This window comes from Seinonella peptonophila (assembly GCF_900129355.1).
GTDB lineage: Bacteria > Bacillota > Bacilli > Thermoactinomycetales > Thermoactinomycetaceae > Seinonella > Seinonella peptonophila.
Genome location: NZ_FQVL01000013.1, coordinates 1 through 57671 on the forward strand (window position 1 = coordinate 1; position 57671 = coordinate 57671).

Genomic DNA, 57671 nt, shown 5'->3' on the forward strand with positions numbered 1-57671 from the left:
GGTTCTAAGCATCCCCGCAAAAGGGATACCGAACCACGTCCCATTCACCTCACCGCTTGTAGAAGCGGGAGTACTCTTGGACGAATTTGGATAGAATTAAGAAACTTGCTTGGCTCGACAAGCCAAAGAACTGAGTGGAGAAGTATGCCTCCTCACTGTCAAGCTGACAACTATAAGCTAGGCATTGTATGCAGGATATCACAAATAATGCAAGAGCCCACCCCCAGTTAGGCAGACTCATTCGCATCAACGGTGGTTGCAATTATCACCGTCCTGACGGCAGCACTGTGCACAGCACTGCTTCGTGAAGCACCAGTAGCGCTTCATTTTTCCACATCGAATGCATCGGGTCATGGTGTAGAAGACGATCACATAGATCACTACACTCTCCTTTGGAGTTGAATCCGGTAACATGGATTGCCATCCATTGTTGGATGATATATTGCTTTTTCGATAAAACTTTATATTAAATTACCCGAATTATCAACAGTATTTAGAATATCCATTTTTATAATCCAGGAACAGTGTCTGAGCATGGAAAGTGCAGGGGTTTAGCTCCTTTTCGATATGAAAAGACTAAACTAGTCTGCATTACAAACAGAAATTATAAAAAGAGGTGAGGAATTTTAGGGTAAAGAAACACCTACTGGCTTCTAATTTATCAAGCTTAAACTGCCATCACAGCGGCAATGAGTCTATACCTTCTTGTAAGATGTTATGGAGCAGCATTCATGTCTCTATCACGTTCAGTACCACAGTCAGGGCATGCCACTGTCTATGGTTCAAGTTTTTCACTTCTTTTTTTCTGTATCACAGCAAGAACACAACTGCTATATGAGAAGGTTTTTCCTACTCTCACAATGGTTCTTTCAAACCATTCCGCCTTGTATTCCAACCTAGTTACAAATTCTGACCAAGAAGCATCTGTAATGGATTTAGGTAGGTTATGATTTTTAGCCATATTCGCAACTTGCAAGTTCTCTTAATTCATCGTTGGTTTTCACATATGAGCTTAGTAGACAACTTATGTAAGATGTTTTGGTTGTATGATGAATCAGCGATGTGCAGAGTATGGAATTCCTAGTCATGAATTGAATATCATTACTTAGATCTGCTATATTAATAATGAAACCGTTATATCGTCGTTCCCTAACCTCACAGTGGAGGTATACTGGTTAGGGTTCCCTACAAGGGAAGCATGCATCATTCGACTGTTTGAGGAGGCTACGGTGGCAGTTCCCTCTTCCCATCCCGAAGAGAGAAAGACGTACGAGGAAGCCCAGCAGGCCCTCAATGACTTGCTCAAAGAGCTCGGCAACAAGGGCAAGGTCGAAGAGGCCGCCGGCAAGGACGCGTAGCTGTCACAGCTACGTGAACGGCTACTGAAAATCAAGAGACCGGAAGTGTTTTGTGATCCATCCGGTCTCTTGCGGTTTTTATGTTATGAAAATTATGATGATTAGGTAAATAATTTTCGCATCTAACATAATACACATAAAAGCAAATATACATTATCCCTTCGGAGCGGAGAGATACCTTAGAAGAGAAATGAATCGATTAATCAAATGGAGTTTACATCTGATTGATTGCTTCAATATAATCAAATAGCGCTCAATTCTGATTTCCATGGAAGAATACAATTAAACTTCCGTATTGTGCTAGAGTCACCTCAAAGGTGGCATGGAAGATGACTATGTTCATTTTTATTACAAAAATATTGATGGATACTTTTAAATAGAATGGGTCAGTTTATTTATTGATAGGCTACCTAGCCTCAAAAATGCTTCAACAATTGAAAAGTAAACCCATTGTTAAGAGGATTCACTGAAATCGGGGGAGATAATATTTTAGGAAGATGATATATTCCTAGGAGGGTGAAAATTGACCATAACCATACATAAACTTGATCATATCGCAATCATTGTAGAAAATCTAGAAAAAGCACTGCTTCCTTACACAGAAGCACTTGGATTGATACACACACCTATCGAATATATTGAGTCGCACCAAGTTCGTGTTACATTTATCCCTCTAGGACAGACTCAAATCGAATTGATCGAACCCTTGAATTCTCATGGCAAATTGGCTCGATTTCTTCAGAAAACAGGCGGTGGGTTGCACCATGTAGCCATAGAGGTAGCCAATATTGAGGATTCCATTCGGGATCTGCAAACGCATGGAATTGAAATGAACAATTCTCATCCTCAACCTGGTGCGCAAGGCTCTCTGGTTGCCTTTACCAAACGGAGGAGTTTTGATGGAGTGATCATAGAATTGATTCAAAAACATTCGTAAACAGGCATGTTAACAATAGTTTTATGGGATACCATCTACCACAAGACAAGATGAAATCAAAACTTTGTGTTAACATTACTTTAGTTAAGAAATACCCAGAATTTAATTTATCCACGACTAAACCACAGATTCCGGTGGTTTTTTTTGTTTTGAAGGTAGGTGAATTGTATGAAAAGAACATCAAAAAACATGCTGATACTTAGGCTCTCCACTATGTTTCCTTATAATCCTTTACCACCAATAGTTGATAACTCAATAGATTCCACACTTATGATTAAATTTTTCGCTCGTTCGATAGCAGCTTTTGATTCTTCAAGTAAGAGAGAGGCTTTATGAGCTTCTGGACTCTCCCAAACCTCTGTTACCCAGACAGTATTTTCGTCAGAAGATGAGGAATTAATGATATATAATAAACATCCTTCGATGCTTTGCAAGTTTTTTGCTGCGGTCAGCAGTTCTTTTACTAATAGGTCTCTCTTACCTTTGTGAGATGTAAATTTAACATACATGCCAAAATGAGTATTCATTTGTATTCCTCCGATGTTTATCTTTTGTTTACTTATATAATCTCATCCTTTTATTAATTAAGTATACGTTTTACTAGTACACTAGTTTAGGCTCCTTCCGTCAATCTTATGGTTTTACCAATCGGGAAAGATTGGTTTGCCGATTGAACCTCATACCATAACGTACACAGGAATCAAACTTGCTACAAGCAGGGGATGAGCATCGCTCTAAAAAGAAGAATAAGCGGTTATCGGTGCGTGTTTTTAATTGCTCAACGTAGTTCTGAGTTTATTCATGAAGTCGACTAAATAGAAACGTTTGTTTGCATCATAGGATTATTTATAGTAGATTAAAGAGAAGATGAATCAAAAAGTTATAGTGAAAGTAGGGGATTCCACATGGGTAGAATCAATTTAACTATGCAAATGTCATTAGATGGTATTGTTTCAAATGAGGACCAATGGATGATGTTGAGTGAAGAAATTTTAGAGGATTATTTCGAGTATTATAAAAGAGTCGATACAATTGTGGTTGGAGGAAATACTTATTTCTCAATGGCTGAGCATTGGCAACATGCTGAAGAATTTTCATCTAACTCGCTTGAACGATCATTAGCGCAATATATAAACCGTATTCCTAAAATTGTGATTTCCCATTCAGAATTAGATCTAGTATGGAGAAATTCACAACAGATTATCGCCAAGGATAGTCAATTTGTGATTAGTGAAGTCGAAAAACTTAAAAACGATGCGGAATTTATTTCCGTTGAGAGTGGAGTAAAGACATGGCAATTATTTATCCGGGATAATCTTTTTGATGATCTTTGGATATTGGTACATCCAATTGTCGTTTCACAAGGAGAGAGACTATTTTCTTTAGCTGAAAAACAATCCGCTTTGAATCTAATGAAAACCAAAACATATAAAAACGGTGTATTAGGATTGTATTACAAAAAATAACAAAACCCCTTATATGGATTTCTAAAACAAAAGTAAAAGAAATAGTGTCTGATGATCAAAAGTTATCTAAAAAAAGACTAATCGATAATCCAAAATTGAAACTTAGTCAACCCGTTCTTCTTGTTTTAAATCGATAATAGGGCATTAACCTTTATAGTCAGTTGAGCATATACTAACTAAAATCATGACTGGAGAAGGGTGGGAGACTATTGACTGGCTATCTTGACCCGTTTATTCGGGGTGTAGATCATCACTTGTTAGCAGATATTAAGAAAGCAATTCAGGGAGAGTATAATGCAATTCATTGTTATCAACTTTTAGCAGAGCAAGCGCCTTCCTCTAAGGAAAGAAAACAAATTCTTGAAATACGTGAGGATGAGATCAAACATTATAATCAATTCATTAACTTATATTATCGTCTAACAGGTAAACGTTTGAAGCCCCAAGTTACTGAAAGTTGTCCAAGTAACTATCTGGAAGGGTTAAAATTTTCTATTGAAGATGAGCAAGAAACAGTTGATTTTTATTTAGAGATATCAGATAAGGCCAAAGAATCATATATAAGGAAATTATTTAAAAGAGCTGCGAAGGACGAGCAAAATCATGCAGTGTGGTTTTTGTATTTTTATACAAAATATTGTTGTAAGAAAGCGAAATGAGTGTATTTCACGATGAAAGGTTAAAGAAGGATAGTTCAACACAAATAAAGATTTTCTTTCTTTCATCGTGAGCTACCGCTCACGTTTTTGTTTTATTTAAATGAGGAAGAGAAAATATAAATCCTGTAAAATGTGCGTTTGTAAATGAGAATAAGGTTTTAGTTTTAAAAGAGATCAAGGAAGCATTAAGACGTGAATTTGGGAAAGAAACGAGTATTTTATGTGAGGTATTTGAATGAAAGACTACTTTTGAACTACTACCACCTACAGAGGTGGTAGATTCCTGCGAACACCAGACCAACGTCCAGTTATCTTAGCAGTCTACCCGCCGTCCCAGCGGTGAAAACAAAGTATGCTCTGCTATGCTCCCTACTTTCGCTTGGTTTTCGCAACTTCGGTGAGCTGGGTGGTTGAAGATTTTACGTTACTGACCCTTTCCAGCAAAACCCCATATCTTCAGTTTTCAAAGAGCTACAACTATTCTAACAAAAAAGTGGTTCTAAGCATCCCCGCAAAAAGGATACCGAACCACGTCCCATTCACCTCACCGCTTATAGAAGCGGGAGTACTCTTGGGCAATTTAGATAGATCAAATAGCCAAGTGAGGATATATATATCCTCACTTGGCTTCCACATTAGAACATTGGGAAGAATCCGCTATACTATCAGTTTAACTGAGTCTGACAGATTTCGTGGCACATGTTGCAGATGTTTGCGTGGGGGTCGTTCGAGAGCGTGTTTTCTTTGGGAAATGAGGATATGGGCTTTTCCTCATTCCCGCACACCCTTCCGCCACAATAGCAATTGCACCATCGTGTTTCTTCCATGATTCACCTCCTTCAGAGGTTCCGGCACTAAGTGCAAGTTGCATCTAACGATCCCTGACTACTCATTATTCTCTTATCTAATATATAGTCAGAAGATTGCATTGATATATTTATTATACGCAAATCGTAATAGTCAAACCATATTTCCGATTAGATCTAGTTTAATTTTTACTAAAAAACCCCTCTTATAAAGAGATTTCTTCTTATTATACAATAGGGAGGAAAGGTACATATGAATCAATTAATAGAGAATATAAAGATTCTCTTGGGAAAATTCGATCTCTATTTTATATAAAATATATTTTTGAAATTTTAATGCATATATTTTTATAACATGTTACATTCGGAACGAGTCAAATATTAACCTAGAAAGGAAAACATGATGAATATTATTGTGGAAACTCTTCCAAAATATCGCATTGCATTTGTGAGACAATGGGGTCCATATGGCTCAGCTAACAAGAAGGCAATGGAGAAGTTAAAGAAATGGGCTAAAGAAGAAGATCTTTTAGAATCATCAACAATAATATTTGGTATTCCGCAAGATAATCCTGAAATAACATTACCAGAAAACTGTAGATACGATGCTTGTATTGTGATTGCCAAGGATTATCACTTAGATGGATCAGTTTTAGAAGGTGAACTTGCTGGTGGTGAATATTTAATTTATAAAGTTAAGCATACAGGAGAAGATATCCAAAATGCATGGGCAAATATTTTTTCATTTATACACAACAAAGGATTTGAAATTGAGCATAAACCAATTTTAGAAAGGTACACAGGTGACATGGTTAGCAAAGGTTACTGTGAATTATGTATACCTGTAAGACCTTTATGATTTTCTTATTCCTAAAGTTAAAAAAGTAAGACAAGAGGTTATCGATATCGATAGCCTCTTATTTTAAGTTAACTAGTGATTAGCAGATTCCTTACACATGGTTGAATGTTACCGTCTTCCAATATGGCTTTTCTTATAGACATGCGGGATATGAAGGCAATGAGAGTGATAGGTCAATAGTAATCTCACATTTAACGGCTAGTTATCACTGCTGCTTTTTGTTCGTTAAAAATAGTGATGATTTCTATTCGCAAAATACAAAAAATTAAATTTATTATCTGTAAATAATGCAATTATTTTTGTGAAGTGTGGCTTTCATATTCGCATTCTGTGATGTGAAGAAGGCTAGGGCTAGCTCAAGAAGGATCTAGGAGTTGTATAATTTTTTTAAAAGAATCATTTGACTAGAATCAAAACATTTACAAAGGACATACAATATTTAAATATAATATATAAAGAAAGGAATAGATGAATAGGTGGAAACAATAATTTTCTTAGAAACGTATAAATCGGGATCATCTCGGGAGGCAGTTCGTGCAGCGGAAAGATTGGGATATTATACCGTTGTTTTTACACGGAAACAGAAACGAATGGATCAAAGAGCTGAATATTCAGATGTTCATGAAATGTACCTGGTTGATTTAGATAATTATGAAGAGATGAAAAAAAAAATTAGGTGTTTACAAGAACAAGGAAAAATCATACTTTCTATAGTTAGCTTTATTGATTCATATGTTCATACCGCAGCTGTATTAACCAAATATTTCTGTAATAATCGAATTATGATAGATCCTATCTTGAAAATGGAAAATAAGATTTTAACTCGAACCACTTTACAAGACACTTCTTTTAACACAAATTATGCCTCATATAAAGAAAATGATTTAGTGGATTTTATGAAAAAAATACATTTGAATTTCCCTATTATTATGAAGTTACCTGATTCGACTGGATCGAAGGATGTTTTATTGGCAAGTAATTTGGAAAAAATCGAGAAAAATGTTCGCAAGTTAAAGGTGAGATCCTTATCTTCTCCCATCCTTTTTGAAGAATATGTTGATGGACCTCAATATCTGGTAGAAACATTAATCAGTAATGGGAAAGTGAACATCATAGCAGTCATTCAACAAGAGATTTCAAAACAAGAACGATTTATTATTACAGGTTATTTATTATTGTTGGATAGATCGTCACGTTTATATAATAGTTTAACAGATGCCGTTTGTTCAATCATAAAGAAATTCGGAATGAAAGATGGCGCTTGTCATCTAGAACTAAGATATCACAGAGGGAATTGGAAACTAATTGAAATCAACCCTAGAATGTCTGGGGGAGCGATGAACAAAATGATTGAAGTGGGTTACGGAATTAATCTAGCAGAACAGATTATTCAAATTTCGCTAGGAAAAGAGCCTAACATTCAAAAGAAACATGAAAAATTTGTATTTACTCAATATCTCACGGTTCCTAATTCAGGGAAACTGAAACGAGTGACTGGGATAAAAAGAGCTTTACGACATGAAGGGGTTGATGAAGTATATCTAAAACCCAAAAAAGGAACTTATTTATATAAGCCACTTTCAATGGGGCATCGATATGCTTATGTTTTAGCATCATCACATCAGAAGGAGAAAGCGATACAGATTGCTAAAACAGCAGCCAAAGAGATTAAATTCCATATTGGATAGGAGAGGATGATTTCATGACGGTCATCGGTATGCTTCATTATCGAGCAGATCCTAGAAAAGTCTTTAAATCTTATGTTTTTGCTGCTACTGCAAAATCTGAAGGTGTAGGTTTTTTCTACTTTACACCTGGAAAAGTCAACATTCAAGAGAAGAGAATCAAAGGGAAAGTATTAAAAAATGGTGAATGGGTCGATATGGATATGCCTTTTCCCGATGTTATATATAATGCTGGAAGTCCAATGACAGAGAAAGCAGATGAGATTCATGACCACTTGTCAAAGCACATCCCATTCACTAGTCACTCCATTGGTGACAAGATCAGTGTATATCAACGGTTAAAAAAGGGTAAGAAATTTGCCCAATACCTGATCCCTACAAACGTGATAAATAATAATGCTGAATTTTTTGAATACACGAGTCGTTATTCCCGAGTCATTCTGAAGCCTACGTCTGGTCACAAAGGTATGGGTGTTTTATTTGTAGAGAAAATACGAAACCGTTATCTGTTAATAGATCAAGATCGTAATTTGGAGCTGGATAGAAAAGAAATAGACGTTTTCTTAAGTAGACAATTCTCAAATCAGGAATATTTAATTCAACCTTACATCGAATGTAAAACTAAGAAAGGAAATGCGTATGATTTTCGACTTCATGTTCAAAAAAATGGAAGAGGTGAATGGGTTAATTCGGCTGTTTATGTAAAGATAGCTGATTCTGGCAGTATGATAACCAATCTAAACAGTGGTGGGCATACGATGTATCTGGACCTTTTTTTAAAAAATCAATTTGGAGAATATTATTTTAATGTAAAAAGATACCTCCAACGTTTTTCGATCGCTTTAGCTAGACATATGGATCAACTCTATGATGAGTCATTAGATGAGTTAGGAATCGATGTAGGATTAGATTCTAATCAAAAAATATGGATTTATGAAGTGAATTGGCGTCCTGGTGTTGCTCCAGCATTTAATTTAGAGGTTGATATCCCACGAAATACGATCCAATATGCAATTTTTTTAGCGAAGAAGCAGAAATCAGATACCAAAATAAAGATTTAGTTCCTCTATTTGATTATGAAACTTCAGATATTTATTTGAAAGGAGTTAAGCAAGGAGATGACAATCATTGGGATGCTTCATCATCGAAAACATCCAAATACTCTAAAGCGAGCATATGCATTTGCAGCAGTAGCCAAAGCGGAAGGGGTTGATTTTTATTATTTTTCTCCAGGGAAAGTGATTTTTGATCACAAAATCATTCTTGGTTATGTGTACGAAAATGGAAAATGGATTGTGAAAAAGATGCCTTTCCCTGATGTAATTTATAACACTGGGAGATTTGAGAAATTCCCTAAAGGGAGAGTGATCGTCAATGAATTAAGAAAGATCATTCCTTTTACCACATACTCTATAGGAAATAAGATGGAGGTATATGAAAGATTAAAAAAGGCAGATATTCATGTTCAATATTTAATCCCAACAGAATATGTACTTAGAGACTATGATGTTATTGATTTCTTAGATAAATACGGCAAGGTTGTTATAAAACCAATATGGGGGAAAAAGGGTGAAGAAGTTTACTACATTGAGAAGTGCAAAGATGAAAAATTTATTATTATTGACCAAAATATTTCGCTTGAGTACAACAAAAAGGAATTAGAGAACTTTATAAAAGCTAAAATACAAGAAAAAACCTATATTGTACAGCAGTTTATTTGTTGTCAAACACAAACAGGTCAGATTTATGATTTTCGATTACATGTTCAGAAAGATGGAAATGGAAGATGGATTAATACAGCCATTTATCCACGTATTGGGCCAAAAGGAAGCATGGTTTCCAATATTAGTAAAGGAGGAAGTACTAACTATCTGAGACCATTTTTAAGACAAGAATTTGGAGAATATGCGTTCAATATAGAGCATTATCTTGAACATTTTTCCTTAGTCTTTGCTCGTAAAGTTGATCAAATTCAACAAAAACTATTTAATGAACCATTAGACGAATTAGGAATTGATGTAGGATTAGATCACAATCATAAATTGTGGGTATATGAGGTGAATTGGAGACCAGGATGTCCACCGATTTTTTATCTAGAATTAGATGTGGTAAAAAACACTATACTTTATGCGAAGTACTTAGATACCCAACGAAAAATGAGAACAAAATAAATGAGTAATGGATAAATATAATGAGTTGGGGAACTAGATGAAAACTCTATTCATTCGTAGTTTATTAAGATGTTGAAAGGAGGAATAAATATATGGGAACTGAAAATAATTCAAATAAGGTGAGATTGGGCGATTGGATGTTTAATTCCATTGACATTAGTGATAAAAAAATGTTCTATGAATATATCGAAAAATCCGACTATAATACAAACCTTTGGTCTTCAAATTTTGCCTATTTATGGGCTATTTCACAATCAAAGAGGAGAAATATCATTTGGAAGATGGTCAAGGGAATGCTGGTCACGTTTATATTAAGGAAGGACAATGGGTTAAATCTAGCTTGTTTACCATTTGGAAAGGGTAATGCAGAACAATTGCTCAGTACGATATACCGTTGTTTAAGATACTGTAATCGTTGGAATAAACATAACAAAATCAAATCCATCGCTACTGTGAGGACAATGAATGACTTGCAACTCACGTATCTAAAAGAATTTAATGAATTTGGTAGATATTTTACTATTAGAAGTCTAACTGGAATAGAAAGACATTTCGACGTGCAACAATTAGTGACATTAACCGGGAAGAAATTTAAGAATATAAGATATAAATTAAATTTATTCCGTAAACGTTACCCACAAGCTAAGGTCAGAGAATATCATCCAAACGATTATCAAGCATTAATCTTGTTGAGCGATCATTGGAAAAAAACAGCAAAAAATAGATATTCGAATATATTTGATGGAGTTTATTATCGGGAAATTATCAAGCACTACAGCGAATTGGATCATCTTATTTTAGTTGTCGAAATTGACGGACAAATTGTTGGAATGATTACAGGTGGGATTTTGCCAACGGGTCAATCATGGGGATGTCTGATTAAAAAAATGGAGCAATTCGATGGGTTAAACGAGATGATGACAATTGAATTTGCACGTACAATCAACAAGATCAATCCGAATGTAGAACTGATGAATGTTGGCAGTGATTTAGGAGCGCCAGGACTTCAAGCCTATAAAGATAAATATAGACCTGTACTCAATTTAAACAGATATAGAATGGCTCTTAAATGAAATGTGTAATGGATTTTCTCTGTTCAGAGGTCACACAAAAGTGGGATCAAATCAAGCTTCATAAGAGATTTAAATATCTAAGATAATTCTGATAATTAAATTGGCCGATTACAGAAATCTGCCAGCTGAAAGCCCACGGTTTGAATCGTGGGATGAAAGATGGCGTTGCTTGGTAATCCCTTTCAAGGGATTGCTAAGAGCTACCATTTTTTGTATAATCGAACGCATGAGCGGTGCTCATCCTGCTTGTAGCAGGCTTTGTTCCTGTGTACGTGATGGTATGAGGTTCAAGCGGCGAACCCATCTCTCCCGCTTGGTAAAACCATAAGAGTGAGTGATGGAACCGAAACTAGCGTACTGGTAACAGGTACGCCGCCCATGTAGATACATGCAACAGAAGTTGTAGAACTGCATGGGATGGGCTGATGGGACAGCCCTAGCTTGGGAGTTGCACGAAGCAGAAATGAATGGAGTGCGCGAACTACCCAAGAATCCCACGCTTTTATGCGTGAGGAGTCTCAAATGGCTTAAGTAATCTATTGCCCTTCACTCAGAAGTCACCTGTTAAATATGGGCGTGGGCTTCGACAGTTGATAAAACAAAATGCTCATCCCATTGGTCTTTATCTTGCATGGAATTTCATTATAAATGGAATTTTTTCGAAAAAGCCATTCGGAAATCAATTTTTCCTTCCTATCAAAAAAATAAGATATGTACCACAGAATCTCATCGGATACTAAAATTTATCCCTAAGTAGTTTTATCGCAATTTTAAGTTTTATTATGATTAGAATGAGTTATATCGTACTATTCAGAGAAATAAAGGATTGAATAAGAGTCAGCTATGTAACTAGATAGATTAATCAACTTTAGATTGATGTCAGCTAGATTCTTTCAAACGTTTGCAGAAACTTTTAGAAAATGCCTAGTCATTCGTCTATTGTCAATGGCTCCCATATTGTACTATAAACATCGTGTAATAGCGAGAAATGAGCAACATAATACATATTGTTTGCAACCCCTTTTGGAAAACAAGTAGGGGCACCAAAGAAATGTAAATGTATGATAACAATGTTTATTGATATATTATCAATATATAAAGGTGTTTTGGTTAATAATTTTAATTTACATATTGATAATATTAATATCATGCTATATAATGTGATTAAGAAAGGAGAGGCATATGTCATTTCCAATGATCACAACTTGTCCAGTTTGTAGTAAGCAGCTACAAATTACACGATTGCAATGTAAACACTGTCACACTATGATCGAAAATGAGTTTCAGCTTTCAAAATTATCCTCATTAGCAAAAGAACAGCTTCATTTTATTGAAACCTTTTTAACTTGCAGAGGCAATATTAAAGAAGTGGAAAAAGCATTAGGAATTTCTTATCCAACCGTACGGGGAAAATTAGATGAAATTATTGTTGCTTTAGGACATTCACCACAAAAAAAACAAAATGAAGTGAACAAAAAAGAGATCATTTCGCTACTTGAAAAAGGAGAAATCAGTCCAGAAGAAGCTGTGGAAATGCTAAAAAAAGAATAGGAGTGATTTAGTTGAAAGAAGAGATTGCAAAAATATTAACGATGGTACAAGAGGAAAAAATCACAGCAGAAAAAGGAGCAGAACTGATCGAATTGCTAAAAGAAGAAACACCTTCACACTCTTCATCTCAAACAAGTTACTTGAAGAAAATGCTGAGAATAAGAATCAATTCTGGTGAGGGAGACAAAGTAAACATCAACTTGCCGGTTAATCTTGTCAAAACCATTCTAACAGCAGGTCGTCATATTGCAGAACAATTCCCTGAATCCGAAAAATATGTAAAAGATATCGATATGGATTTATTATTAAATGCAATAGAAAGTGAAGCAGAAGGACAGATTGTAGATATTACCTCTGCCAATAATGATACTGTACTTATCGTAATCGAATGATGATAAAAGTGATCATTCTTGTGGAAAAAAAACGTTACATCATCCCCCTCCCCTTTTTCGTACTACACATAACAGGATCGATCATCTGTAGTAAATGGTTTTGGAGACAAGTGAATAAAAGGGTAGAAAAAAACATCACCTTTCCTACTCCATTATTGGACAAGCAGACTTTACAACCTGTCCTTTCGTCTCTAAAAGAATGTAAGGGTATAGCAATAGTTGATGTAAAAGACAAGGATGGGAATGGGGTAATGATTCGGTTTTGAACTCACCTCTTATATTAGAAAAATAACGTAAATTAAGACTATTCAGATGAATAGTCTTAGCTATTTGAAAACTGGAAATATGAAGTTGTGGCTGGAAATGGTCAGCAAAGTAAAATCTTCAACCACTTCCATCATATATCTTGTCTCTACATTTTTTCTCCTCTAGTTTTTTCTTTCATTTTCTTGATTATTTTCTAATCAGCAATATGAAGGACAATTCTTCCTCGTCCATGCCCAGTTTGACTAAGTTTATGAGCTTGTTGAACTTCATGTAAAAGGAATTTTTTATTTATAACGGATTTTATTTGCCCCTCCGCCATCATTTGAGCGATTTGCTGAGGAATTTCTTGTAGTTTTTCAGGTGAAGGCATAGAATGCAAACCTGGTTTTATTACATGGATCTTGTGTTTTTTTGCTTTTTCTTGGGATAGCTCCTCTACAATAGATAGAAGTGTTCCTCCCTGTTTTACTACAGACCATGACCGTTCTAATGTTTGCCCACCTACTGTATCAATTACAAGATCTACATCTGAAGCTTTTTGTTCAAACTTCTCAGAAGTATAATCGATCACAGTGTCTGCTCCCAAAGCGTACACAAAGTCAACATTATTTGTTGAACAAGTGCCGATCACATGGGCTCCCTTCCATTTCGCAAACTGAACTGCTAACATTCCAAATCCTCCAGCTGCTGCATGAATCAAAACTTTATGACCGGCCATCAATCCACCAGTATGAAATAGAGTTAACCAAGCGGGCAAGGCGCTTCCTGGTATCGTAACTGCCTCATCAAAAGTTAATTTTACTGGTTTTAGAGAAAGTCCTTTGACGGGAGCTGTTGTATATTCAGCATAAGTGCCTTTCTCGCTGCGTCCGAATACTGCTTGCCCATTACGAAACTCCGTTACATCTGAGCCAACCTCTTCTATCATTCCCGCAAAGGAAGAACCGGGAATATAGGGGAAATTTGCAGGTCGAAAATTTTTGAATTGTCCCTGGCGATATTTCCAATCATAGGGAAGAACACCTGCAGTATAAATGCGAACTAATACTTCTTCTGCTAATGGCTTTGGACGTGGAATTTGCACTAATTTTAGTTGTTCTGGCCCTCCATATTGTTGGACTTGCACAGCTTTCATCATAGGTATACTCATACTTTAAAATTCCTTTCTATTTTTAGTTTTGAATCAACTTCTTTTCAGCTTTGTACATAAACTTGTATATAAAAAGCAAATTCATTAGAGATAGTATGAATAACATGAAGTAAACATTGCTATAGACTCCAGATTCCCCTACTCTGGCTAAAGGATTAAGCGGTAAAACTTTAGTGTATTCTACTGCTTTTGTTATAATCGAACCTGCAATAGCGATGGTTAAAAAATTAGATAGACCATATACACCCATCCCGATGCCAGAATGTTCCTTGGGCAAATGAGAAGAGATCAACTTACTAATAGAAGGTTGCATAAAAATATAACCCACCTCAGTAAGTACTAGGAAAATAGAAATTGTCCAAGATGTATACTCGGCGAAAGTAGAGAGAAACAAAAAGCCTATGCTAAGGAGAATGACGGAAATCGTTAGAACATAGCGATTTCCTTTGCGATCTGTCAAAGATCCACCATATTTACCTAACAAAGCAGAAACTGCTGCTGATGGAGCCATTAAAAATCCAATCCAATACCCTTTTAAGCCATAAACCTCACTTAGAAATAATGGGGTGATAAGAAAAACACCAAAGTTACTAGCAGTGTTTAAGGCACCCATAAACATACCTTGTCGATAAGAAGCATGATGAAACAAGTGAAAAGGTATAAATGGATGAGAAGATTTGTGTTGTTGTAAGAGAAAGAGAACAAAGAATACGAAACAAACTAACAGTAACCATATATTTAATAGAGTGATAGATTCCATTAAACACACAATGAAGGCTACTAGCAATCCAGCACTAAAAATGTCGATTTTCTGTTTTTGTTTCGGAACTTCATTAGGTAACCATTTTCGAATAAAGGGAAGCGTCACAATAATAATGAGCGAGAAGAGAAATATATATCTCCAGTGAATTCCAGAAAGTATTCCTCCTAAAATGGGTCCAATGATGCCCGCGAATGCCATCACGGAGGCAACTACTCCTAAGGCTTTTCCACGTCTTTCTTGAGTGATATATCGGGCAGGAATGGTCATGGCTAACGATGGTATAGAAGAGACGCCTATTCCTTGAATGATTCGACCAATTAGGAGCAGCGGAAAACTGGATGAAAAGAAACATAACAGAGAGCCTAGAGAAAATAGTAGTACACCAAAAGTAGCCAAATTTCTAATACCATAATAGTCGGCTAACTTCCCGTAAATCAATGCTCCCAGCGCCGATAAGATACCAGATACTGTAATGACCCAACCTGTAGTAGAAGGGCTGATTGCAAATTCTTTCGCTATCTCAGGAAGTGAAACATTTAACATATAACTATTAATAATTGCAAAGGGAACAAGGAAACAAAGCAAGCGAATGATTTTTGTTTCTTCTGCAATAGATAGATTCATTTTTCTTATTCCTCCTTTGCTACGTTTGGCTTAATTCTATAGTAAGGTTGATTAATCATAATTAAAAATGTATATTTGTTTATATAATCATAACTAATAACTTATGATTGGAGTCGGTTGAAATGGATTTACTTCAATTAAAATACTTCCAGAAAATTGCGGAAATCAATCATTTAACACGAGCAGCTCAAGAATTACACATTACACAACCATCACTAAGTCAAACAATTGCAAAATTAGAAAGGGATTTAGGGGTTCCATTATTTGACCGCCAAGGTAGACAGATTCGGCTTAATAAATATGGTGAGTTTTTTTTGAAGAAAGTCGAACCAGCACTAAAACTACTTGAAGAAGGAAGACGAGAACTAATAGATATGGCAGGATTAGAACGTGGAACTATTTCAATCGATACCTCTTTTCTACCCCAATTTTCCGATGTGATAAATATGTTTCGTACCTCTTATCCAGATGTTCGTTTTCATATTTCACAAGTATCTACAAAGGAGCAGCAAGTTCAATTATTAGAAAGTGGAGAATTAGACCTTTGCATTACTTGTAGGCCGATTAAACGGACAGGAATCTGCAATTTACCTATTTTATCAGAAGACATTGTATTAGTTGTGCCTTTTGAACATTCGTTAGCAGATCGGCAAAGTGTTAAAATGAATGAAATTATGAATGAAACTTTCATTCATTTTAAAAAAGGGCATGCTTTCCGAGATGATACAGATGAATTATGTCAGAAGGCCGGATTTACCCCCAATATTGTATGTGAAACAGATGATTCTAAGACAATCATCGAATTGGTTAAGTCAAAAATGGGCGTTGCTTTTTGGTTAGAAACACTTTTGGAAAAAGATAATCCTTTTCATCATTTGCATATTACAGAGCCTAAATGTAAGCGAACCTATCAATTAGCATGGTCTGAAAAGCGTTATCTATCTTTAGCTGCACGTAGGTTTCGTGACTTGCTTATCAAGTCATTCGCTAGTTAATAGGAATAAGTAGAACAAGTAAGAGCAACATGTGTTTGTTTTTATGTATAATTAAACGTCTTTATCTGTCAGATGATTTATGGTCTGTATTTACAGGAATGTCCAAGTGCAAGGGGATTAAAGTGGTGATAACTGATCAATAGACAGTTTGGGGGTCACAACGTTGCGGAACGCGCAAGAAATGATGAATATGTTCATACATTTTGCGAAAGATGATGATCGGATTCGCTTAGTGACAGTTGAAGGATCGCGTACAAATCAAAACATTCCTCGTGATTCTTTTCAGGATTATGATATTTCCTATTTTGTAACTGATTTTGATTCTTTTAAACAAGATGATCGATGGTTGGATATTTTTGGGGAAAGAGTGATGATGCAAAAACCTGAGGACATGGAACTTTTTCCTCCTGAGTTAGGAGGATGGTTTTCATATATCATTTTATTTAAAGATGGTAACAAATTAGATTTAACATTGATTCCTCTTAATGAAGTAGATGATTACTTTGCAAAAAGTGATGGATTAGTAGAAGTGTTACTTGACAAGGATTCTCTAATAAAGGAAGAAGTATTGCCTAGTGATCAACAATATTGGATTCAAAAACCGACTGCAAGAGAATATGACGATTGTTGTAATGAATTTTGGTTAGTATCGACTTATGTAGTTAAGGGATTAGCGAGAAAGGAAATTCTTTTTGCTATTGATCATCTACATGAAATTGCTCGACCCAATTTACTAAGAATGATGTCTTGGAAAATTGGCTTAGAGAGAGGCTTTTCTTTTAGTGTCGGAAAAAACTATAAATTTATCTATCGCCATCTACCATTGGAAGATTGGCAAGGATTACTCTCAACATATACGCAGAATGACTATATCAACATGTGGAAATCATTATTTACTTGTTATCATTTATTTAGAAAATACTCAAAAGATGTGGCTGCTTGTTTAGCGTATGGGTATCCAGATTATGATCGTGAAGTCACTAAATACACAGATCATATCTATCAATCAATAAAAGACCAGTTGATTACTGAGAAGGAGGAATAAAATCTGTCGTTAGTTCGACAATTGCCATTTTCGAATCTGGTTTTAAAAATGGAGGAATCAATATGCTTACTTTTTCTACGATCATTGCTTTTATGGTAGTCGTATTGGGGCTATTTATAATACCAGGCCCAGCCGTTTTGCTTGTTGCTACTCGTACCATTAAAAGTGGTCGTAAGGAAGGGATCAAGGCAGGACTTGGGATTGCAACCGGTGATTTGATCCACACTCTATTCGCTGCTGTTGGTCTATCCGCTATCCTGATGACCTCTGCAATTGCCTTTAATCTTGTGAAATTTGCCGGGGCAGCGTATTTAATATACTTAGGAATTCGAGCGATTTTAGAAAAATCGACTGAGGGACAACTTAAAGAAACGAACCAATTATCAACTGGTTATACGTATAGTCAAGCGATTATTATTGAACTATTAAACCCAAAAACTGCGTTGTTTTTTTTATCATTTTTGCCTCAATTTGTCGAACCGGTGAATGGTACGGTTTTTGTCCAGTTTTTGGTTTTAGGATTGATCTTTTCAATATTAAGTATACTCTATACAACTTTCTTAGCGATGAGTGTACAGCTTTTTCTGAAGAATGCACACCAAGCAACTTGGATTAGTCGCTGGGGTGGCAAAATAATCGGTTCCATTTATATTGGATTGGGATTAAAAGTTGCTTTCCAAAAACAGTAATGAGATTTTGGTTTATTAATTTTAAAATAAGTAAATGGTTAATTAAAATTCCGTATAATATATATTTATTGTTTTCTAATTTTGATGTAATATATAAATATTATATAAAAAGGGGGGCTGTTATATTCACTTGCCAAAATGGGCTTTTAGTCTGATTTTAATATGTTTTCTACTGTTAGTTTCTTCACCTGTATCCGCGTCTATTGCAAGCTTTGGGCAAATATTTAAGTCTCAACCAATGATTATTTCACATCAAATGCAAGATTCAGGTACGAAATTGTTAGTAAATGAATGGGTTCCTCAAGGTTTAGTATACTATTCACAAAAGAATTGGCTGTTGGTTTCTGCATATCGAGGAATCACAGATAAAAATGGAACCAGAAATGAAACGATCATCACTATTACGTACCCTCACTCAAACCGAGTAATAAAATCTGTTAAATTATTAGATGATCAAGGAAAGCAGCATTTTGGTCATGCAGGCGGAATCACTGTGACAGATAAGGATTTATGGGTAGCTTCAACTGGTAAAAAAAATTATGTGTTACAGTATTCTCTAAAAGATCTTGAACAAAGTCAAAATGAAGGAACCATCAAGGCTAAGCGAGTATATTCATTTCAACATAAAACTTCTCATGTGAGCTGGAGTAAAGGTAGCTCGATAGGAGATCGATTATGTATAGGTGAATATCAGAAAAAAGAGAAAGGGGCTGTCTATTGTTACAGCCTAGATGCAAATGGGTACATGATCCGAGCAAATCCAATTATTCATACAATACCTGGTGATGTTCAAGGCATGAGCTTTTATCAAGATCCTCAAAATTTGCAGACATACATTATATATAGTCGCTCTTTTGGTCGAAAATTAAATAGTAAGCTTGAAATTCATGGTGACTTTGGTTTATCAGATCAGAATAAGAAGCAGCTTACGATTCCTACGATGTCACAAGGTGTAACAACAGTTGGTCCTGCTTTGTATGTCAATTTTGAATCAGGAGCAGAGATTTATAAGGATGCGAAACAGAATATATATTCACTCTACTATGCCAATCTACCATTTTTATTACAATTGAAATAACCGTAAATTAGAAAATCAGCTATTAACTAAACTAGCTGGTTTTCTAATTTAGACTTAAAACATTACATGAATTAACATTATTTCTTACCATTTCGAAAAATACTGCATCATATAAGAGAAAGAAAATCTCATGGTCTAAACGTGCATATATATATTAGTCAAATAAATAATTGAGTAACGAGATAAAAACAATAATAGAATATATATTACATTTAGTATGAATCGTGTATAATGTTAATATAAAATATTTTATCTTCTAAATATGTTCCATCTTCTCAACACATTTTGTTGCAATTTTCCCACTCAATGAAAATAGTTGAAAGGTGGTGGATTGATGTCTATAGCTAAAACTAAACTGATTCGCATTACATCTGCGACTGGAAAAAATGTGGATATGAATCCAAAATTGAAGGCGATCATTCAAACACTAGATGAAAAAAAGGTAGTAGAATACAAATTTAATTCGTCTGTTGATTAAGATCTACTTGTATCTTAAATGAATATGTAAAACTTAGCCAATTAGGCTAAGTTTTTTTAAAAGGGGTGGGAAAATAATGAAGTTATTTTCTACAAACTTTATTATTAAGATTGCAGGTGCGTGTAATTTAAATTGTAGTTACTGTTACATGTACAATATGGGAGATACTTCCTATTTGGCAAAATCAAAAGTAATGGATAGAAAAATTGCAATTACTACACTTGAAAAGATTTTTAGCTATACACAAAGACATTCTGTTAAACAGATTGCTTTGATATTACATGGTGGAGAACCTCTTTTAGTAGGAAGAAAATGGATGCGTTGGTTTATGGATCAAGCTCGCCAGTTAGCTCCTAAAAAGCTAAAAATTCGTTGGAGCATACAAACAAATGCGACTTTGCTCGATGAAGAATGGTTTGCATTATTTAAAGAATATAATATATCTTGCGGGATTAGCTTTGATGGTCCAGAGGAATGGCATGATCGATATCGAGTTGATCATGCTGGAAGAGGCAGTTATGCTAAAGTGCGTAAAGCAATTGAAAGGCTAGCTGAATTAGGAGATGATGCACCAAACTGGGGTGTCTTGGTTGTTGCCAACCCTAAGCATACTGGTGTAGTGGTGTTACAACATTTAATTGATCTCGGTGTGAAAAATATTGATTTTTTATGGCCAGATTATCATCATGATGTAATGCCACCTTGGGCAGAAGGATCGCTGGGGAAATATTTTAAAGATTTGTTTGATGCCTGGTATGATCAAGAAAATGAAGTTCAGATTCGATGGTTTAGTAATGCAATACGATTATTGTTGTCTGGAGAGACGGCATTAGATTCATTAGGTCCCCAGAAATTAACTGAATTGGTTATTGAAACAGATGGTAGTATTGAGCCGATCGATGCCCTTCGTACTTGTCAGGATCATATGACTCGATTAGGTCTCAATGTACTCACTCATGAAATCGACGATTTATATCAAACAGAACTTTTTCAAATGTGCCTTCACAATGAAAAATTATTATCCAAAACATGTTTGAATTGTGATTTATATGAAGCGTGCGGAGCCGGTTATATGCCCCATCGATGGAGTAAGGCAAATGGTTTTCGAAATCCAAGTGTTCACTGTACGGATCTATACGCCACTTTAAACCATATCCGAAAACGAATAATCAATGAACTCGATCAAGTTGGTGTTAAATATAGTTAATGGTTGGTTTCACAGCAGATAAAGAATGAATCCTCATTTCTAGAAAAATTGGTAAATCAAATCCGAACAAAGAAGTTGATTCAAAGAATATCTCTCTTTCTTTATCATATTATACTCAGAAATTAAGAGGATAACATGGGCTGAGTCATTAATGGATCAGTCCGTTAGTTGATAGTTAAATAAAATGATTCTTTTTGACAACTATGAGAAAGAGGATGGTGCATGAGAAAGACAGATTCATTACAATGGTTGCCTGCAACTGTTCTTCGTGGAATTTTAACAAATAGTTTTCTTGCATTTCTATTAACCAACCTATTAATAGGTGTGAATCTTTATATTAGGCATCGATATGGAATGAATTGGGTTTTTATTATCGCAATTATCTTTTGCGTATTTGGGTTATTTGGAAATTTATCAATCAATTGGTTATTGCGCAGAGGTGTATATATTGAAACGCTTGTTCGAATCTCTTTGATTATAATCATATTAATAATTTCTATAATTTGGACCTGCATTCGATTGGAAAGCGATGTCGTTCTTTATGCATTTGTCTGTTTTGCATTTTTTCATCAGATTTCAATGGTAACCATTCAGTCGAAGTGGCGCTCGGATCTAGCCCCTTCACATCAATCAGTCATTCATCGAAGAGCAGGTGCATTGGTCTCTACAGCAAATTATTTTGCAAGTGCAGTTGGAAGTCTTCTTGCGGGTTGGCTCGAGATAAAAGCTGTTTCTTGGTATCTTTTCATTCTTTGTCTGTTTGGTTTGATTATAGTTCTTTCAAGTAATCGGAGTAACTTAGATAGATTAAAGGTTGAAACACGAAAGCATCCAATGGAAGTTCGTGTTCTCATTGCGATTTGGCCCTATATTTTTGTAATTATAGGTTCTTCTATGATGTTTACATTACTTCCTATTCAATTTGGGTCTTCGAAGATCTTCGGTAGCAATGCTGGAGCGGTAATTATATTTATTAGTCAAAGTTTAACAGCATTATCCACTATAGTTGTAATCAAATGGGCGAAATGGATTGGAGATCGGGGTGATTTTATATTTTCACTCCTGTCTCTTTTTTTAGCTGGAGTTAGTTTTATGTTTTATACAAGAGGATACACCTTTCTTTGTGCGATTGGTGGTATTTTATTTGGTTTATCAACCACTGCTGGACAAGTAGGTTTTCAACAGCTCGCCTTAAAAACATCTAAGGATTGGGGTAGGGGGACTGCTGAGTATATGGGAATCATACAGTTGGGGCAACTACTTGGAAACCTATTAACAATATTGATTGCGATCCAACTCTTTCATGTCTTTAGCATTTGGATGATTCCTATGTTGGGATGTCTAATCGGATTTTGTTTTGGTGTGATACGAAGAGATTTAATTACCGAATATAAAAAACAAGGTTAAGATTGCAAGATATGATCATTTCACTCTAGTTCTGTTATGTTCAAGTTTCTCAAAAAGCTAGGGGATAACACTCTAATATTGGGATATTCATGGACAGAAGATATATATTATTTAATTGTCAAATAAGGTATATAATTATTTAATCACTATTCTTTTATATCGACATAAAAGGAGTAATATGAATGAACAATCTAATAGATAAAATATGTTTAATCACAGGAGCTAGTTCTGGGATCGGAAAAATTACTGCTCATCAATTAGCCCAGCAAGGCGCTACAATCATTATGGTTTCTTCTAATCTAGATCGTGGAAAACAGGTATTGAATGAGATTCAAAAAAGTACAGGTAATCAAAATTTGGCATTTTTCCAGTGTGATCTAACCTCACAAATATCTATTCATAAATTAGTAGCAAAAGTAAAAGCTGCTTATCATCATGTAGATATTCTCATTAATAATGCTGGTGGGTTGATGAAATCATTACAGATGACCGAGGAAGGAATAGAGAAAACTTTTGCTCTTAATCACATAGCACCATTTCTTCTTACTCATTTATTATTAGATCAGCTTAAAAAAAGCTCTCAAGCTCGCATTATCAATGTAACATCAAGTGGCCATAGTGTAGGAGTTTTCGATCTAGATAATCTAAATGCCGAAAAATCGTTTAATGGTCCATTTTTGTATGTGCAAGCAAAATTAGCTAATATTCTATTTACTTATGAACTGGCAAGAAGGTTAAAAGAAACTGCCATTACAGTAAACTGTCTTCATCCTGGGTTTGTACAGACAAACTTTGGAGAAAATGCAAACTGGCTTTATCGGATATTCGTAAACCGTTTACTGAAGCCCTTTATGATTTCACCAGAAGAAGGTGCGCAAACCACTCTCTATCTTGCTACTTCAAATGAAGTAAAACATATAAGTGGGAAGTATTTTGTCAAGAAAAAGCCTGTCAAATCAGCACGAAAGACATATGATGAATCATTAGCTAAGCAACTATGGGGGATAAGTGAAAAATTAACAAACCTGAATCAAATAAATTCTTAACCTTTTTAAATCTTTTATTTATAATAATCATTAGATTGATCAACATAGTAAAGGTGGAAACCGTTTTGGGAAAAGTAATTTCTTTTATTAATAAGAAAGGTGGAGTTGGTAAGACAACAACAGCAGTCAATATTGCGTATACGCTTGCGAAGTTACAAAAAAAGAAAGTTCTTTTAATCGATATTGATTCGCAAATGAACGCTAGTCAGTATGTTCTCAATGCACAGCAGATTAAAACGATTTTTACTCATAATGAGAAGACAACTTTACTACGTTTATTTTCCGATAACACAAATTTTGATTACTATATCAACGATTTGATTCATTCAATTACAGATCAATTCGATTGTATTCCTAGTTTTCGAAACCTAGATCATGTAAATGTAAAGAATCCATTCCTATTAAAAGAATTTGTTGAACAATCTGGACTTAAAAATATATATGATGTGATCATTATTGATTGTCCACCATCATCTTTTATCAATAAACTAGCTTTACTTAGCTCTGATAGCTACCTAGTTCCTTGTTTAGCAGAGCCTATGTCAATCATGGGAATTCCTAATATGTTAGCCGAAGCTCGTATCCTCAACACGGAATATGGAATCGAGATTGAGATGGTGGGTGTGCTGTTAACTATGGTTTCTCCTCATCATCATGTTTATCAAGATTCAAAAGAGATGATAAAAGGCATTAAAAATTTCGATGCTAAGCGGTATCTTTTTCAAGAAGAATTACGAAACCGAACTAAAATTTCACATGCCATTTTTCCCAAATATAAGGAACAAAATAAACATTTCTTATTAGAGATAGGGGATGCTTTGATTGCTGAAGAGATAACTCGTATAACCAAAGAATTTACCCGAAAGGCGATGATTTAATGATGAAACGTGAGAGCAGATTATGGATCTATTTTTTACTGCAACTACTTGAACAGCTCCAAAAACAAGCAAAAGAGATGCCTGATATAATCAGCATATCGAATCAGGAACTAGCAGAATTAAAAGATGAACTATTCGAATTAACAATTGAGAGTAAGATAGATGAGTCGAGTCTAAGTGATCAAGAGCTTTATAAAGAAGTAACCGTTCAACTTCTGTCCTATCTAAATGACTCGAAACGTTTTTCGAAAAAGGTGGATTTGCAACAATTTGCAGAGGATTGGGGTATTCGTGATATTAAGACAAGCCATTCGATGACTCATATTATTGGAACAATATTGCTTCAGATGAAGGAGCAGAAACGCGCCGTCTTAGAAAATCTTCTCAAATATATGCAAGGAGAATCACCTTCAAGATCAACACAAAGACATAACACAAATGAGGAAACGAACCAAGAAACTGACTTTACATGGTTTGATTTTTTTGAATCCGTAAAAAAATAGGAGAGATTTATCTGTGGATCGAATTACAAAAAGCTTATTGAACGATTATCAAGATCAATTTCAACTTGAAAACTATAAAGAAGATAAACTCTTTGAAATGTTTAGTAGTTATGCGGTTATCTCTCACTATGCACGTGGAGAATTTGATATTCAAGATGTAGTGACAGGTGGAACGAACGACTCGGGGATTGATGGTTTAGCTTTTATTGCTAGCGGGCAATTGATTGATTCGGTTGATAAATTAACCAATTTACTGACCAAACAATTTCAAGTTGTTCCCGAGATCAAAATGATCTTTATACAATCAAAAACTTCACCTAAATTTGATTCTGGTGATATTTTAAAGTTCTGGCATGGTGTTAAGCGTTTTTTAGTTGATGAATCACATACACGTAGAAATAAAGATATAGAGGAGAAAGCAGAGATTCTCCGTTATATTACAGAGCATCCACTCAACTTTGAGTCTATATCTGTCAAACTTTTTTATGTAACTACTGGTAACTACTATGGAGTGAAAAGTGAGACTTTAGAAGGCGTAAAGCAAGATATTCATCAAGAAATTCGTGAAATTAATATTACTCGCGATGTTGAGATGAACTTTTTAGGTGCCTTTGAGATTCAAAAATACTATAAGAAGACAAAACATCGACCTTTTGCAAAGATAAAATTTGAACGTCATGTATTGTTGCCTGAGATAGAAGATATCGAACAAGCATTTATAGGTTATTTACCACTTGTAGAGTTTAAAAAGCTAATTGTAGATCAAGAGGGAGAGCTGAAAAAGGGAATCTATTATGATAATGTTCGAGATTTTAAAGGGGAAGTAAATCAAGTTAATCAAGATATAGCCAAGACAATGCGTTCGTCAAAGCCAGATCAATTAGCTGTTCTCAATAATGGCATTACGATTGTCGCGAAAAAAATTACCCAATCTCGTGATATGTTTCATTTAGAAGATTACCAAATCGTGAATGGCTGTCAAACAAGTCACATGATTTATCATTATTTTGAGGAAATTGATATCCATAATGTAGGGGTACAAGTGAAATTGATCGTCGCCGAAAATGATCAAGTAACCAACGAAATCATTAAGGCAACAAATAATCAAACTCCTGTAAAACGAGAGGAATTGTTAGCGCTTTCTGATTACCAAAAGCAGCTAGAGGATTATTATCACTCATTTGAAAGAAGTAGTTTACGACTTTATTATGAGCGTCGAAGTGATCAATATGCCTTTGATAATGAAATTAAAAAGGTTCGTGTCATCGATATTAAACAGCAGCTTAGAAGCTTTACTGCCATGTTTCTAGAGCAACCTGAACTGTCAAAACTACGTTTTGAAGATTTAACTAAACAAATATCAGGTAGATACTTTTTAAAGAATCATCAACATATTGTTTACTATACAGCTGCTTTTGCACTTTATAAATTAGAATATTTCTTTCGTAATCGAAGGATTGATTCGAAATATCGTAAATTTACCTATCATTTGCTTATGATATTAAAGTATGAGATTAACCAGGAAGCAAAAAAACCTCGACTCAATTCTTCAGATATGGAGAAGTATTGTAATAACATTATACATACTCTAAATTCTGATCTAGCTTTAAATTACTTTCATCGTGCTATTCAGCTTATTGAACAATTGGTACCTGATCTCCATAATAAATCTATTCCTAAAAGTCGAATATTAGCCAAGAATATAAAAAAGGCTGTTTATAATAGATAAAACACTAGTTATTCATCCATTGTTTACATTTTCTTAAGGCTGAAATAATCTGATTTTCTTTGGAGAGGGTTTTAAAAGAGTATAGCAAACAATTGCAATAGCCAGATCACCTATTATCTCGATAACAAACCTTGATTTATGTCATTAATTAGTCTTGTATTACCTTGACTATCTAGCAAATGTTTATATAATCCATTTTTAACATCAGCTTTAGATTTTGTTTCGAATCTTTTTAGTTTTGTCCTTTATGCTAAATTCAGCATTTAGAATAACAACCATAAAGGAGCTAAAGATGATGAAAGAAATGGTAATAGAAAAAAATAGAACATTAAATTGGGTAGGCAAGATACATGCTGTGAGTTTATTTGTTGCGGCGTTGGGAATTCTCATTTTGTACTTTTCTGGTGTTCCAGGTTTTCCACTTATTCCACCTGGTCCCATAATTCTTGGGATAGCGGGTATTCTAGTCTTTACTTTAGCTAGTCGATGGAAGTGGATTCCCTTTATTAGTGTACTTGCTGGATTGTTTATATCTTTTGGTACTATTATCGAAGGTTCTATTTGGGGGCGCCTTACTAATATTTCTGATTTTGCTCCATTTGTAGGAACGCTTATTCAAGGTCTCGGGTTAGTAGTAGCAGTCATTACTGGGTTGATTGTGCTTGCCAAAGCTTTCCGTCCAATTGAGACTGTTTAGAGTAATAGCAAATAAAAAGACGATCTTTAAGCATTTGCTTAAGGATCGTTTCATTTAAATGCAGTTGTCAAAATCAATCAATTTACTAAGTTAGTATGAAAGATAGTGTGAGTTGGTTACATTGAAATGGGGAGAATTCCCGTATGCACATCTTAAAGAAAAATAAATATTAGTAGAAGATTCTAATCATGGAAACGATACTTCATGGAGATTGTTGAGGTTGTATCATAACTAATAAAGGTGAAATAGTATTTACCTCTAGAAGGAACTTCAAAATAGCAATCTCCTTTTGATCGAAACGTATAAGCATCTCCTAAACAAGTATCTACTACTTCACCATTGCTCTGAGTTAGCTGGATTTCAAAACTAGCGTCCTTTGTCGCTTGTTTTGTTAAGCTTAAAACCTTATTTCCTTTATTGATATAGAAATCTTGAGTTTGTGCAAGATCATCGAACTTAACATTTCCCTGAATATAGGTAGCGGCTGAAGCTGTGTGAAATTGAAAAATAACGAGAAAAGCAAACAAAAAAACCCCACTTATTTTAGCTAAATGTTTCATTTACAAAACCTCCTAAATAGTCTATCTAATTATTCGTATCGTAGTCTGTTTTTTGGGAAATATTTATTTACATGTCTGTTCATAAATATGGGAATAATTAGATATTATAATAATTTATATATAGAATTGCCATATTTAAATGGCAGATTCATCAGAAGGATGAGGAAAGCGAATGAGATGGCACGAGCGTGTATCCTAGAAAGGATACACGCTCATGCAGACGGAGTAAATCAATCAAGAAGCGCGGCGTACCTGTTACCAGTACGCTAGTTTCGGTTCCATCACTCACTCCTATGGCTTTACCATGCGGGAGAGATTGGTTCGTCGTTTGAACCTCATACCATCACGTACATAGGAACAAAACCTGCTATAAAGGCAGGATGAGCACCGCTCGTGTGTTCGATTACACAAAAAATGGTTGCTCTTAGCAATCTCTGAAAGGGATTACCGAGCAACGCCGTCTTTCATCCCACGATTCAAACAGTGGGATGAAAGACGAAAGATTTCTGTAAGGTCAAGGGGATGAAATAGAGAGCAAATAATCGAAAAATATGAGCAATTGAGTGTAAATATGAATTGAATCGTCCCAATCGAATAAAATTCACATGGTCAGTCGGCGAACCATCCGAAGTACAAACTAATCAAATTACCAACTGAGAATGAGCGACTTTGGAATAAAGAAAGTTTAATGAGCAGTATTCATCCATGCATCAAAAATTTCTTCTGGGGTCGTCTTGAAATGATAGGTAACAGTTGCTTCGATATTCGACAAAATCATCGACTCCTTGTTCTTGTTCAGATCCCTGCCAAGGGATTTTCAATTTGCCTGTAAGAACTTCCTAATTAATTTTAGCTTGGAACACCTAATAATATTTAATAATTGTTGTGATATGCTTATGAAAACTTGCTACACATTTTTCCCATCCTTGAAAGAGGACAATCTTTGAAGAGGTTATTTCCATTGCTTAAGGGCTACCAGGGAACTTTGGTTAAATCTTTCTTTCACATACTAAATAATAAACAATGGGCTAGTAATAAAAGATGGTTTTTATAATAAACCAGATTTACCCATTATTCTTAACCTATATCATAATTAGTTTTCACAAATGAAGATAAAGTAGAAAACTCAACTGTTGTGAATTAATCGGCAGCATACTTATAAGTATGCTTGGGTCAGTAGGTCAGCAGTAATAGCTTATAATATTTATATTACCTATGTTTTGAATTTTTTGATTCCTATATAGAAATAGAGGAATATTTTTCTGTTACATATGACTTGAATGTGACGTTACGTCGCGTTGTAAACTATGGTTACCGGTAGAAAGCTAGCGCAAAAAGAAGGGATGATCATGAAGCAAAATTGGAAGATAGGAGAATTGGCACGATTAGCAGGATTAACAGTTCGAACTCTACAATATTATGATCAAATTGACTTATTTTCACCATCGGGACATTCGGATTCAGGTCGCAGAATCTATACCGAATCAGACCTTATAAGGTTGCAACAAATTTTATCGTTGAAAGAACTTGGTTTGTCACTGGAAGAGATTCAAACAGCCTTAAAAGGTGATCAGATCAGCTTATCTGATCTAATATCATTACAAATGAACCGAGTGAAGAAAATTGTTGAAGTAAACCAGAAACTTTTACGAGAGTTAGAGTATATTGCAGATTTGATGCAAAAAAAGGAACCTCTGACCATTGAAAATTTTACTAAACTATGGTCGACGATGCGAATAAGTCATGAGGAATATATGAACAAAAGACGGGAAGACTTGAATCTATATTTTAATCGTTTGAGTGATCTCCTTGAGAAACATACTGATCTTTAAAAGAATGGAGGACTAGATTGTGAAGGAACATTCTATTAAACATGATACTTTTTCCAAAGAACGAATCTATCAAACTTTACCATCCCGAGTTTTTGCTGCATGGTCAGATCCAGCTATTAAAGCAAATTGGTTCGCGAAAGCAGAAGAATTTAACTTTTCTGTGGGTGGACGAGAGATTATTCGAGGTCGTGAGCCAGGAGGACCGATTTTTTACATCCATTGCCACTTTTCAGGATATTGTGCAAGATGAACGCATCGTTTACACAATGACTATAGACATGGGTGATACACGTATCTCGGTTTCTGTGATAACTGTTGAATTTAAATTGGAATAAATTGGTACAAAACTCATTTATACCGAACAATGTGCTTTTTTCGATGGATTAGATTCAATTGAAGCACATATCCACGGTGCAAATGAATTTTTGGATCAACTAGACAAGGAATTAAAGTAAGGGACTATGAACTTAGGTGATGTTGGAGCTACCGCCACAAGATACAAATGAGGTGAAAAAATTATTGTCTCTGAATTTATAACACTGAATGGTATCATGGAGAATCCAGAATGGACGGTTCCATTCAATACTTCTGAACAAAATCAACATAAGTTTGAGGAACTCCAATCATGTGATGCGCTTTTATTGGGTCGTAAAACATATCAAGAATTTGCTGCAGCTTGGCCAAAAACGGGCGAAACAAATACAGTGAAGAGTCAAGTCCGAGATTTTGAAATTCCTGACGGTTTTGCTGATCGAATGAATAATTATCCCAAATATGTTGTATCAAGGACAAAAAAACCACAAGATATGAAATGGAACGCAAGTCTCATCCAAGGAGATATCAAGGAAGAAATCTTGAAACTGAAGCAACAACCAGGTCGAAATATTTTAGTTCTGGGTAGTTGTGAACTAGTTAATATCCTCATGCAATATGACCTTATAGATGAGTATCGGATCATCGTTTTTCCTGTTGTCAAGGGTAGTGGGAAACGTCTGTTTAAAGATAATATGGAGACCTCTTTAAAACATATCTCAACAAAGTCGTTCTATGTAGAGCTAATTTATCACCCATTAAGAGAAGATTAACAATTAATTCTACATTCATATCATCTTAATGGCAAATGGCGAGGACATCTATTCGGCATAGAAATTGAATCTTGCAGAAGCGAACTAAGTTATGAATAAAACCTATCATTATTTCAGCGTGGGCTTATGCTCACGTTATTTTGTTTGTTCTGAATGAGTTTGATATGTATTTTGCTTCAAGATGGAAGAGAGTGTATGAAAAATTCAGAGGAATGCCTGTACCCTTTCTGTATCAGCACACCTTAGAACCAACTGTTTTAAAAACTAACGATTGACCTCTTAGAAGTATAGATGTATATTATAAATTAATAAAACGATTCAATAATAAAATACATAAAAAATGAATCGTTTCAATTTTGATAGGAGGTGAGCGATAACGGCAACAATCAAAGATGTAGCAAAACTAGCCGATTTATCGGTTGGGACTGTTTCACGCTATTTAAATGGTGTGAAGATTAAAGAGAAGAATCGTATAAAAATTGAACAAGCCATTGCTGAACTTGATTTTAAATTTAACCCAATGGCAAGAGGTTTAAGAACGAATAAAACCTATTCAATTGGTGTGTTAATCCCACGTATTTCCGATGTATTTTGTACACAAGTGATTGAAGGAATCGAGGAAGTCTTAGATCCTCTTAATTACAGTATCGTTGTTTGTAGTTCCAGTGATAGTTTGAAACAACAAGCAGAAAAGCTTAGTTATTTAAAAAATAAATTAGTAGATGGCATCATTGTCATGCCTGTGAACTCTCTAGAGCTAGATGTTAAAAACGACACAGAGAGCGAGATTCCAATTGTTTTGGTAGATCGTTTGGTCAATGGAAGTGAATTAGATGCAGTTGTCTGTGATAATGTGAATGGTTCATATTCAGCCATTGAAATGATCATCAAAAAAGGGCATCGAAAAATTGGAATCGTTTCCGGTCCAGAAGATATTAGCACGGCAAAGGAACGTTTAACCGGATATTTGAGAGCGCTCAATGATTATAATATCGAAATTAATCCTGAATATATAGTCTACTCGCCTTATACAAAAGATGGCGGAATAGACGCATTTACTCAGTTAATCACTCTGAAAGATCGACCCACTGCTATTTTTACTACCAACTATCCAACAACTGTTAATTCGATGAAATGCATGATGGAAAAGGGATTAAAAATCGGTGAAGATATCTCATTGTGTGGTTATGATCAAACTGACTTGTTCCAGTTATTTGATCCTGCTTTGTCAGTCGTTGTGCAACCATCAAAAGAAATTGGTCAGCAAGCAGCTAAAATTTTGCTAAAGCGGATGAACGGAAATACTGAAATGCTTCCTCTCATTCAAAGGCTTAAAACCCATTTGATTACTACTGATTCAGTCAAAACGATCTTTTAATCTGTATCACAATATTGGAAATGTAAGCGCTATCTGAAAACGCTTAATATTTATTCGGATGAAAGAAGGGCTCTAATATGAAAATATTTTCCAAATTGGGCTTAATTCTCTTAGTGGCATGTATGGCAATTTTAGGAGCTTGTAGTAATCAGAGCGATGATAAAGAGATAGTTATTGGGGCTTCATTATTGACACAGCAACATCCGTTTTATGTAGAACTAAAGAAAGCGATGGAAAAAGAAGCAAAAGCAAAAGGAGTCAAATTAGAGGTAGCGATTGCCAATCAGGATTTAAATAAACAATTGTCTGATATTGAGGATTTTGTCACCAAAAATGTTGATGCGATTGTTTTGAGTCCTGTTGATTCGAAGGGAGTAGTCGCTGCTATTAATAAAGCAAAGGCTGCAAAAATACCTGTCATTACAGTAGATGTTCCAGCAGTAGGTGCAACACCAGATGCACATATTGCAACAGATAACTATACCGGAGGAAAAATGGCTGGGGAAGAAATGGCCAAAGCACTGGGAGAGAAAGGAAACGTAGGTATCATTGATTATCCAACCGTTCAGTCCGTAATCGATCGAGTTAAAGGATTTAAAGATGCGATTTCTAAATACCCCAATATTAAAATCGTTGCTGTCCAACCTGGTATTACAAGACCTGAGGCTCTAACTGCTGCTCAAAATATGATTCAAGCAAATGGGGATTTAAATGGTATTTTTGGTTTTGGTGACGATGCAGCATTAGCGGCTGTAACAGCAATCAAGTCCGCAGGAAAAAGCGGAAAAATACACGTTATTGGGTTTGATGGAATGGATGAAGCTAAAAAAGCTGTAAAGCAGGATCAGTCTTTTTACTCTGTCATTACCCAACACCCAGACCAAATTGGTCAACAGGGATTGCAAGCTGCTTTGAAAGTGATAAAAGGTGAAAAAGTAACAAAAGTAATTCCAATTAAACCAGGTGTCTTTTCAAAAGAGGGAGAGAAGAATTAATTGATTTTAACCCTACTCAGCAATCATGAGGGGTTTCTAGGAAGTGAGCGTCAGCAATCCGCTAAAAAAGATTTTGCTTGGCGCTCGTCTTCATTGTTCGACTGGGGGCATTCTCATTTGTATTTTTGTCAAATATTTATTTCTATCATTCATTTACAAAAGAGGCCTTCCTTTAGGAGATGTGAATATGTCAGCTGAAACAATACTAGAAATGAGAAATATTTCAAAAAGATTTGGTAAAGTAGTCGTGTTGTCTAACGTAAATTTGAAGGTGAAGAAAGGGCAAGTTCATACTTTATTAGGTGAAAATGGTGCTGGTAAGTCAACTTTGATGAAAATTTTATCAGGCGTTCACCAACCAGAGGAGGGGGAAATTTTTTTAAAAGGTCAAAAGGTTAAATTGGAAAGTCCAAAAGCAGCACAAGATTATGGGATTAGCACGATTTACCAAGAGTTGAGCCTTTGTAACAATTTGTCCATTGCTGAAAATATCTTTGCCAATCGAGAACCAGTAAAATATTGGTTTATTCAGGATCGAGAAATGAATCGCTCAGCAAGACAGATCTTAAAAAAGTTAGAGATTGAACTTCCACCATCAACTCCAGTTAAAAATCTTAGCATTTCACAACGACAAATGATAGAAATTGCCAAAGCTCTCTCGCTTCGTTCGGAAATCATTATTATGGATGAACCTACTTCTGCTTTAAGCAGTAGAGAGACAGAAGTTTTATTTCGATTAATTGAACAGTTGAAAGCTGAAGGGGTTGCGATTATTTATATCTCTCATCGGATGGATGAACTGTTTAGAATATCAGATGAAATTACAGTTTTACGTGATGGAGAATTCATTGATACTGTCAAGACAAAAGAGACTGATGTTAATCAACTGGTTCAAATGATGGTAGGTAGAGAATTAAAAGATATATATCCCAAAAGAAACTATTCTATTGGTACCGAACAATTGTTGGAAGTGAACGGTTTAACAAGGAAAGGGTTATTTGAGGATATCAGTTTTTCAGTGAAAAAAGGAGAGATTGTTGGTTTATTTGGTCTAGTTGGAGCTGGACGATCAGATCTTGCAAATGCCATATTTGGGATTAACAAAGCAGAAAAAGGGACGATCAAAATTCGAGGACAAGAGGTTCAGATTGCAAAACCTCAGGATGCAATCAAAAATAAAATCGCTTTTATAACAGAAAATCGTCGTGAACAAGGTCTAGTAATCTCTCAAACTGTAAAAAGGAATGTAACGATGGTTAATCTTGATCAATTGCTTTCAAAGGGAAGATTGATCAAAGAGAAAAAAGAGAACTCAATTGCAAGGGAAGCAATTTCAAATTTGAAAATCAAAACGTCAAGTATTGAACAAAAAGTAAACAATTTAAGTGGCGGAAATCAGCAAAAAATTGTTTTAGCTAAATGGTTAGAGACCAAGCCTGAAATTTTAATTTTGGATGAACCCACTAGAGGAGTAGATATTGGGGCGAAGCATGAGATTTACAACATTATGAGAGAGCTTGCGAGTAATGGCGTGGGTATTGTAATGATCTCTTCTGAATTATCAGAGGTTCTCTTTATGAGTGATCGGATGTTAATTATGACAGATAAAAAAATTGTCAAAGAACTGAGTCCATCATCCACTTCACAAGATGAAGTGATGCTCTATGCGACGGGAGGTATTTAAAAATGGAGAATGTAAAGATCGAATCTGACCACAGTTTAAAAAATGTCAGCATGCAATTTCTTCGTCAGTATGGAGGAATTTTAGCTGGATTAGTGGTTTTGATCATTTTATTTTCCTTTAGTTCTCCGCATTTTTTTCAGGTAAAGAATCTACTCAATATTATCTTGCAGGTTTCCATTATTGCCATCTGTGCTTTTGGAATGACATATGCCTTGATCATTGGTGGGATTGATTTATCGGTCGGCTCAACGATTGCTCTGTCAGGAACAGCCGCTGCTTTATTATTGCAGCAACATATCCCATTTGTGGTTGTTGTGCTAATTGTATTATTGTTAGGAATGGTTTTAGGAGCAATTAATGGAGTACTCATTTCGAAAGCATTGATACCAGCATTTATTGTTACTGTTGCAACAATGGGGATTTTCCGTGGTATTGCTTATATAGTAACAGATGGTGTTCCGATTACAATTCAAAATCAAACTTTTTTAGAGTTGGGCAATGGAGATTTATTAGGAATACAAATTCCCATTTATATATTGTTTGCTCTTTTTATCATCAACCACATTATTTTATCCAAAACAAAATTCGGTAGACAAGCTTATATTAGCGGAGGAAATGAAGAAGCTGCTCTGTTTGCAGGTATCAATGTAGATCGTTTAAAGATATGGATCTATATCATTACGAGTACAATGGCTGCTATAAGTGGTTTAATTCTTGCTTCTCGACTTTTTTCAGCACAGCCTAATGCTGCAACTGGCTATGAACTTGACGCGATTGCAGCAGCCGTATTAGGTGGAACAAGTTTGACTGGTGGTAGTGGGAGAATTTTGGGGACTCTTATTGGTGCGATCATCATTGGTGTGATTAACAACGGAATGAATTTGATGGATGTACCCTATTTTTACCAGTTGATTGTTAAAGGTTTAGTGATTTTAATCGCTGTCTATATCGATATAAAAAATAAGAAGAGATCAAACTGAAGTTAGGTGACAATCATGTCTGAGATATTTACCATAGGGGAAGTTTTAGTTGAAGTTATGGCAAAGGACATAGATCAGGGATTTGATGAGCCGGGTACATTTATAGGTCCATTTGCAAGTGGTGCACCTGCTATTTTTATAGATCAAGCGACCAAAATAGGAAGTTCCGGGGGCATTCTTTCGCGAGTGGGCAAAGATGGATTTGGTCAGTTAAATATTCATCGACTGCAACAGGATGGAGTTGATGTACGCTTTATCAAGATGATTGAATCCAAAACGACAGGAATTGCATTTGTGGCTTATCAGGAAAATGGAGATCGTGATTTTATTTTTACTTTGAAAGACTCTGCCGTTGCCACATTAAATGAAGATGATGTGCGAGAAGAAATGTTTGATAACTGTAAGTACTTTCATATAATGGGTTGCTCCGCTTTTAATGAAGGTATCATGTTAGCTATGAAAAAGGCCATTACGATTGCTAAGAAGAAGCAGATACAGATTACTTTTGATCCGAATATTCGTAAAGAATTGATGGAAGATGAGAATGTAAAGCAATTTATTCAATTTGTTTTGAAGCATTGTGATGTATTTTTACCTGGTGAGGAAGAATTGTTATTGATTACAGGTGCTTCCACAGAAGAAAAAGCAATGAAATTAGTATGGGAGATGGGCATTAGCTGTGTTGTGGTGAAAAAAGGGAGAAATGGTAGTAGAGTCTATTATGATAATACCTGTATTGATATAGATCCTTATCCTGTTCAGGAGATTGATCCAACAGGTGCAGGAGATTGTTTTGCGGGAACGTTTGTATCACTAATTAATCAAGGTAAATCGATCATTGAAGCAGCTCAATGGGCCAATGCAGCGGGAGCATATGCAGTCACGAAAAAGGGTCCAATGGAAGGAACTTCATCTCTACAAGAGCTACAAGTCTTTATTGACCAGATCAAAGGAGGAGAATGATCCAGTGCCTTTAGTAAATGGAATTGATCTATTACAACATGCGCATAAAAATCGATATGCTATAGGAGCTTTTAATTATGCGAATATGGAAAACCTCCAAGCGATCATTGCCGCTGCAGAAGAGCTAAATTCGCCAGTAATTATACAAATTACCGAAAAAAGCATTCAATATGCAGGATTAGATTATCTACATGCATTGGGTAAGAATGGTGCGGAAAATGCTAAAGTACCAGTTGTACTTCATTTAGATCACGGAAAAAAATGGGATGCTATTCTTCAATGTATTCGGTTGGGCTGGACATCGGTGATGATTGATGCTTCACAGCAATTGTTTGAAGAAAATGTAGCACTTACCCGAAAAGTGGTTGAGGTAGCGCATGCTGTTCGGATTTCAGTGGAGGCTGAGCTTGGTTTTATTGGTGGGAAAGAGGAAGATGTTGGATTGGAAGACGGTATCTATACGGATATTAACCAAGCGGATGAATTTGTTAAACTTACAAACTGTGACTCGCTTGCAATTGCTGTAGGTACACAACATGGCATTTACCAAGGAGAAATCAACATTGATTTTGAGCGGATTAAGGAAATGAAGGAACGTCTAAATATGCCCCTTGTATTGCATGGATCATCAGGAGTTCCAGACGAGATGATACGTCAAGCCGTGCAAGCGGGCATCAATAAGGTGAACTTTGATACAGAGATAAAATTGGCCAACTTAGAAGCATTGCAGCATTTTTTAAAAGAGAATCCAACAGTTTATGACATCAGAAAAATTTATGATCCCGCTCGAAAAGCGATGAAAGAAAAGGTAAAAGAAAAAATGCGCTTACTTGGAAGCGAAAATCAATCTTGGAATTAGCTTAAAAACGCACAGGTCTCTATATATGCATGTAGGCTGTCTCGAAAACCGTTGTGTGCGCATATCGTACCGTGGGTTCAAATCCCACCCTCTCCGCCAATATTAAGGGGTTTAGACGATAGATGGACTCAATATTTTGAGCAAAGAATCAATGATTACTGCCCGATTTCTGCCCACTACTTGGCTAAAGTACTCAAAGGTGTTTTCTTGGTCTGGTTAAATAAGAAGTTGTCTAATTTTTGGGCAGCTTCTTTTTGCATGTTAGGTAATACATGTGAATACGTGTCCATCGTAATTATCATTGATGAATGACCTAAGCGTTCTGTAACAATTTTTGGATGAATCCTGTTTTGCAATAACAATGTAGCATGACCATGTCTGAGATCGTGAAAGCGAGTGTGTGGAAGTTTTAACTCTTTGATGACATCTGCATAATGACTCCCAAAGAATACATAGTCATAGAAATTCGTTCCTTGAATGTAATCTAACAATCCATTGATTTGACTTTTGTTTAGCACATGAAAGTTCTTTTTATTGGTTAAGGTGGAGTTGCAGCTTTTGCAGGATTTAATTTAATGACCTGCCATTTAATTGCATGCTCTAATGGTTCGCTTCGTGAAGTAATCGATGATGGTGTAACACTGTTTGTGCTGAAAGACCTCCAGTGCCATCTTTTCTTCCTGATTCTAAACAATTCGAGTAATAGGATTGAAGATGTACTGATTTCAACTTGTCACTTAATATTTGACCTAGTTTAGGTATAAGGTGTTGATTAACGATGATCTTATATCTTTTTATAGGTACGTGGAGCTGTATTATTAGCATAATCCTTCATCTATTGAACGAGAAAGTCACTTAATTTTAATTTTGAAGGTTCCACATATTTTTCCGTCAATTCTAATGAGGGAAGGGAAAAGTGATAAAGGTAAATTACTTGCACAGGCTATCTCTCTTTGAACATGCGGAGAAGACCACGCCAGCACTCCGTGCTTCTAGAGAGACTGCTTTCTGGTGATGGAAAGCTCCGAGCAAACCACCAATGCTACTGACCACATTTCTCTCCTTGTTTTTAAAAGCACCCATTCAGGACTGACACAGAGGGCGCATGAATCACGAAAACGGGATCATTATACTTCCTTCGGAAATCGAGACTGTGAGGTCAGAAAGACTGAACCTTAATAGCACTTTACAGTTTGTAACATAGGAGATGTATACGTAGCCCCTCAATAAGGGATTAATGTTAATATAAAAAAACAGTTAATAACAAAGATACAATTATAATTGTGATGAATCTTCAGCAACATCGTTTATGCAACATTGCTAAGCTTTATCTGATACTTGCTATTTTGCCATTATTGATTGCTTAGTGATTCGCAAAGTTAATTCAACCTTGCTGTCATGAAAAAGATAAGCAATTTATATAATAAAACTTATGTTTGAGTTATTAGTAACGGGGATCTATATTTTAAAATAATATACTATTCATACTAGTAAATCTAAGGGGAATCGTGTATGTAGAGCATGGAGAATTTTGAACTACTACCACCTCTATAGGTGGTAGATTCCTGCGAACACCAGACCAACGTCCAGTTATCTTAGCAGGCTCTACCCGCCGTCCCAGCGGTGAAAACAAAGTATGCTCTGCTATGCTCCCTACTTTCGCTTGGTTTTCGCAACTTCGGTGAGCTGGGTGGTTGAAGATTTTACGTTACTGACCCTTTCCAGCAATAACCCCATATCTTCAGTTTTCAAAGAGCTACAACTATTCTAACAAAATAAGTGGTTCTAAGCATCCCCGCAAAAGGGATACCGAACCACGTCCCATTCACCTCACCGCTTGTAGAAGCGGGAGTCCTCTTGGACGAATTTGGATAGAAAATTAAAAATGTCATGCACACCTTACTTACCAATCCATTTATTATATAGATATACGGGTCCTGGTAAATCGGGTATAAAAGTAATAAACAATGTAATGACCAAAGTAATAGATGAAAGGATCACATAAGCCTTTTTTTCTTTCACTTTATTTCTTAAATTAGGCCACTCATAGTAAGTACAACCAATCATGAATAGAATAATCCCTAGTGTTGTAATCCAGCTCATTTTTTCCACCCTTATATTTTTGGATTCTCCGTTGTCATTCCAGGTCGGAGGATTCGAAATTTTGTTTGAATGTCAATTTTTAGGTTTGGATATAAAGAATCCCAGTTCTTTTTATATTTTTTCCACTCTCGAGGATATTTTCGATAAAAAGTATCAGCTAATCCAAATATATCAGCTTTCCATTTTTTTTGCCCCTGATCTAAAGCTTTACGGATTTGCAGTGTAATTCCTTTTGCTAACTCCTTTTCGATTTTGGCTAAGTCATGAGAGTTCATGACATCTAAATGAGTTGAGTTTTGCGTTACAATGGCTTCAGTTTGGACTTGCAATTTCATGCTCAAATGATTTTTTGTTATTTGAGGGATAAGCTTTATTTTATCTTTCACAAATTCAGCTGATAAATATCCTTTTTCTGGTTTTGGTTTCACTGTGATTGTTCCGGATGCCGCTTGATTCTTGATCATCAACACTCCTTTCGTTGCTTCAGCATTGAGCTTACCCAACAATTTGTCTGTTTTTAGCACTGCTGTTCCATGAATATAAGGCATTCTAACATTGGATGATCGGCCATCTTGTGGTGTGAGAATTTCAATCCAAGGAAGAGCAACAGCCTTACTTTCTCCGTTCATCATCTGTAAGGTATCAATGATAGATTCTTCTAATCCAGTGTGTGCATGTACTAACTTATGAATCGATTCGGCAGAGTTTCGATCTATGACTGGATTGAGTTTTAGTATCTCTTTAGCTTGTCCTTTACTAATAAAAAGATTTGCTCGTTCTCTAGGTTGAACAGCACGTAAAATGCCATTTAGCTCATTTAAAATCCCTTTTTTAGCTAATTGTTCCCCGAAGATAAAGACTTCATTTTGCCCCCAGAAAATTTTTCGTGAAATTTTCCCTTGTAATTTGAGCATCGCATCAGCGAAATTGACACCTTCAGCCGATTCCACTAAAGTTGGTGATTGAGTGTTTTCATTCCCCATTGTTGCAACATTTTGCTTTTCCTTACCACTTGTTTCTGGAACAAAAATTTGGATCGAAAGCTCAATTGTCTTATCATCTTTTTTGTCTAGTGCTGCTGCTGTGATGATGGCCAAATTGTTGACTTCCACTCGATCCCAGCATCCTGTTAGAAGGTAAGTCATGTTAAGTAGAAGAAATAAAAATGCAAGATATCGTATGTTCATGCTTGTTCAGCTACCTTTTTTTGATTTTGTTTTCTTCTAAAGTAGGCAACAATAAGCAATAGTAAAGGAATGAGATATTGCATCAAAAGGAAATAAATCGTTCCTGTTGAATTGATAAATTGAGATAAAACTTGCAGGTTAGGAACAGTCCAGATGCTCAAAACCAGTGAGAGAATCCCAATGGGAAAAATAAGCGGACGATAATCGGTTAGCTTAAGCCATTGAGCTGTACCTAGGGAAAGCGCATAATAAATCATGGTCATTTTAATAAACATACTAAGCACCCAGATGGCTGCCACAATCGATTCTAGATGTTCAAGAAAATCAGCTAAACTGATATATCTAGCAACGCCAATGAGTGGATAGGTTAAATGCGCACCCACCTTCCCAAATATAAGTAATGTACTAAAACTTACTAATAACATTGTCCACACGACAGAAAGAACAGAGTAGATACCCCAACGCAATTTGTTTTGTTTGTCAGATACATAAGGATATAAAAAAGAAATTAAAAAAAATTCCCCATAAAAAGCACTTAATGGAGGAATAGCACCAATCAAAGAAGGCTTCAATCCATGTTCAAACATTGGCAACATATTCTGAGGTTTTAAATCAGGAATCAATAATAATAATACAATTAAAAATAAAGGCATAACGATTGGAACAAAGAATTGGGCAGATCGTCCTATTACTTCTACACCTCCACGTACAGCGTATGCACAAACAAGTAACATACTCCCACTGATCACGCTGTAAGGTGTATGAGCGAGAAAATTAGTGATTAAAAATTCCCCATATTCACGAACGATATCTCCAAGGATGATCCAGTAAAAAAACAAGTATAAAAAAGCAAAGATACTCCCTAAAAAGCGACCAATAATGCGGGGAACATATTCAATAAAGGACTCTTTTGGATAAAATTTATGTAACTGAAAAGTGATCCAAACAATTAAGAAACCTCCTAAAGAAGCCCAAATGGGGGAGAGCCACATATCTTGATGTGCGTATTTCATTGTCACAGAGGGCATAGCCAAAAGAGCGGTTGCAGCAATGGTAGAATGCAAAATCATCGCCATCTGTAGAGCGGAAATTTTGCCACGTTCAATCACTGTGTAATTCCTCCTCATTTTCAGCTTCTGGTTTTTGCCCAGGTGATTGCCTGATTGGATTTTGTTTACTTGTTGAGTGTGGACGTTTGTTTCGTGCCCAAATGGGAGATCGATATAGAACATCTTTTAAATCTTGTTTTACCATTGGAACAATGGGTGTTAGATAAGGTACGCCAAAAGAGCGTAAAGAGCACAAATGAATGACGATGGCAATAATTCCTAAGATGATGCCGAGCAGACCTAGCATCCCTGCTAGAAACATAATTGGGAAACGCAAAATGCGCAAAGTGATTCCAATGGGATAATGTGGCAATAAAAATGAAGCAACACCAGTAATCGCAACAACCATTACCATTGGTGAAGAAACGAGCCCTGCAGCTGTCGCTGCTTGACCGATGACAAGTGCACCAACAATACTAATAGCTGTACCCAATTGCTGCGGCAGTCGAACGCCCGCCTCACGTAAAGCCTCAAAAGTTATCTCCATTAAAAGTGCTTCGAATAAAGCTGGAAAAGGAATCTGTTCCCTTGATTTTGCGATTGTTAGAAGTAAAGAAGTCGGGATCATTTCTTGATGATAGGTAAGTAATGCTACATATGTAGAAGGAAGTAATAAAACAATAGCAACGGAGATATATCGTAACCACCGAATTAGCGAACCAATCATAAATTTTTGTGCATAATCTTCACTTGATTGGAGGAAGGAAAAAAGAGTGATTGGGACAACCAAGGCAACTGGATTTCCATCGCATAATATCGTCACATGTCCTTCTAGAAGATAAGATACGACCACATCAGGTCGCTCGGTGGATAGTATTTGTGGAAATAAAGAGTTTGATTGATCTTCAATCAATTCCTCTATATATCCACTTCCCAAAATACCGTCCATATAAATTTTGTCTAGTCGCCGCATCACTTCTTTTATCAGTGATTTCTCAGCAATTCCTTCAATATAATAGACTCCGATTTTTGTGCGTGTATATCTGCCGACAACAATATTTTTCACTTTAAGCTGAGGGCTTTTGATACGTCTACGGAGCAAAGATGTGTTGATCGTTAACAATTCTGTGAAGCCTTCCCTTGGACCACGAATAACTGATTCAGCCGGTGGCTCTTCAATCGCTCTGTGTTCTAATTGGGTCAAACCCAATGAGATTCCTTTTTTTTGATGATCCAATAAGAGGATAGGATGACCATTTGAAATCTCATCTATTATTTCCTCGATATAATTCAATTCCTTGATATTAGATACTGGGATTACACCTGATACGGTATTGATAGAAAAAGGTTCTCCTGTTTTATTTAACAATGGAGTTAAGACATTTTGATCTAGTTTTTCTTTATCTACGAGACCTTCGATATAAATCAAAACGGCACTGATTTGTCCAAATATCGTAAAATCATGAAAAACAACATCAGAACAGCCTTTAAAAATAGTAGCTAAAAAAGAACGGTTTTCCTCTAATGTTGCAGTAAGATTTTGTTGAGCCGCAATTTCATTTAATTGTTTTGTTCTTTTTTTAGATGACAACCAATTTTTTAAAAATCCCATAGCGCAGCTTCCTTCCAGCCTTTCACATAATTTCGCCAAACGATTAATCTTTTATGCACATAAAATAGAGTGAGAAAACTCACTCTCTATGCTTGACAATGGGGATCAATTCGGTTCTCATCATTACAAATTTCTAGATAGAACACTTTCGAGGATTATTTCAGTAATTCGAATTTGATTTTATCGAATATCATACAGTTGGATGTATCAGATATAGTAGGCACTGCTTTATAGTGACCATTTAGAAAAACTAGTTCATTAGTTGTAAAATGGAAAATAATAGGAATTCTGGGATTTTTGTAAATACATTTTCTAATATCTATTATTGGATCTATTTTCTGATCTACCAGCACCTAACATAATGATACAAAATTTTACTTTTTGAACTCATCTCCTATTAAAATGTGTTAAAATACTGACAATAATGTTGGAATAATCTAATTGAAAAAGGTTGTGGAATAAATGACTTTAAAACCCATTTTTAATAAAAAGGTCTTGGCAGAGATGATGAAAATTGTTCGAAAGCAAAGAGACGCCTATCTGATTTCTCGCATGAAATCCAAAAAATGAGCAGGGGTATTGGAGGTTGTTTTTGTAGTTATCAATGTAACTACATGATAATATTGGTGAAACAATCACAAAGTCACTTTAAAACTTTTGATTTGACTTTTGCGCCCACATACTCGTGACTTCAATCGTGAGATAGGGCGCATCAACCGTTAATTCGAATTATTTCCCTGATCCTTCCATGAAATGCTATATCACATTGCAGTTACCAACGGTTTTTCTATTATCACAATGGTAACAGACCCAAACCATATCCATTGCTAATAGATTGTTCACCACAGCACATATACCGAATATCATAAAAGCTATGAAAGAAATACGATTAAATTTCTTTTTATGGAGGGGGCATTTGTGGAATCCATCCTATTTCATCACAACGTTAGCGAAAATCAAGAACAATCAAACACTCATTTACAAATCCATTGAATGTAGTCGTGAAGTGGATGATCATACAAAGAGATTGGCAAGGACTCACATACCATGCTTGTTCTAAGTTGCTAACACAACTTAAAAAAGAAATTTGGTATACCAGTAGCATTCTTTACCCAAGAACACGAACGAATTCGTGTGAGTGTTCAATTAAATAAGCTCTGATAAATTTCAAGTTGACTCCCAAGTGTTCTTTTGTCATCAAACTGTCTTTTTACTATTTTCCGACTATTCTCGCCGAATTGCAATCTTAACGCCTTATCATTCGCCAATTGTTGCAACCGTGTATACAACTCTAAACTATTTTCTTTTTCCACTAAGAAGCCGTTCTTGTTATGAATAACTTCTTCTCTACATCCACGAATATTTGTGGCTATAATCGGTTTCTTCATTGCCATTGCTTCCAAAATGACTAATGGTAAACCTTCACGATGGGAAGGTAATACAAACACATCTGTAATTGCAAGTAATTCTGGAATATCTTTTCTAAAGCTAGTAGGGATAATACAGGTGTTATCTTTAATGATTTTCAATAATCGTCTATAGCTTTTCTGATCACGTTCACTTACGGATAGACCCCCGATTATTAGTAACTTCACATCATTATTTGATTTCGTAAGTTCTTGAAAGGCATCTATTAATTCAAATATACCTTTTTCCTTCACTAACCGACCAATAAATGTAAATACAATATCGTTTTTATTGATAGAAAACTCATTTCTTAGTCTTATTTTTTCTGATTCACTGACATGTTTAGGATTAAATCGATCCCGAAAATCAACCCCGTTATTAATATGAAAGATTGAATTCTCTGTTTTAAAATGCTTGCGTATACATAATTCATAATCTTCTTTGCTCACTAAATGTAACATGCTTGTAAAATAACGAGCAAAAAATTTTTCTATACTGTATAGAAACAAATAATTTAGCTTCGACATATTCTCGTGAAAGTAAAAACCATGTGCAGTGTAAATAACCTGTTTCACACCTGCTAGCTTTGCTGCAACACGACCAAGTATGGATGCTAGAGGAGTGTGAACATGGACAACATCATAACGTTCCTTTTTCATTAAAGTAGTTAGTAGGGTGATAGATTTTAAATTTGAAATAGGTTTGATTTCTCTATCTATCGGAATATGGATCATATGCAGTCCTTGATGTTGCAATTCTTTAAAGCATGGGCCAGTGTTTGTACAAGCATAATGGACAATATATCCTTGTTGAACTAGAATATTATGAAATGGTTTTAAAAAAGCTTCAACAGCCATATCAATATTGCATATCTGTAATATTTTCATTAGAACATCACTTTGATAAATTCAAATCGTGATCTCCATTTTAGATATAAATAATAAAGAACCATTTTTCCAAGTAAACTTTTTGCCTCATAGCATTTATATTCCATTACTTCCGTTCCGCCAAATCTTCGCTTAAATTGATCTATTTTTTGTAATTCAACATTATCAACTTCTAGTGACAATCCGGAAAAATCATAGATAGAACATCCGGATTGTTTAAAATATAGCATTTCCATCCAGTGTAAATATTTATTTGCTCTACCAATTTTATTTTTTTGTGATGGGTCTACGAATAAACGAATGGAACAAGAATAAATCAAATAGGCACGATCATCATTGGTAGAAGATACATGACTACATAAGATTTGATTATTTTGGTCCTTAACATATGAAATCATTAATAAATTTTTTTTCCTTAGCGCTCTTAATTTATTTATATTACAAGGTGCAATCCCTTTTTTTTTCGCAAAACGATTATATAATACAGAAAAATCATCAATTTCTTCTTCAGTAGGTTGAGTACTAATCTCAAATTTTAGTTGCTCTCTTTTTGCTCTCTTGATATTATATCGAGTGTTTCTATTAAGATTGGAGTATAAATTTTTCTCACTTTGTTTGATATCTATTTGTAATGTTTTGAATCTTTTGTGCAGCGTAAACCTCTTGTTCTCTAATATCTGTTTAGGTAATTGGGAGTGAATGATGATATCTGACTTGGGGATTTCACTTGATTTATCTTGCAATCCATATATATCTGTTATTTGTAAGAAAGATTTTTTCCACTGAAGTATTTTCATTGGATCACTCCTATTGAGAAAGAATCATATGAGAAAGCTCGCTCATATTCATACTTTCCATTCCATATTTCTTTTTGAGTTTTGAAAAATGAATGAATATTTTCTCCAAAAACAATATATTTTCATCTAGATTAATACCAAAATTATGCGGATGCCACCACAAGTGATATATTTCTCCAGTTTTAGCTGCATGTGTTAATTCCGAACATATTCTGTTTAATCGAATAGATTCAAAAAAACGAAATCGCTTAGAATATGGACGAAGAAAACGACTCGCTGGAAGATTTAGTGGAAGATGATTGTCCTGATGATCAATTTTATAAGTATTGTGTCCAGATAAATTTAAATAAGAATCAATATATCGAAAGCATCTCTTTAAATTTTTCGTAATTGAAGAGTGATTCATGGGTTGATAAAACCAACCGGGATTGTTCCCCCTATATGAAGTAATTCCTAACTGTTTACAAATCGATAGGTATTCCGAGTTTACTTGATTTCGAGGAAAAACAATGCTTTTTAAGTTGATATTATGTTGTTTGGCGATATAAACAGATTTCTCTAAATCCTTCTCGAACTCTGCCTTTGTTTGCCCTTTTTCTAAGCAATAGTAGTGGGAAAATGTATGTGTTCCGATTTCTTGATATAAATGAGTAGAAATTATTTTGATTAACGAAGGAGAAAAGTGAAAGGGATCTTCAAATTCACTCGAGTTCAGTGAATCAATGTAAGGATAGGGAGATAAATTTTTATCTTCATAGTTGGGAAGTTGTTCAGGGAGCTGATTAATTAATTCCCCCTTATTTTTAAAAAACAGGAAACCAACAATTGCCCATGTCGCATGGATGTGGTATTGTTTGAATAATTTTAATACCGCAGGGATAACAGATCTTACTCCTAAAATATTCTTTCCATAAGCTTCTTTTGTAAGTTTGTCTCTGACTCCCCAATAAAGTTCAAAGTCTAAAGATATCATAAATACGCCATTGCTTCTTTGAGTTGTTGAACTGCAGGGTTTTATCACAGTAATCACGCGATAGTTAATGCCCTCCTTTTGTAATATTGAAGGAAAATATTGATAGATCAATATATTATATATAATTAGTAGCTGAATGAGCATAATATTTAACTATATTTACGAAATTGTGTTTTGGTTAGCTGACAGGAACTCATTTTTAAATCCCTCATAATAATATTTGTAACGGTTTTTATACAAATAAGAAGGGGTTTGGGGACCTACAAGATGTTAATGAAGCATTCAGTGATTTATTTTAGCGCACGTGGACTTTCAGGAGTAATCAATTTGTGTGCGATAGCGGTGTATACTCGGTTAGCATCACCAGATGTGTATGGTCAATTTGTAATGATCCTGGCAGTCGTTGAGTTTTTAAATGCAATTATGTTTCAATGGATACGATTTGGAATACTTCGCTATGCACAAAGGTATTCAAAAGATTATAGAGTGGATTTTCTTAACACCATTGTTGTATTGTTTTTTACGATGCTTATATTGACATTGATATTGTTTATATTTGTTTATTTGTGCTCAATAGATATAGGAAAATGGGGAGAATATTGGTTTTTTAGTATTATTCTCTTATGGATATTAGCATGGTATGATCTCAATCTTGAATTACTCAGAGCGGATCTATTTCCAAAATTCTATGGGTGGATAGTAATAAGTAGATCGATTTTAACATTTACCTGTACTGTTATGATGTTGATTTTTGGAATAGGTGCTAACGGATTTATCATTGGTATGATGGTAGGTATGTTGTTTCCTATGTTATTTGTAATGAAGAGGAATTGGATAGGAATACGATTTCCAGAAATAAATTCAACCATTTGTAAAGAAATGATCACCTATGGACTACCATTAACCATTACTTTTAGTACGCATTTTTTGATGGTCAGTTCAGATAGATTATTGTTGGGATGGTTACAAGGATCATCAGAATCAGGATTGTATTCCGCCGCTTATGATCTAACTCAGCAAACATTACTATTAATTATGACAATCATTAATCTTTCAGCATATCCAATTGTTGTTCGTACATTAGAAAACGAAGGAGTCAAAGAAACAAAAAAAAGATTACGACAATACACAACCTCTCTTTTTTTTGTTTCAATTCCCGCTACAGCTGGATATATCATTTTATCTCCTAACATTTCCCGACTTTTTTTAGGGTCAAATTTTATAGAGGCATCCTTAATTATTATGCCCTTGATTGCATTGACCGCCTTTCTGCAAGGAATTAAACAGTACTATCTAGATTTGTCGTTCCAACTGGCGCAACGAACTTGGTTTCAAATATGGCCAAATATGTTAGCTGCTAGTACAAATATAGCCCTTAATTTTTTCTGGATACCAAAATGGGGTATTTTGGGAGCGGTGTACGCTACACTTTTCTCAAACTTTATATCCATCGTACTCTCTTGGTTTATAGGGAGAAAAATCTTTGTGTTACCATTTCCATTAAAGGAAATACTAAAAATTATTGTAGCGACAGTAATGATGATGTGCACTCTAAACTCAATGGTGATATACTCAGGATTCCTTAGTCTATGTGCTCACATTGTATTAGGAGCATTTATATATATCCTGGTTGGATTATTAATGAAAATAGGGGGATATCATCGATATTTTATAAGTACCCTAGATCGTATCATTAGAAAAAAATAATTGATGTGAAGGAGTCACTGTCTTTTCTTTTTTAATGGAGCCCATGGCAAAGCTAGAAATAGCCAAAAGTGACGCCAATGTAAACTATCAATAAAAAAGCTATTGACGAAAATACCAATAAGAACAGAGGCAAATAGAGCAAAATAAGGTTGATTGACGCGCTGACTTAATAAAGAACGTCGAATGGATCGATTAATTGTAGACATGAAAAGAAGCATAAATCCAACGAAACCTAACCAACCGTTTTCTATTAGCACTCGAATATATAAATTGTGTGGTGACAGACCATATATCATTTCGGCTTGCCCAGGACCGATCCCAAGAGGCGTCACAATCGTATGTTGAATGATTGTACTTTGCGTTGCAAATCGTTGTTGGTCATACCATTGAAGACCGGATCGTTGTGTAAAAAGTTCATGGAAGCTATTGATATTGAATAAACATAGAAAGGAGATTGATAATAGGGCCATCAGGATCAAGAGTATTTTTTTGTTAAGGAAAGATGGCCTTAGATACAATGTGTAATTTTTAACATACAGGGTTCTGAGAAATATAAAGACACTCAATGAAACAAAATAATTTAACCAAGCGGCTCTTGAAAAACTAAGAAGTACACCCATACTAGTAGATAAGAAAATGGTAAACCATATTATCTTCTTCTTTTTAGAGGATCTTGTTATTTTGTGGATTGCATAAATAGAAATGGGTATCAAAAAAGCACCGAATACATTGGGATCTTGAAAAAGTGCTGTTGCTCGATCATACTTTATGAACCAATTATAGTGGGGTATTAATTGAAAAAAGGCGAAAATAGATAGGATCGACGAAAAAAAGGCAGCAATGGTATATCCAAAAAATATTTTCTCTAATAATTGATAGCGACGAAATTTCGTTAATACCCCAATGAAAAAAATCCAGAGGCAAATTAGGTATACACTAATCGTTAGATAATATATACCTTCATTTAAATTGATTATTTGGTACATAGAAAGCAAGATTCCAGCAAGGTACATTAAAACGAAGGTGAGTGTTCTAATTAAATAACGTCGAAATTTCAAATACGACAACAAAGCACCTGTAATCAATAAAGTGATGATGAGAATATCAAAAATCGCAGGTTCAGTGATGACAATCCCACTAAACAACATAGTGAACCAGATCATACTATAGAAGGCAAATTCGATCGGCGATATTTGTTTTGACAGAGTGGTTACCTTCTTTCTGTTTGTAGATTTTCTATGAGTTTTTTTAACAGACTGGAGGGTCTTCTCACTTCTAACCAAAGGACGATCATCAGAGAGAGGATGAATCCGAGTGTAAATCCAATCGCTAAATATATATATTTGTTTGGTTTTACAGGGGGATAGTCACCAATATTTGCTTTTGTTAGAATATGAACATTCTGAACATTTAGGACATATTTGATTTTACTTTGAAATACGTATGAAATAGTATTTGCCATCAGCACAGCTTTTTCATGATCTGTATCTTCAACAACTATTGAAAAAACTTGTGATGCATTGTTTTCAGAATGGACGTATACGTGCTCGGCCAACTCAGGAACATCTTCTTCTAGTTGTAAACTTTTTGCTACTGGTTCCATGATATAAGCGCTTTTTATGATTGAGTTATAAGTTTGTATTAAGTTTAAGTTTGCCTCTACATCTCCATAAGATATTTCTTTCATATTAACCATTAATTCAGTCTCTGCTTTGTATTTAGGGGTGACAAAAAAACAAACAGCGCCGCTAATAATAGTGGTTGAAAGTGTAATTAACAAAATCAATGGTAGATACCTTACAAAGCATTTATAAAAATAAATCAAACTAAATATCTTCTTATTCATTTTGATACACTCCTTTAAAGAGTTATTATTTTAATCTAACGGTTGTTATCGATGCATTATGAAGCACGCTATAAGAAACTATGTTTTATACTGATGGATAAAAGATTATCTAGCACCTTCACCTGAAAAGATCACTATAATTGTTTTAAGGATAATTTTAATATCGAATAAAAAACCAATGTGTTGAATATAAAAAAGATCATATTGTAATTTTTCTTCGATAGATAAATTATTACCACCATTCACTTGAGCCCAACCAGTTAAACCAGGTTTTACAATTAAACGGTTACAGAACCCACTAACTTCTGTGTTTAATTGTGTATCTAGAAGCGTAAATGGTCGTGGGCCAACCATACTCATATTGCCTGCTAATACATTAATGAGTTGAGGAAGTTCGTCTAATCTTCTGGCTCGTATAAAGAAACCCACTCGTGTAATTCGCGAATCGTTTTTTTCGGTGTAATGGGGACCTATTTGATCAGCATTTTTGTGCATTGATCGTAGCTTTAAGATTTGAAAGGTTTTTCCCCACTGACCTACTCTTTCTTGTCTATAAAAGGCTTTCCCTGAAGTGTCTAGCTTTATTGCTATGATAATTACAATAATGATAGGGAGTGCAAAGACTATACCAATTATTGATAAAAAAATATCTACTAATCTTTTTCCGTAATAACTGTAGATAGTGGGTTTTTTTTTATTCAATTTGATTAAATGGTGATTTTTAGCTATATTTTTGCGAAGAAGATTATTTTTAGAATATTTTTCAGGAAATTGATTATTTGTCATAATCCTCTCCCCTATCTTATTTTTATAGAGTATTTTCCTTTATTCAAATTGGTTACGGCTACAATCTAAAAATCTAGCTCCTAATTAAATATATAGTTGGATGACCAAAATCGGATTAGACAATTATTAATGGAAGCCTGTTTATACTCCAATAGACTTTAGGTATCTTAATGTTCTGTGAATACGGAACTTATTAAACCAGTTGACGCAGTCACTGAATGCCAGTGTTAGTTGATCAAGACTATTAAGTCATTTGTTTCACAAATAGTCTTGAATGTCGCTTCAACAACAGCATTGTCATAGCTATTTCTAATTATGAATAGAAGAGAGATGAACGAAAAATCAAATAGATGAAGAATTGTAAGGTGGTTTCAAGGCTCTTGATGGAGTGCTGAAAATTCCATGTGACCCCCACTATTTAAAAATAATGGGATCAGTTGAAGGTTTTACGCTACTGACCATTTCTAGCAACAACACATACTCGTAATTTTGGTATAATTGGTTCTATTCTGATAAAAAGAGTCGGTTCTAAGCATCCTTTTAAAGGGGATACCGAACCACGTCCCAATCACCTCACTGCTTATAGAAGCAGGAGTAAGCTTGGACAATTTAGTAATAACTAGCATTTCATCTTTTTAATTACTTGTGTAGTTCAAGCTGTCATTTGTGTGTTTACCATTTGTTTCTTGGAATCGAATTCCCAATGCTGCCAAGATAAAGATTATTAATGCCCCCATGAGATACCACACAGCACCAGTGAAAGTGCCTTGATACATTGTAATCAGATAGCCCATAGTTACAGGAGCCAATATTGCTGCGATCTGACCACCGAAGTTCATAATGCCTGAGACAGAGCCGATACTAGAGGCTGGAAACATTTTATGTGGAATAGACCATAACCCACCGATGCACATTTGTAGGAAGAAAGCAGCTATCCCTTCATACAGAAGTATCATCAGTAGAGAAGTTGAAAAAAACATAGCATATAAGAAACTACCTCCAAGCACTCCTGCAATTAGAAACAAATATTTCTCCCGGTTGACAAATAATTTATCAATAAGTATTCCCCCAACTACAGTACCAAGAGCTCCTGCTAATCCAGGCATTGCCGAATAGATACCTGCATGCAGGAGATCGAGTCCTCGTGATTTCATCAGATAAGTGGGCAACCATGAAGCAAATCCCCACATAGCTCCATTTAAACCAAACCAAGCAATCGTAAAATGCCACACCTTTGGCAATCGTATCACTTCTCGAAATGGCATTTTTGTGGATTGTTCCTGTGTAGTAGAGAGAAGTTGCTCTGGACGTGGCACAAGTAAATATAGAGCTGCGATCACTATACCGAGAATCCCAATCACCACAAACATTGTCCGCCAACCAAGAAGATACATTAGTGGGGCGGTAATTAATGGGGTGAGGGTGATTGTAATAGGGCCATTTGCCTTTAATATAGCCTGCATTCGCGGGCGATTTTCTCTTCGTACATATTCACTCACGGCCTTCATGCTAGCTGCTGGAAAACCTCCTTCTCCTAAACCAAATAAAAAACGGATCACCAAAATGGATGTCCATGACCAAGCGTTACCTGTTAAGATCGTAAAAACTGACCAAATCGTGATCGATGAAATAATCACCACTTTTGAGCCGAATTTATCTGCTAGCCAGCCACCGGGTACACTCATCAATGCATAACCAACAAAAAAGATACTCATAATCCAACCTTGAGCTGCTTCATTTAACAAGAACTCTTTTCCAATCAACGCAATGGCAAGCGTCATCACCATTCGATCAAGAATAGATATAAAATCACTGGCGAAAAGCAATGAAATGATGAAGCCTTTTTTTTCTCTTAGAGAGGCAATTTTCTGATACATTTATCATTCCCCTTGCTCTGGTTTTATTACATAAGTTGTTTTCAGTGGTCCATCTGTACGAAAAAAAGTTAGACAACCTCTCTGTGTCTCAAAATCACCATGTGGAATGCCAGGGGGGCGCCAAAAATAAGAACCTTCATGAAACAATCCTCGATCAGTTGTCATTTCGCCATAGATTTGAAAGCCCTCTTCTACTACAGGATGAATTTCATAACGGGTATCACGCATTTGCGGAAGAACCCCAAGCAGCCAAGAGCTGGCTCCTGACTTTGGATGTTGAAATAAACTTTTTCGCATTGCTCCGATAGTAAAGCCGGGTGTAATCGTTGCTTCCCAAGCCATCTGATTGGTATCCTGAATGATCATTTCTTTTTCACTATCAATAATCGTACGTGTAATCAAATCTCCAGCCGACATGAGCAAGACTTGAAGATCACTTTGGACTACGATTGGTGCTAATCGTGTGCCGGATTCTAAATAGAGATGCGTTAACTGAACAATCTCGGTAGTTCCAATTCTAAGCTTACCTTTTAAGATAAGCAGTTCTAAATCAGCTTGATAAATGCCCCCCTCTCCCGTACTACCAGCAGGGATATGAACAAGACTAGTAAATGCTTTGGTTTCATGATCAATACTCAAGATTTTTTGTTTGGATTTTTCTGGGAAACCTGGTATTGTAAGCGTTTCCCATGGTAAAGTTTCATGATGGATAAATTCTGTATGTTCTCTCAAATTCTATGTCTCCTAAATGTGATATTTTTAGCGTAAATGAATTATATAATAAACTTATTTAATCATCAAATTGAATTATACAAAAAACATTTTATAGTTTTAATGGATCGACAGAAGATCAAGGGGAGAAAATAGGCACAGACACAGTCATGTAATCAATGAAGGAAAAGAGAATACAAATAAAAAAAATTGAACTTGAGGCAAAGAGGGTTTAATATTCATGATATTCGGAAAATAAAACTCCGATCAGCCTTAATACATGCTGACCGTTTCCGGACGAAGATCCTTAGGAAGACCTTTTGGTTATCTCCGAATGCAATCGAAGATTATTCAATTGTATTTCCTGAGTAGGGTTGCAGAACGAATTGTATATGTGCGTTCCACATTTTGTCTAGTTTACTGCTACTTTTGGCTAATCCTCGGCACGATAAGAGTCGTGTAAAGGATTGCGACTACCACTAGTGATAGTGGCCCAAGCCAGACTGTTGTAAGAGTGGCGACACCGAAGGTTACAGGAAGGCTGAATAGATTTGCTCCAATCGAGCCAGTCCGAACCCCAGTGCTGTAGTACGGAGATACACCGCGACCCTGCTGCTGTGTATGATCACTGGCTAGCTGTGAGAATGATGCGCGCCCTCCTGCGATGGAAAGCCCAAGAAGTATTCCACCCAGGATGCTCCACCACATTCCTCCGAACAGAATGCAGATCATACTACATCCGGCAAGAAGAAGTGCGAGTACCGTGACGAATCGGTCTCCTTTTCGTTCCGCGAAACGAATAGGCAGGAATCCGCCAACCGCACATACGAGCTGGTGGACGAAGAGTGCGATGTATGCATCTTTCCCCAGATGGAACTGGAGTAGAGCGAGTGTTGTGGAGCTGCAGACGATAATCGTACTATAGGGAGCAGCTACACGAATTGCACCCCAGTCGATTTCTACCTTGACTGCTCGCCAGTTGAGTCGACTTTTCTTTTTCTCTTTACCCGATTCTTTTTCCAGCCTCGACCAGTTGAGCTGAGAGAGGAGAAGTACGAACAGGGTAAGAACCGGTACAGTCGTCGTGAGGATGATCCATGCCAGCTGTTCGCTTTTGAGCCCTAAGAAGAACAGGAGCTGTGCTACTGCCGAGAACAAGTAGCACCCGGAGCTGAAGAAGCTTCCTCCACGTCTTTGAAGGTCTTTTTCGCTGGGGAGTGACATCCGCACCACTACAGCTACGGTGGTAAACGCCAAGAAGTGAGAAGCGCTGTAAACAGCGAATGCTCCTACGAACGAGATTAGCGTAGACGCCAGTCTTGTCCAGATGGTAGCGAGGATCATGACCACAAGGGCCATGCTAACCATCTTTCTTGGTGAGTACTTGGACATAAGCCGAGGGGTGATGTACGAGATATACGCAGAGATAGCGTAGAAGATCAGTCCGAGGACTGGTACCATCTTCACGCTGAGCTCGACACCGATCCGACCGTTCGCTCCCTGAAAGAAAAGGGCGAAGGTAAAAGCCAGAGTTGCTGCAGCGAAGTCCATCTCGAGGATGGGCTTTGTCGCCCATTGGTATCGATTCATCCAATATTGGATGAATCGATTCTCTTTTAATTGCACGATGCCTCCTAAGGCGTTTGTTGAACTGGCCCATCTTCGTCCTAAGATCAACCCATAGGGGTTTCAATCTTCCGATAACTCGGGAAGAAAGTCGCTCAGGTAACTGATCATAACCATGTAAGGTTGTAAGATGGGCATATGGATGATTTAAATATAGCATAGATTTATCATTATTAAAATATATGATTATATTATAAATTAATCTAATTATTCGTCTCGATCTCTACCTTTAGAAGTAGAATTTAATAAGGGACGAGAGGGACGAGAGAAAAAATCCGAAGGTCCAGGATGGCGATTAAGTAACTCCCAAAATTCTCTATCTTCAGGTGAAAAGGGGAGAGCATGGAATTGCGGTTGTTTTGCTTGGTTTTTTGCATAGTCACAACCTTCTTTAAATAGTTGTTCTTCTTTTCTTCCTTGAAATGGAGGTGGAATTTGATGTGGATTGGCTACAAGTTCTTCTAAAGTAATATCTTCGATACGATAATCGGGTATCAAGACAGATCGATAACCATTTAAGAAAACATCCACCAAATGAATGTGATCATCTAGTATCGCTTTTCTTAGAAGAGGGGGAATTTCTTTGCTATATTTCTGTTTTATTCCGTTGATAAATGTTTTCACTTCAGGATAATCACCAGCCAATATGGCATCTTTCTGCGCCCTTTGTTCAAAATCTATCACTTGTTCTCTTCTACTAAACATCCAGCCCAGTCTGATGATATGTGACTCTTCTTTTGATGGTTTTCCAGTGTATTTCATGGGTGGAAACTCAGCGCTATGATTCATACCATACAAGTAAAGATCTAGTAAATCTCCGCGATTCTGTAAAACAATTTCTCTGAGAATTTGTGGTGTTTTATGGAAATATTTCGAGCAACTTAAGACAAAATCTCTGCCGGTATCTCGAATTAAAGAATAATCTTCTTCCATATCTTGCCCAGCAACATGTATTTGATTTTTTAGTGCTTCTTGTTTTTGCTCTTGGCCTTCCAAAAGGGCCAAGCCAGAACCGACAAAAAAATTAAGTAATGCGACTGTACTATACTTTAAAGAATCTTCTGCGTCCCTCTTGAATGTTTTGATTTTTGGAGAAGCATAAGACCGTAATTCTTCTATTTCGTGGTTATATCTCAAAGCATCTCTAATAATCTGTTTTACATAGCTTGGAATGGTTACGTTTCCTTGGGTAGAACATCTGGAGAAGTTTGGCATTGTTATCAAATGTTCTTTATTTTTTATCCAATTTTTCGT

Annotated in this window: 52 protein-coding genes (1 of these 52 running past the window's edge); 33 read left to right on the top strand and 19 right to left on the bottom strand. The window is 35.6% G+C overall.

The genetic code is table 11. The annotated features are described in order from the left end of the window. Positions 1-1229 precede the first annotated feature (1229 nt). Both BUB71_RS20240 and mce read left to right on the top strand, forming a co-directional pair. Complete coding sequence (locus BUB71_RS20240) at positions 1230-1358, top strand: hypothetical protein (protein ID WP_281248216.1); 129 nt, start codon at positions 1230-1232, stop codon at positions 1356-1358. Between the two features lie 523 nt (positions 1359-1881). Then, the gene (gene mce, locus BUB71_RS15525) at positions 1882-2295 is read left to right on the top strand and encodes a methylmalonyl-CoA epimerase (protein WP_084731686.1); all 414 of its coding nucleotides are present in this window, start codon (positions 1882-1884) and stop codon (positions 2293-2295) included. A gap of 221 nt (positions 2296-2516) precedes the next feature. Here mce and BUB71_RS15530 read toward each other — a convergent pair whose 3' ends face one another. Further along, positions 2517-2822 carry a putative quinol monooxygenase gene (locus BUB71_RS15530; protein ID WP_073156829.1) on the bottom strand — a complete coding sequence of 102 codons (306 nt, stop codon included), beginning with the start codon at positions 2820-2822 and terminating at the stop codon, positions 2517-2519. A gap of 378 nt (positions 2823-3200) precedes the next feature. Between BUB71_RS15530 and BUB71_RS15535 the strand changes: the two genes are divergently transcribed. From BUB71_RS15535 to BUB71_RS15585, 9 genes are all read left to right on the top strand, one after another. Beyond that, the gene (locus BUB71_RS15535; RefSeq protein WP_073156832.1) at positions 3201-3761 is read left to right on the top strand and encodes a dihydrofolate reductase family protein; all 561 of its coding nucleotides are present in this window, start codon (positions 3201-3203) and stop codon (positions 3759-3761) included. Positions 3762-3970: 209 nt separating this feature from the next. Next, complete coding sequence (locus BUB71_RS15540) at positions 3971-4420, top strand: ferritin-like domain-containing protein (protein ID WP_073156835.1); 450 nt, start codon at positions 3971-3973, stop codon at positions 4418-4420. Between the two features lie 1209 nt (positions 4421-5629). Beyond that, entirely contained in the window at positions 5630-6085 is a 456-nt protein-coding gene (locus BUB71_RS15550) for an AraC family transcriptional regulator (protein ID WP_073156842.1), read from the top strand. 476 nt (positions 6086-6561) lie between these two features. After that, positions 6562-7773, top strand: a complete 1212-nt coding sequence (locus BUB71_RS15555; RefSeq protein WP_073156845.1) for an ATP-grasp domain-containing protein — start codon at positions 6562-6564, stop codon at positions 7771-7773. A gap of 14 nt (positions 7774-7787) precedes the next feature. Next, positions 7788-8831: a YheC/YheD family endospore coat-associated protein gene (locus BUB71_RS15560; protein WP_073156848.1), complete on the top strand. Its 1044-nt coding sequence runs from the start codon at positions 7788-7790 to the stop codon at positions 8829-8831. Between the two features lie 57 nt (positions 8832-8888). Next, positions 8889-9941: a YheC/YheD family endospore coat-associated protein gene (locus tag BUB71_RS15565; protein WP_073156851.1), complete on the top strand. Its 1053-nt coding sequence runs from the start codon at positions 8889-8891 to the stop codon at positions 9939-9941. A 92-nt stretch (positions 9942-10033) separates the two neighbouring features. Further along, the gene (locus tag BUB71_RS15570; protein ID WP_073156855.1) at positions 10034-11014 is read left to right on the top strand and encodes a phosphatidylglycerol lysyltransferase domain-containing protein; all 981 of its coding nucleotides are present in this window, start codon (positions 10034-10036) and stop codon (positions 11012-11014) included. 1182 nt (positions 11015-12196) lie between these two features. Next, positions 12197-12565 (top strand): DUF2089 domain-containing protein, encoded by a 369-nt coding sequence (locus BUB71_RS15580; RefSeq protein ID WP_073156862.1) that lies wholly within the window; start codon positions 12197-12199, stop codon positions 12563-12565. Positions 12566-12576: 11 nt separating this feature from the next. Further along, positions 12577-12957: an SHOCT-like domain-containing protein gene (locus BUB71_RS15585; protein ID WP_073156865.1), complete on the top strand. Its 381-nt coding sequence runs from the start codon at positions 12577-12579 to the stop codon at positions 12955-12957. A 460-nt stretch (positions 12958-13417) separates the two neighbouring features. On the opposite strand, the gene BUB71_RS15595 is transcribed toward BUB71_RS15585, so the two are convergent. Further along, positions 13418-14362, bottom strand: coding sequence for an NADP-dependent oxidoreductase (locus BUB71_RS15595; RefSeq protein WP_245815665.1), 945 nt, complete (start codon positions 14360-14362; stop codon positions 13418-13420). A gap of 34 nt (positions 14363-14396) precedes the next feature. Continuing rightward, complete coding sequence (locus BUB71_RS15600) at positions 14397-15761, bottom strand: MFS transporter (RefSeq protein WP_073156869.1); 1365 nt, start codon at positions 15759-15761, stop codon at positions 14397-14399. A gap of 122 nt (positions 15762-15883) precedes the next feature. Here BUB71_RS15600 and BUB71_RS15605 point away from each other — a divergent pair, with 122 nt between their 5' ends. From BUB71_RS15605 to BUB71_RS15655, 12 genes are all read left to right on the top strand, one after another. Next, the gene (locus tag BUB71_RS15605) at positions 15884-16756 is read left to right on the top strand and encodes a LysR family transcriptional regulator (RefSeq protein ID WP_073156872.1); all 873 of its coding nucleotides are present in this window, start codon (positions 15884-15886) and stop codon (positions 16754-16756) included. Between the two features lie 163 nt (positions 16757-16919). Then, the gene (gene ant(6), locus BUB71_RS15610; protein ID WP_073156876.1) at positions 16920-17801 is read left to right on the top strand and encodes an aminoglycoside 6-adenylyltransferase; all 882 of its coding nucleotides are present in this window, start codon (positions 16920-16922) and stop codon (positions 17799-17801) included. A gap of 62 nt (positions 17802-17863) precedes the next feature. Beyond that, on the top strand, positions 17864-18490 hold the full coding sequence (locus tag BUB71_RS15615; RefSeq protein ID WP_073156880.1) for a LysE family translocator: 627 nt from the start codon (positions 17864-17866) through the stop codon (positions 18488-18490). Positions 18491-18620: 130 nt separating this feature from the next. Next, on the top strand, positions 18621-19568 hold the full coding sequence (locus BUB71_RS15620) for a hypothetical protein (RefSeq protein WP_073156884.1): 948 nt from the start codon (positions 18621-18623) through the stop codon (positions 19566-19568). Between the two features lie 334 nt (positions 19569-19902). After that, positions 19903-20046, top strand: a complete 144-nt coding sequence (locus tag BUB71_RS19750; protein ID WP_175552398.1) for a hypothetical protein — start codon at positions 19903-19905, stop codon at positions 20044-20046. Between the two features lie 76 nt (positions 20047-20122). Continuing rightward, positions 20123-21253 carry a radical SAM protein gene (locus BUB71_RS15625; RefSeq protein WP_073156889.1) on the top strand — a complete coding sequence of 377 codons (1131 nt, stop codon included), beginning with the start codon at positions 20123-20125 and terminating at the stop codon, positions 21251-21253. Positions 21254-21475: 222 nt separating this feature from the next. Further along, the gene (locus tag BUB71_RS15630; RefSeq protein WP_073156893.1) at positions 21476-22660 is read left to right on the top strand and encodes an MFS transporter; all 1185 of its coding nucleotides are present in this window, start codon (positions 21476-21478) and stop codon (positions 22658-22660) included. A gap of 182 nt (positions 22661-22842) precedes the next feature. After that, positions 22843-23706 (top strand): SDR family oxidoreductase, encoded by an 864-nt coding sequence (locus BUB71_RS15635; protein ID WP_073156896.1) that lies wholly within the window; start codon positions 22843-22845, stop codon positions 23704-23706. A gap of 65 nt (positions 23707-23771) precedes the next feature. Further along, complete coding sequence (locus BUB71_RS15640) at positions 23772-24584, top strand: ParA family protein (RefSeq protein ID WP_073156899.1); 813 nt, start codon at positions 23772-23774, stop codon at positions 24582-24584. Beyond that, complete coding sequence (locus BUB71_RS15645; protein WP_073156902.1) at positions 24584-25087, top strand: hypothetical protein; 504 nt, start codon at positions 24584-24586, stop codon at positions 25085-25087. The genes BUB71_RS15640 and BUB71_RS15645 overlap by 1 nt, the downstream gene beginning before the upstream one ends. 13 nt (positions 25088-25100) lie before the next feature. Next, positions 25101-26816 (top strand): AIPR family protein, encoded by a 1716-nt coding sequence (locus tag BUB71_RS15650; RefSeq protein WP_073156905.1) that lies wholly within the window; start codon positions 25101-25103, stop codon positions 26814-26816. A 292-nt stretch (positions 26817-27108) separates the two neighbouring features. After that, the gene (locus BUB71_RS15655; protein WP_217653566.1) at positions 27109-27513 is read left to right on the top strand and encodes a hypothetical protein; all 405 of its coding nucleotides are present in this window, start codon (positions 27109-27111) and stop codon (positions 27511-27513) included. A 182-nt stretch (positions 27514-27695) separates the two neighbouring features. Here the strand turns inward: BUB71_RS15655 and BUB71_RS15660 are convergent, their stop codons facing one another. Beyond that, positions 27696-28073 carry a hypothetical protein gene (locus BUB71_RS15660; RefSeq protein WP_073156909.1) on the bottom strand — a complete coding sequence of 126 codons (378 nt, stop codon included), beginning with the start codon at positions 28071-28073 and terminating at the stop codon, positions 27696-27698. A gap of 1349 nt (positions 28074-29422) precedes the next feature. Between BUB71_RS15660 and BUB71_RS15665 the strand changes: the two genes are divergently transcribed. The 9 genes from BUB71_RS15665 (at position 29423) to fba (ending at position 37849) form a co-directional block, all read left to right on the top strand. Continuing rightward, complete coding sequence (locus BUB71_RS15665) at positions 29423-29905, top strand: MerR family transcriptional regulator (RefSeq protein ID WP_073156912.1); 483 nt, start codon at positions 29423-29425, stop codon at positions 29903-29905. A 19-nt stretch (positions 29906-29924) separates the two neighbouring features. After that, on the top strand, positions 29925-30155 hold the full coding sequence (locus BUB71_RS20310; RefSeq protein ID WP_340148308.1) for an SRPBCC domain-containing protein: 231 nt from the start codon (positions 29925-29927) through the stop codon (positions 30153-30155). A gap of 265 nt (positions 30156-30420) precedes the next feature. Beyond that, complete coding sequence (locus BUB71_RS15675) at positions 30421-30990, top strand: dihydrofolate reductase family protein (RefSeq protein ID WP_073156916.1); 570 nt, start codon at positions 30421-30423, stop codon at positions 30988-30990. 385 nt (positions 30991-31375) lie between these two features. Continuing rightward, positions 31376-32368, top strand: a complete 993-nt coding sequence (locus BUB71_RS15680) for a LacI family DNA-binding transcriptional regulator (RefSeq protein ID WP_073156919.1) — start codon at positions 31376-31378, stop codon at positions 32366-32368. A 77-nt stretch (positions 32369-32445) separates the two neighbouring features. Further along, complete coding sequence (locus BUB71_RS15685) at positions 32446-33363, top strand: substrate-binding domain-containing protein (protein WP_073156922.1); 918 nt, start codon at positions 32446-32448, stop codon at positions 33361-33363. Between the two features lie 187 nt (positions 33364-33550). After that, entirely contained in the window at positions 33551-35047 is a 1497-nt protein-coding gene (locus BUB71_RS15690; protein ID WP_073156925.1) for a sugar ABC transporter ATP-binding protein, read from the top strand. A 2-nt stretch (positions 35048-35049) separates the two neighbouring features. After that, the gene (locus BUB71_RS15695; protein ID WP_073156928.1) at positions 35050-36027 is read left to right on the top strand and encodes an ABC transporter permease; all 978 of its coding nucleotides are present in this window, start codon (positions 35050-35052) and stop codon (positions 36025-36027) included. Positions 36028-36042: 15 nt separating this feature from the next. Continuing rightward, on the top strand, positions 36043-36990 hold the full coding sequence (locus tag BUB71_RS15700) for a sugar kinase (RefSeq protein WP_073156932.1): 948 nt from the start codon (positions 36043-36045) through the stop codon (positions 36988-36990). Between the two features lie 4 nt (positions 36991-36994). Then, positions 36995-37849 (top strand): class II fructose-1,6-bisphosphate aldolase, encoded by an 855-nt coding sequence (gene fba / locus BUB71_RS15705; protein ID WP_073156935.1) that lies wholly within the window; start codon positions 36995-36997, stop codon positions 37847-37849. Between the two features lie 176 nt (positions 37850-38025). Here fba and BUB71_RS15710 read toward each other — a convergent pair whose 3' ends face one another. The 8 genes from BUB71_RS15710 to BUB71_RS15745 form a co-directional block, all read right to left on the bottom strand. Further along, the gene (locus BUB71_RS15710) at positions 38026-38367 is read right to left on the bottom strand and encodes a tyrosine-type recombinase/integrase (RefSeq protein ID WP_073156939.1); all 342 of its coding nucleotides are present in this window, start codon (positions 38365-38367) and stop codon (positions 38026-38028) included. A 1381-nt stretch (positions 38368-39748) separates the two neighbouring features. Beyond that, positions 39749-39952, bottom strand: a complete 204-nt coding sequence (locus tag BUB71_RS15715; protein ID WP_073156942.1) for a hypothetical protein — start codon at positions 39950-39952, stop codon at positions 39749-39751. A gap of 11 nt (positions 39953-39963) precedes the next feature. Beyond that, entirely contained in the window at positions 39964-41139 is a 1176-nt protein-coding gene (locus tag BUB71_RS15720; protein ID WP_073156946.1) for a Ger(x)C family spore germination protein, read from the bottom strand. Beyond that, positions 41136-42248 carry a GerAB/ArcD/ProY family transporter gene (locus tag BUB71_RS15725; protein ID WP_084731700.1) on the bottom strand — a complete coding sequence of 371 codons (1113 nt, stop codon included), beginning with the start codon at positions 42246-42248 and terminating at the stop codon, positions 41136-41138. The genes BUB71_RS15720 and BUB71_RS15725 overlap by 4 nt, the downstream gene beginning before the upstream one ends. Next, complete coding sequence (locus BUB71_RS15730; protein ID WP_073156949.1) at positions 42241-43800, bottom strand: spore germination protein; 1560 nt, start codon at positions 43798-43800, stop codon at positions 42241-42243. Before BUB71_RS15730 ends, BUB71_RS15725 begins: the two co-directional genes overlap by 8 nt. A gap of 1142 nt (positions 43801-44942) precedes the next feature. Next, on the bottom strand, positions 44943-46094 hold the full coding sequence (locus BUB71_RS15735) for a glycosyltransferase family 4 protein (protein ID WP_073156952.1): 1152 nt from the start codon (positions 46092-46094) through the stop codon (positions 44943-44945). After that, positions 46094-46891, bottom strand: coding sequence for a hypothetical protein (locus BUB71_RS15740; protein ID WP_073156955.1), 798 nt, complete (start codon positions 46889-46891; stop codon positions 46094-46096). The genes BUB71_RS15735 and BUB71_RS15740 overlap by 1 nt, the downstream gene beginning before the upstream one ends. A 10-nt stretch (positions 46892-46901) precedes the next feature. Then, positions 46902-47921, bottom strand: coding sequence for a polysaccharide deacetylase family protein (locus BUB71_RS15745; RefSeq protein WP_245815668.1), 1020 nt, complete (start codon positions 47919-47921; stop codon positions 46902-46904). Between the two features lie 216 nt (positions 47922-48137). Here BUB71_RS15745 and BUB71_RS15750 point away from each other — a divergent pair, with 216 nt between their 5' ends. After that, positions 48138-49571 (top strand): lipopolysaccharide biosynthesis protein, encoded by a 1434-nt coding sequence (locus BUB71_RS15750; RefSeq protein WP_281248217.1) that lies wholly within the window; start codon positions 48138-48140, stop codon positions 49569-49571. A gap of 14 nt (positions 49572-49585) precedes the next feature. On the opposite strand, the gene BUB71_RS15755 is transcribed toward BUB71_RS15750, so the two are convergent. The 7 genes from BUB71_RS15755 to BUB71_RS15785 form a co-directional block, all read right to left on the bottom strand. Beyond that, positions 49586-50719, bottom strand: coding sequence for an O-antigen ligase family protein (locus BUB71_RS15755; RefSeq protein ID WP_073156963.1), 1134 nt, complete (start codon positions 50717-50719; stop codon positions 49586-49588). Positions 50720-50781: 62 nt separating this feature from the next. Further along, on the bottom strand, positions 50782-51417 hold the full coding sequence (locus BUB71_RS15760; protein ID WP_073156966.1) for a YveK family protein: 636 nt from the start codon (positions 51415-51417) through the stop codon (positions 50782-50784). Between the two features lie 105 nt (positions 51418-51522). After that, positions 51523-52203 carry a sugar transferase gene (locus BUB71_RS15765; protein ID WP_084731702.1) on the bottom strand — a complete coding sequence of 227 codons (681 nt, stop codon included), beginning with the start codon at positions 52201-52203 and terminating at the stop codon, positions 51523-51525. Between the two features lie 635 nt (positions 52204-52838). Next, positions 52839-54080, bottom strand: a complete 1242-nt coding sequence (locus tag BUB71_RS15770; protein WP_073156969.1) for an MFS transporter — start codon at positions 54078-54080, stop codon at positions 52839-52841. Positions 54081-54083: 3 nt separating this feature from the next. Then, positions 54084-54812, bottom strand: a complete 729-nt coding sequence (locus BUB71_RS15775; protein ID WP_073156972.1) for a DUF4437 domain-containing protein — start codon at positions 54810-54812, stop codon at positions 54084-54086. A gap of 402 nt (positions 54813-55214) precedes the next feature. Then, positions 55215-56417, bottom strand: a complete 1203-nt coding sequence (locus BUB71_RS15780; RefSeq protein ID WP_073156975.1) for an MFS transporter — start codon at positions 56415-56417, stop codon at positions 55215-55217. A 207-nt stretch (positions 56418-56624) separates the two neighbouring features. Further along, a protein-coding gene (locus BUB71_RS15785) for a hypothetical protein (protein ID WP_073156978.1) crosses the window boundary here: on the bottom strand, positions 56625-57671 show its 3' portion. It continues 282 nt past the right edge of the window; 1047 of the gene's 1329 nt are visible here — the last part of the coding sequence; the start codon falls outside the window, past its right edge; the stop codon is at positions 56625-56627.

What these genes read in the sequence shown, in the direction of transcription:
- BUB71_RS15530 (WP_073156829.1), bottom strand. Translation starts at nt 2,822, where the DNA reads ATGAATACTCATTTTGGCATGTATGTTAAATTTACATCTCACAAAGGT.
- BUB71_RS15535 (WP_073156832.1), top strand. Translation starts at nt 3,201, where the DNA reads ATGGGTAGAATCAATTTAACTATGCAAATGTCATTAGATGGTATTGTT.
- BUB71_RS15550 (WP_073156842.1), top strand. Translation starts at nt 5,630, where the DNA reads ATGAATATTATTGTGGAAACTCTTCCAAAATATCGCATTGCATTTGTG.
- BUB71_RS15560 (WP_073156848.1), top strand. Translation starts at nt 7,788, where the DNA reads ATGACGGTCATCGGTATGCTTCATTATCGAGCAGATCCTAGAAAAGTC.
- BUB71_RS15565 (WP_073156851.1), top strand. Translation starts at nt 8,889, where the DNA reads ATGACAATCATTGGGATGCTTCATCATCGAAAACATCCAAATACTCTA.
- BUB71_RS15570 (WP_073156855.1), top strand. Translation starts at nt 10,034, where the DNA reads ATGGGAACTGAAAATAATTCAAATAAGGTGAGATTGGGCGATTGGATG.
- BUB71_RS15580 (WP_073156862.1), top strand. Translation starts at nt 12,197, where the DNA reads ATGTCATTTCCAATGATCACAACTTGTCCAGTTTGTAGTAAGCAGCTA.
- BUB71_RS15595 (WP_245815665.1), bottom strand. Translation starts at nt 14,362, where the DNA reads ATGATGAAAGCTGTGCAAGTCCAACAATATGGAGGGCCAGAACAACTA.
- BUB71_RS15600 (WP_073156869.1), bottom strand. Translation starts at nt 15,761, where the DNA reads ATGAATCTATCTATTGCAGAAGAAACAAAAATCATTCGCTTGCTTTGT.
- BUB71_RS15605 (WP_073156872.1), top strand. Translation starts at nt 15,884, where the DNA reads ATGGATTTACTTCAATTAAAATACTTCCAGAAAATTGCGGAAATCAAT.
- BUB71_RS15615 (WP_073156880.1), top strand. Translation starts at nt 17,864, where the DNA reads ATGCTTACTTTTTCTACGATCATTGCTTTTATGGTAGTCGTATTGGGG.
- BUB71_RS19750 (WP_175552398.1), top strand. Translation starts at nt 19,903, where the DNA reads ATGTCTATAGCTAAAACTAAACTGATTCGCATTACATCTGCGACTGGA.
- BUB71_RS15625 (WP_073156889.1), top strand. Translation starts at nt 20,123, where the DNA reads ATGAAGTTATTTTCTACAAACTTTATTATTAAGATTGCAGGTGCGTGT.
- BUB71_RS15630 (WP_073156893.1), top strand. Translation starts at nt 21,476, where the DNA reads ATGAGAAAGACAGATTCATTACAATGGTTGCCTGCAACTGTTCTTCGT.
- BUB71_RS15635 (WP_073156896.1), top strand. Translation starts at nt 22,843, where the DNA reads ATGAACAATCTAATAGATAAAATATGTTTAATCACAGGAGCTAGTTCT.
- BUB71_RS15645 (WP_073156902.1), top strand. Translation starts at nt 24,584, where the DNA reads ATGATGAAACGTGAGAGCAGATTATGGATCTATTTTTTACTGCAACTA.
- BUB71_RS15655 (WP_217653566.1), top strand. Translation starts at nt 27,109, where the DNA reads ATGATGAAAGAAATGGTAATAGAAAAAAATAGAACATTAAATTGGGTA.
- BUB71_RS15660 (WP_073156909.1), bottom strand. Translation starts at nt 28,073, where the DNA reads ATGAAACATTTAGCTAAAATAAGTGGGGTTTTTTTGTTTGCTTTTCTC.
- BUB71_RS15665 (WP_073156912.1), top strand. Translation starts at nt 29,423, where the DNA reads ATGAAGCAAAATTGGAAGATAGGAGAATTGGCACGATTAGCAGGATTA.
- BUB71_RS15685 (WP_073156922.1), top strand. Translation starts at nt 32,446, where the DNA reads ATGAAAATATTTTCCAAATTGGGCTTAATTCTCTTAGTGGCATGTATG.
- BUB71_RS15690 (WP_073156925.1), top strand. Translation starts at nt 33,551, where the DNA reads ATGTCAGCTGAAACAATACTAGAAATGAGAAATATTTCAAAAAGATTT.
- BUB71_RS15695 (WP_073156928.1), top strand. Translation starts at nt 35,050, where the DNA reads ATGGAGAATGTAAAGATCGAATCTGACCACAGTTTAAAAAATGTCAGC.
- BUB71_RS15700 (WP_073156932.1), top strand. Translation starts at nt 36,043, where the DNA reads ATGTCTGAGATATTTACCATAGGGGAAGTTTTAGTTGAAGTTATGGCA.
- BUB71_RS15715 (WP_073156942.1), bottom strand. Translation starts at nt 39,952, where the DNA reads ATGAGCTGGATTACAACACTAGGGATTATTCTATTCATGATTGGTTGT.
- BUB71_RS15720 (WP_073156946.1), bottom strand. Translation starts at nt 41,139, where the DNA reads ATGAACATACGATATCTTGCATTTTTATTTCTTCTACTTAACATGACT.
- BUB71_RS15730 (WP_073156949.1), bottom strand. Translation starts at nt 43,800, where the DNA reads ATGGGATTTTTAAAAAATTGGTTGTCATCTAAAAAAAGAACAAAACAA.
- BUB71_RS15735 (WP_073156952.1), bottom strand. Translation starts at nt 46,094, where the DNA reads ATGAAAATATTACAGATATGCAATATTGATATGGCTGTTGAAGCTTTT.
- BUB71_RS15740 (WP_073156955.1), bottom strand. Translation starts at nt 46,891, where the DNA reads ATGAAAATACTTCAGTGGAAAAAATCTTTCTTACAAATAACAGATATA.
- BUB71_RS15750 (WP_281248217.1), top strand. Translation starts at nt 48,138, where the DNA reads ATGAAGCATTCAGTGATTTATTTTAGCGCACGTGGACTTTCAGGAGTA.
- BUB71_RS15755 (WP_073156963.1), bottom strand. Translation starts at nt 50,719, where the DNA reads ATGTTGTTTAGTGGGATTGTCATCACTGAACCTGCGATTTTTGATATT.
- BUB71_RS15760 (WP_073156966.1), bottom strand. Translation starts at nt 51,417, where the DNA reads ATGAATAAGAAGATATTTAGTTTGATTTATTTTTATAAATGCTTTGTA.
- BUB71_RS15765 (WP_084731702.1), bottom strand. Translation starts at nt 52,203, where the DNA reads ATGACAAATAATCAATTTCCTGAAAAATATTCTAAAAATAATCTTCTT.
- BUB71_RS15770 (WP_073156969.1), bottom strand. Translation starts at nt 54,080, where the DNA reads ATGTATCAGAAAATTGCCTCTCTAAGAGAAAAAAAAGGCTTCATCATT.